This is a genomic window from Escherichia sp. AM3 (genome assembly GCF_032029835.1).
Lineage (GTDB): Bacteria > Pseudomonadota > Gammaproteobacteria > Enterobacterales > Enterobacteriaceae > Escherichia > Escherichia coli.
On sequence record NZ_JAVUPQ010000017.1, the window covers coordinates 1 to 57,020 of the forward strand.

56 protein-coding genes, 3 pseudogenes and 1 other annotated feature are annotated in these 57,020 nt (G+C 51.9%); of the genes and pseudogenes, 25 read left to right on the top strand and 34 right to left on the bottom strand.

From position 1 onward, the window contains the following. Positions 1–196: 196 nt before the first annotated feature. Positions 197–1,120: a carboxylate/amino acid/amine transporter gene (locus tag RTW80_RS09320; protein WP_000535963.1), complete on the top strand. Its 924-nt coding sequence runs from the start codon at positions 197–199 to the stop codon at positions 1,118–1,120. A gap of 3 nt (positions 1,121–1,123) precedes the next feature. Here the strand turns inward: RTW80_RS09320 and nlpA are convergent, their stop codons facing one another. After that, positions 1,124–1,942 (bottom strand): lipoprotein NlpA, encoded by an 819-nt coding sequence (gene nlpA, locus RTW80_RS09325; RefSeq protein WP_000779429.1) that lies wholly within the window; start codon positions 1,940–1,942, stop codon positions 1,124–1,126. Positions 1,943–2,163: 221 nt separating this feature from the next. Here nlpA and yicS point away from each other — a divergent pair, with 221 nt between their 5' ends. Beyond that, on the top strand, positions 2,164–2,457 hold the full coding sequence (gene yicS / locus RTW80_RS09330; RefSeq protein ID WP_000805509.1) for a protein YicS: 294 nt from the start codon (positions 2,164–2,166) through the stop codon (positions 2,455–2,457). A gap of 40 nt (positions 2,458–2,497) precedes the next feature. Here the strand turns inward: yicS and nepI are convergent, their stop codons facing one another. The 3 genes from nepI to adeQ all read right to left on the bottom strand — a co-directional run bounded on the left by nepI (position 2,498) and on the right by adeQ (position 5,738). Then, entirely contained in the window at positions 2,498–3,688 is a 1,191-nt protein-coding gene (nepI, locus tag RTW80_RS09335) for a purine ribonucleoside efflux pump NepI (protein ID WP_001288549.1), read from the bottom strand. A gap of 210 nt (positions 3,689–3,898) precedes the next feature. Further along, positions 3,899–4,351, bottom strand: coding sequence for a DUF1198 domain-containing protein (locus RTW80_RS09340; RefSeq protein WP_032248063.1), 453 nt, complete (start codon positions 4,349–4,351; stop codon positions 3,899–3,901). Between the two features lie 52 nt (positions 4,352–4,403). Further along, entirely contained in the window at positions 4,404–5,738 is a 1,335-nt protein-coding gene (gene adeQ / locus RTW80_RS09345) for an adenine permease AdeQ (RefSeq protein ID WP_001403836.1), read from the bottom strand. Between the two features lie 174 nt (positions 5,739–5,912). On the opposite strand from adeQ, the gene adeD reads away from it, so the two are divergent. Further along, positions 5,913–7,679 (top strand): adenine deaminase, encoded by a 1,767-nt coding sequence (gene adeD / locus RTW80_RS09350; RefSeq protein WP_001065695.1) that lies wholly within the window; start codon positions 5,913–5,915, stop codon positions 7,677–7,679. A 44-nt stretch (positions 7,680–7,723) separates the two neighbouring features. Here adeD and uhpT read toward each other — a convergent pair whose 3' ends face one another. The 7 genes from uhpT to ivbL form a co-directional block, all read right to left on the bottom strand. After that, a complete protein-coding gene (gene uhpT, locus RTW80_RS09355) occupies positions 7,724–9,115 on the bottom strand; it encodes a hexose-6-phosphate:phosphate antiporter (protein WP_000879194.1) in 1,392 nt (463 codons plus the stop codon). Positions 9,116–9,252: 137 nt separating this feature from the next. Further along, complete coding sequence (gene uhpC, locus RTW80_RS09360; RefSeq protein WP_000936566.1) at positions 9,253–10,572, bottom strand: MFS transporter family glucose-6-phosphate receptor UhpC; 1,320 nt, start codon at positions 10,570–10,572, stop codon at positions 9,253–9,255. A 9-nt stretch (positions 10,573–10,581) separates the two neighbouring features. Next, positions 10,582–12,084, bottom strand: a complete 1,503-nt coding sequence (uhpB, locus tag RTW80_RS09365) for a signal transduction histidine-protein kinase/phosphatase UhpB (protein ID WP_001295243.1) — start codon at positions 12,082–12,084, stop codon at positions 10,582–10,584. Next, the gene (uhpA, locus tag RTW80_RS09370) at positions 12,084–12,674 is read right to left on the bottom strand and encodes a transcriptional regulator UhpA (protein WP_063119272.1); all 591 of its coding nucleotides are present in this window, start codon (positions 12,672–12,674) and stop codon (positions 12,084–12,086) included. The genes uhpB and uhpA overlap by 1 nt, the downstream gene beginning before the upstream one ends. 74 nt (positions 12,675–12,748) lie before the next feature. After that, on the bottom strand, positions 12,749–13,039 hold the full coding sequence (gene ilvN / locus RTW80_RS09375) for an acetolactate synthase small subunit (protein ID WP_001181706.1): 291 nt from the start codon (positions 13,037–13,039) through the stop codon (positions 12,749–12,751). Positions 13,040–13,042: 3 nt separating this feature from the next. After that, on the bottom strand, positions 13,043–14,731 hold the full coding sequence (gene ilvB, locus RTW80_RS09380) for an acetolactate synthase large subunit (RefSeq protein ID WP_000168464.1): 1,689 nt from the start codon (positions 14,729–14,731) through the stop codon (positions 13,043–13,045). A gap of 105 nt (positions 14,732–14,836) precedes the next feature. Continuing rightward, the gene (ivbL, locus tag RTW80_RS09385) at positions 14,837–14,935 is read right to left on the bottom strand and encodes an ilvB operon leader peptide IvbL (RefSeq protein WP_001312198.1); all 99 of its coding nucleotides are present in this window, start codon (positions 14,933–14,935) and stop codon (positions 14,837–14,839) included. Between the two features lie 564 nt (positions 14,936–15,499). On the opposite strand from ivbL, the gene tisB reads away from it, so the two are divergent. Then, complete coding sequence (gene tisB, locus RTW80_RS09390; RefSeq protein ID WP_000060506.1) at positions 15,500–15,589, top strand: type I toxin-antitoxin system toxin TisB; 90 nt, start codon at positions 15,500–15,502, stop codon at positions 15,587–15,589. A 123-nt stretch (positions 15,590–15,712) separates the two neighbouring features. Here the strand turns inward: tisB and ysdE are convergent, their stop codons facing one another. Further along, positions 15,713–15,787, bottom strand: a complete 75-nt coding sequence (gene ysdE / locus RTW80_RS09395; protein WP_211180519.1) for a protein YsdE — start codon at positions 15,785–15,787, stop codon at positions 15,713–15,715. A gap of 81 nt (positions 15,788–15,868) precedes the next feature. Here ysdE and emrD point away from each other — a divergent pair, with 81 nt between their 5' ends. Further along, entirely contained in the window at positions 15,869–17,053 is a 1,185-nt protein-coding gene (emrD, locus tag RTW80_RS09400; RefSeq protein WP_000828746.1) for a multidrug efflux MFS transporter EmrD, read from the top strand. Positions 17,054–17,060: 7 nt separating this feature from the next. On the opposite strand, the gene RTW80_RS09405 is transcribed toward emrD, so the two are convergent. From RTW80_RS09405 to RTW80_RS09420, 4 genes are all read right to left on the bottom strand, one after another. Beyond that, positions 17,061–17,558, bottom strand: coding sequence for a radical SAM protein (locus RTW80_RS09405; protein WP_000148063.1), 498 nt, complete (start codon positions 17,556–17,558; stop codon positions 17,061–17,063). Beyond that, positions 17,555–17,917, bottom strand: a complete 363-nt coding sequence (locus RTW80_RS09410) for a DUF202 domain-containing protein (protein ID WP_001113432.1) — start codon at positions 17,915–17,917, stop codon at positions 17,555–17,557. Before RTW80_RS09410 ends, RTW80_RS09405 begins: the two co-directional genes overlap by 4 nt. Then, entirely contained in the window at positions 17,907–18,254 is a 348-nt protein-coding gene (locus RTW80_RS09415) for a YidH family protein (RefSeq protein ID WP_000703959.1), read from the bottom strand. The genes RTW80_RS09410 and RTW80_RS09415 overlap by 11 nt, the downstream gene beginning before the upstream one ends. 169 nt (positions 18,255–18,423) lie before the next feature. Further along, positions 18,424–19,632, bottom strand: a complete 1,209-nt coding sequence (locus RTW80_RS09420; RefSeq protein WP_000826403.1) for an RNA-guided endonuclease InsQ/TnpB family protein — start codon at positions 19,630–19,632, stop codon at positions 18,424–18,426. A 7-nt stretch (positions 19,633–19,639) separates the two neighbouring features. On the opposite strand from RTW80_RS09420, the pseudogene tnpA reads away from it, so the two are divergent. Next, positions 19,640–20,065 (top strand): annotated as a pseudogene (tnpA, locus tag RTW80_RS09425) (IS200/IS605 family transposase); the annotation flags it as partial. A gap of 65 nt (positions 20,066–20,130) precedes the next feature. Beyond that, a pseudogene (locus RTW80_RS09430) lies at positions 20,131–20,205 on the top strand (hypothetical protein); the annotation flags it as partial. Here RTW80_RS09430 and RTW80_RS09435 read toward each other — a convergent pair. Continuing rightward, a pseudogene (locus tag RTW80_RS09435) lies at positions 20,202–21,524 on the bottom strand (6-phospho-alpha-glucosidase). The pseudogenes RTW80_RS09430 and RTW80_RS09435 overlap by 4 nt on opposite strands. Further along, a complete protein-coding gene (locus tag RTW80_RS09440) occupies positions 21,524–23,140 on the bottom strand; it encodes a PTS sugar transporter subunit IIB (protein WP_032247400.1) in 1,617 nt (538 codons plus the stop codon). The pseudogene RTW80_RS09435 and the gene RTW80_RS09440 overlap by 1 nt, the downstream one beginning before the upstream one ends. Before the next feature lie 295 nt (positions 23,141–23,435). Between RTW80_RS09440 and RTW80_RS09445 the strand changes: the two genes are divergently transcribed. Then, positions 23,436–24,152 carry a GntR family transcriptional regulator gene (locus RTW80_RS09445; protein ID WP_001309076.1) on the top strand — a complete coding sequence of 239 codons (717 nt, stop codon included), beginning with the start codon at positions 23,436–23,438 and terminating at the stop codon, positions 24,150–24,152. On the opposite strand, the gene RTW80_RS09450 is transcribed toward RTW80_RS09445, so the two are convergent. The 3 genes from RTW80_RS09450 to ibpA all read right to left on the bottom strand — a co-directional run bounded on the left by RTW80_RS09450 (position 24,149) and on the right by ibpA (position 26,959). Further along, on the bottom strand, positions 24,149–25,810 hold the full coding sequence (locus tag RTW80_RS09450; protein ID WP_001279763.1) for a putative transporter: 1,662 nt from the start codon (positions 25,808–25,810) through the stop codon (positions 24,149–24,151). The genes RTW80_RS09445 and RTW80_RS09450 overlap by 4 nt on opposite strands. Positions 25,811–26,005: 195 nt before the next feature. After that, positions 26,006–26,434 (bottom strand): small heat shock chaperone IbpB, encoded by a 429-nt coding sequence (ibpB, locus tag RTW80_RS09455; RefSeq protein WP_001243431.1) that lies wholly within the window; start codon positions 26,432–26,434, stop codon positions 26,006–26,008. Between the two features lie 111 nt (positions 26,435–26,545). Further along, complete coding sequence (ibpA, locus tag RTW80_RS09460; protein WP_001243437.1) at positions 26,546–26,959, bottom strand: small heat shock chaperone IbpA; 414 nt, start codon at positions 26,957–26,959, stop codon at positions 26,546–26,548. Then, positions 26,953–27,025 (bottom strand) — a sequence feature (ROSE (Repression Of Heat Shock gene Expression) occurs in the 5'-region of heat shock genes and acts as an RNA thermometer to modulate expression.). (Overlaps the previous gene by 7 nt.) A 239-nt stretch (positions 27,026–27,264) precedes the next feature. Between ibpA and RTW80_RS09465 the strand changes: the two genes are divergently transcribed. Next, entirely contained in the window at positions 27,265–27,597 is a 333-nt protein-coding gene (locus RTW80_RS09465) for a YceK/YidQ family lipoprotein (protein ID WP_000620888.1), read from the top strand. Position 27,598: 1 nt separating this feature from the next. Here RTW80_RS09465 and RTW80_RS09470 read toward each other — a convergent pair whose 3' ends face one another. After that, positions 27,599–28,813 carry a DUF3748 domain-containing protein gene (locus RTW80_RS09470; RefSeq protein WP_001742429.1) on the bottom strand — a complete coding sequence of 405 codons (1,215 nt, stop codon included), beginning with the start codon at positions 28,811–28,813 and terminating at the stop codon, positions 27,599–27,601. A 100-nt stretch (positions 28,814–28,913) separates the two neighbouring features. Here RTW80_RS09470 and cbrA point away from each other — a divergent pair, with 100 nt between their 5' ends. Further along, a complete protein-coding gene (gene cbrA, locus RTW80_RS09475) occupies positions 28,914–30,014 on the top strand; it encodes a colicin M resistance lipid reductase CbrA (protein WP_001338669.1) in 1,101 nt (366 codons plus the stop codon). Here the strand turns inward: cbrA and RTW80_RS09480 are convergent. The 5 genes from RTW80_RS09480 to dgoR all read right to left on the bottom strand — a co-directional run bounded on the left by RTW80_RS09480 (position 29,975) and on the right by dgoR (position 34,697). Continuing rightward, complete coding sequence (locus tag RTW80_RS09480; protein WP_000253455.1) at positions 29,975–31,312, bottom strand: MFS transporter; 1,338 nt, start codon at positions 31,310–31,312, stop codon at positions 29,975–29,977. The two genes, cbrA and RTW80_RS09480, sit on opposite strands and share 40 nt — an antisense overlap. Positions 31,313–31,386: 74 nt before the next feature. Next, complete coding sequence (gene dgoD, locus RTW80_RS09485) at positions 31,387–32,535, bottom strand: galactonate dehydratase (RefSeq protein ID WP_032247401.1); 1,149 nt, start codon at positions 32,533–32,535, stop codon at positions 31,387–31,389. Further along, positions 32,532–33,149, bottom strand: coding sequence for a 2-dehydro-3-deoxy-6-phosphogalactonate aldolase (gene dgoA / locus RTW80_RS09490; protein WP_063119283.1), 618 nt, complete (start codon positions 33,147–33,149; stop codon positions 32,532–32,534). Before dgoA ends, dgoD begins: the two co-directional genes overlap by 4 nt. Next, a complete protein-coding gene (dgoK, locus tag RTW80_RS09495; protein ID WP_000127092.1) occupies positions 33,133–34,011 on the bottom strand; it encodes a 2-dehydro-3-deoxygalactonokinase in 879 nt (292 codons plus the stop codon). The genes dgoA and dgoK overlap by 17 nt, the downstream gene beginning before the upstream one ends. Beyond that, on the bottom strand, positions 34,008–34,697 hold the full coding sequence (dgoR, locus tag RTW80_RS09500; RefSeq protein ID WP_312718980.1) for a D-galactonate utilization transcriptional regulator DgoR: 690 nt from the start codon (positions 34,695–34,697) through the stop codon (positions 34,008–34,010). The genes dgoK and dgoR overlap by 4 nt, the downstream gene beginning before the upstream one ends. Positions 34,698–34,974: 277 nt before the next feature. Between dgoR and yidX the strand changes: the two genes are divergently transcribed. After that, positions 34,975–35,631 (top strand): protein YidX, encoded by a 657-nt coding sequence (yidX, locus tag RTW80_RS09505; protein WP_000772934.1) that lies wholly within the window; start codon positions 34,975–34,977, stop codon positions 35,629–35,631. Positions 35,632–35,676: 45 nt separating this feature from the next. Here the strand turns inward: yidX and yidA are convergent, their stop codons facing one another. The 6 genes from yidA to dnaA form a co-directional block, all read right to left on the bottom strand. Next, entirely contained in the window at positions 35,677–36,489 is an 813-nt protein-coding gene (gene yidA / locus RTW80_RS09510) for a sugar-phosphatase (protein ID WP_000985541.1), read from the bottom strand. Positions 36,490–36,603: 114 nt separating this feature from the next. Beyond that, on the bottom strand, positions 36,604–37,002 hold the full coding sequence (locus RTW80_RS09515) for a YidB family protein (RefSeq protein WP_000522208.1): 399 nt from the start codon (positions 37,000–37,002) through the stop codon (positions 36,604–36,606). Between the two features lie 239 nt (positions 37,003–37,241). Then, positions 37,242–39,656, bottom strand: a complete 2,415-nt coding sequence (gene gyrB / locus RTW80_RS09520) for a DNA topoisomerase (ATP-hydrolyzing) subunit B (RefSeq protein WP_000072067.1) — start codon at positions 39,654–39,656, stop codon at positions 37,242–37,244. Between the two features lie 28 nt (positions 39,657–39,684). After that, a complete protein-coding gene (gene recF / locus RTW80_RS09525; RefSeq protein ID WP_000060112.1) occupies positions 39,685–40,758 on the bottom strand; it encodes a DNA replication/repair protein RecF in 1,074 nt (357 codons plus the stop codon). Further along, positions 40,758–41,858: a DNA polymerase III subunit beta gene (dnaN, locus tag RTW80_RS09530; protein WP_000673464.1), complete on the bottom strand. Its 1,101-nt coding sequence runs from the start codon at positions 41,856–41,858 to the stop codon at positions 40,758–40,760. The genes recF and dnaN overlap by 1 nt, the downstream gene beginning before the upstream one ends. Positions 41,859–41,862: 4 nt before the next feature. After that, positions 41,863–43,266, bottom strand: a complete 1,404-nt coding sequence (gene dnaA / locus RTW80_RS09535; protein ID WP_000059111.1) for a chromosomal replication initiator protein DnaA — start codon at positions 43,264–43,266, stop codon at positions 41,863–41,865. A 296-nt stretch (positions 43,267–43,562) separates the two neighbouring features. Between dnaA and RTW80_RS09540 the strand changes: the two genes are divergently transcribed. The 13 genes from RTW80_RS09540 (at position 43,563) to yieF (ending at position 54,756) form a co-directional block, all read left to right on the top strand. Further along, positions 43,563–43,643, top strand: a complete 81-nt coding sequence (locus RTW80_RS09540; RefSeq protein ID WP_120795392.1) for a protein YsdD — start codon at positions 43,563–43,565, stop codon at positions 43,641–43,643. 229 nt (positions 43,644–43,872) lie between these two features. After that, positions 43,873–44,013: a 50S ribosomal protein L34 gene (gene rpmH, locus RTW80_RS09545; RefSeq protein WP_000831330.1), complete on the top strand. Its 141-nt coding sequence runs from the start codon at positions 43,873–43,875 to the stop codon at positions 44,011–44,013. A gap of 16 nt (positions 44,014–44,029) precedes the next feature. Beyond that, positions 44,030–44,389: a ribonuclease P protein component gene (gene rnpA, locus RTW80_RS09550; protein WP_000239730.1), complete on the top strand. Its 360-nt coding sequence runs from the start codon at positions 44,030–44,032 to the stop codon at positions 44,387–44,389. Further along, positions 44,353–44,610 carry a membrane protein insertion efficiency factor YidD gene (gene yidD, locus RTW80_RS09555; protein ID WP_001307474.1) on the top strand — a complete coding sequence of 86 codons (258 nt, stop codon included), beginning with the start codon at positions 44,353–44,355 and terminating at the stop codon, positions 44,608–44,610. The genes rnpA and yidD overlap by 37 nt, the downstream gene beginning before the upstream one ends. Positions 44,611–44,612: 2 nt before the next feature. Then, positions 44,613–46,259 (top strand): membrane protein insertase YidC, encoded by a 1,647-nt coding sequence (yidC, locus tag RTW80_RS09560; RefSeq protein WP_000378258.1) that lies wholly within the window; start codon positions 44,613–44,615, stop codon positions 46,257–46,259. A gap of 105 nt (positions 46,260–46,364) precedes the next feature. After that, positions 46,365–47,729 (top strand): tRNA uridine-5-carboxymethylaminomethyl(34) synthesis GTPase MnmE, encoded by a 1,365-nt coding sequence (gene mnmE / locus RTW80_RS09565; protein ID WP_001282347.1) that lies wholly within the window; start codon positions 46,365–46,367, stop codon positions 47,727–47,729. Between the two features lie 242 nt (positions 47,730–47,971). Next, entirely contained in the window at positions 47,972–48,046 is a 75-nt protein-coding gene (tnaC, locus tag RTW80_RS09570) for a tryptophanase leader peptide (protein ID WP_001364348.1), read from the top strand. Positions 48,047–48,266: 220 nt separating this feature from the next. Continuing rightward, positions 48,267–49,682, top strand: coding sequence for a tryptophanase (gene tnaA, locus RTW80_RS09575; RefSeq protein WP_001295247.1), 1,416 nt, complete (start codon positions 48,267–48,269; stop codon positions 49,680–49,682). Positions 49,683–49,772: 90 nt separating this feature from the next. Continuing rightward, entirely contained in the window at positions 49,773–51,020 is a 1,248-nt protein-coding gene (gene tnaB / locus RTW80_RS09580; RefSeq protein WP_000131911.1) for a low affinity tryptophan permease TnaB, read from the top strand. Positions 51,021–51,152: 132 nt separating this feature from the next. Continuing rightward, on the top strand, positions 51,153–52,328 hold the full coding sequence (gene mdtL / locus RTW80_RS09585) for a multidrug efflux MFS transporter MdtL (protein WP_000085987.1): 1,176 nt from the start codon (positions 51,153–51,155) through the stop codon (positions 52,326–52,328). Then, the gene (yidZ, locus tag RTW80_RS09590; RefSeq protein ID WP_000748502.1) at positions 52,303–53,262 is read left to right on the top strand and encodes an HTH-type transcriptional regulator YidZ; all 960 of its coding nucleotides are present in this window, start codon (positions 52,303–52,305) and stop codon (positions 53,260–53,262) included. The genes mdtL and yidZ overlap by 26 nt, the downstream gene beginning before the upstream one ends. 156 nt (positions 53,263–53,418) lie before the next feature. Beyond that, positions 53,419–54,168, top strand: a complete 750-nt coding sequence (locus RTW80_RS09595) for a 4'-phosphopantetheinyl transferase family protein (protein ID WP_000190670.1) — start codon at positions 53,419–53,421, stop codon at positions 54,166–54,168. A gap of 21 nt (positions 54,169–54,189) precedes the next feature. After that, complete coding sequence (yieF, locus tag RTW80_RS09600) at positions 54,190–54,756, top strand: class I chromate reductase YieF (RefSeq protein ID WP_001291268.1); 567 nt, start codon at positions 54,190–54,192, stop codon at positions 54,754–54,756. A gap of 53 nt (positions 54,757–54,809) precedes the next feature. On the opposite strand, the gene adeP is transcribed toward yieF, so the two are convergent. Next, positions 54,810–56,147 carry an adenine permease AdeP gene (gene adeP, locus RTW80_RS09605; protein WP_000082693.1) on the bottom strand — a complete coding sequence of 446 codons (1,338 nt, stop codon included), beginning with the start codon at positions 56,145–56,147 and terminating at the stop codon, positions 54,810–54,812. Between the two features lie 165 nt (positions 56,148–56,312). Here adeP and yieH point away from each other — a divergent pair, with 165 nt between their 5' ends. After that, positions 56,313–56,978: a 6-phosphogluconate phosphatase gene (gene yieH, locus RTW80_RS09610; protein WP_000078043.1), complete on the top strand. Its 666-nt coding sequence runs from the start codon at positions 56,313–56,315 to the stop codon at positions 56,976–56,978. Positions 56,979–57,020: the final 42 nt, after the last annotated feature.

Below are 57,020 nucleotides of genomic sequence, written 5' to 3' on the forward strand. Positions count from 1 at the left end.
TGATAGAAACAGAAGCCACTGGAGCACCTCAAAAACACCATCATACACTAAATCAGTAAGTTGGCAGCATCACCAAAGATATTTAGCTCACCAGTCTGGGCTAAGAAAAATCGGCGTGGCGCAAACAGAGCCATCCTCGCCATTTTTGCTATCATGCCTGCATACATAAACGACAAAACAGTATGCAGAGGGAAAAATGGGTTCCACCAGAAAGGGGATGCTGAACGTTCTGATTGCCGCCGTGTTGTGGGGAAGTTCAGGGGTCTGCGCGCAATACATCATGGAGCAAAGCCAGATGTCGTCGCAGTTTTTGACTATGACGCGTTTGATATTCGCCGGTTTGATTCTACTGACGCTGTCATTTGTTCATGGCGATAAAATCTTTTCTATTATTAACAATCATAAAGATGCCATTAGCCTGCTGATTTTTTCCGTGGTTGGCGCGCTAACTGTACAGCTCACTTTTTTGCTAACCATCGAAAAATCGAACGCAGCCACGGCAACGGTGCTGCAATTCCTCTCACCGACGATTATCGTCGCCTGGTTCTCACTGGTGCGTAAATCGCGCCCGGGCATTCTGGTTTTCTGCGCTATTTTGACATCGCTGGTCGGGACTTTTTTATTGGTGACACACGGTAATCCGACGTCATTATCGATCTCTCCTGCCGCGTTGTTCTGGGGCATTGCCTCGGCATTTGCTGCTGCATTCTATACCACCTATCCCTCAACGCTAATTGCCCGCTATGGCACGTTGTCTGTCGTCGGCTGGAGTATGCTGATCGGCGGTCTGATTCTGTTGCCTTTTTATGCCAGACAAGGGACAAACTTTGTCGTTAACGGCAGTTTGATTTTGGCGTTTTTTTATTTGATCGTCATTGGTACGTCCCTGACATTTAGTCTGTACCTGAAAGGAGCACAATTAATTGGCGGTCCAAAAGCCAGCATTTTGAGCTGTGCAGAACCATTAAGTAGCGCGCTACTCTCTTTGCTGTTGCTGGGGATCACGTTCACATTACCGGACTGGCTGGGAACGCTGCTGATTCTGTCATCGGTAATTTTGATTTCAATGGATTCCCGTCGCCGCGCCAGAAAAATAAATCGTCCGGCGCGGGATGAGTGAGAATTACCAGCCAGGCACCGCGCCACCGTTAAAGATGGTTTCTGCCGCTTTAGCGACTTCGGATGATTGATAAGATTGCAGAAATTCCTTCACGTTTTCTGCATTCTTATTATCTTCCCGTGCCACCAAAATATTCACATACGGCGAATTTTTATCTTCAATAAATACGCTGTCGTGCACCGGAGAAAGCCCGGTCTGCTGAATGTAAGTGGTGCTGATAATCGCCACATCAACTTTGGGATCATCCAGTACGCGCGGGAGCTGCGCCCCCTCGAGTTCCATAATCTGCAAATGACGAGGATTATCGGTTATATCCAGCGCGGTAGGTAATAACCCTTTTCCCTCTTTCAGAGTAATTAGCTTCTCTTTTTGCAACAGTAAAAGTGCGCGACCAAGGTTGGTCGGGTCGTTGGGGATCGCCACTGTCGCGCCTTCTTTTATTTGCGCCACGGTTTTGATTTTTTTGGAATAACCCGCCATAGGGAAGACAAACGTATTTCCCACCGCTACCAGTTTATAACCATGCGCCTGATTATCTTGTTCAAGAAAGGGTCGATGCTGGAAGACATTCGCATCAAGTTCGCCATGATTTGTCGCATCGTTCGGTAGCAACGAACCGCTAAATCCTACCAGTTCAACATCGAGGCCATATTTCTCTTTTGCCACCTTTTTAGCGACTTCCGCGACATCTTGTTCTGCGCCATTTATAACGCCAACTTTAATGTGTTTTGCATCGCTGCTACTCTGGTCGCAACCTGCCAGCAGAATTCCGGCCAGCAATAATGCGGCCCCTGTCCGTAGATGATGTGTTGTCAGTTTCATTTTTTTATCCTTTTATTAATGATTACCTGACTATAGCGGTAAGGTCGCTGCGGTTTAAAAAACGAAACGCTATCGATAAGAATAAAAAGGAATAAAAGTGGAATATAAAGTCTGGCACTTCTTACTGACCACGCAAGCGCGTTTCGTACAGCATGATGAGAGCGATGAAAGCAAACTACACTTATGCTTCATTCGATACACATTTGTAAAAGGTTGAATCCATGAAACCAACGACACTACTGCTTATTTTCACTTTTTTCGCTATGCCAGGCATCGTATACGCCGAGTCGCCTTTTAGCTCACTGCAGTCCGCAAAAGAGAAAACCACGGTATTACAAGATTTACGTAAAATTTGCACGCCACAGGCGTCATTATCAGATGAAGCGTGGGAAAAGTTAATGTTGTCAGATGAAAACAATAAACAACATATACGCGAGGCCATCGTGGCGATGGAACGTAATAATCAGAGCAATTATTGGGAAGCGTTGGGTAAGGTAGAATGCCCGGATATGTAAGAACAGCAACAACTACTGACCAACGCTTCTTTACCTGATATCAGGATTTCTTCATTTTCACCTTTGCAGTAACCAACAATGCAGTCAGCAACATCAATGTGCCGGACAACATCAACGGCGAAGTCAGACCAATATTATCCAGCGCATAACCGCCGATTGCCGCGCCACAGGTATTAGCAAGCTGAATAACCGCCACCTGAATAGACCCGGCTTTTTCTGCCTGATCGGCCAGCGAGCGGGTGATCCACGTTGACCAGCCGACGGGAACCAATGCAAAAGTTAGCCCCCAGATAATCGCCACGCCGGTAGCAACGATTTTATCGCTTCCCCACAACGTCAGTACCAACGCACTCACAGCCAGTATTAACGGCGCGCCTGCTAAGGCCAGTTTTACCGAACGTTTAAGAATGAACGACGAAAGCGACGTACCAATAAAGCTGGCGATACCAAAACTCAACAGCACCAGCGTTAAGCCATCCACGCCGAATCCCGCCAGGTTCATATACACCGGGCGAATATACGTGAAGAAAGCAAACTGCCCGGCGAAAGACATGAAGATGGCGATCATCCCTGCCATCACACCCGGACGTTGTAATAAGCGGAAAGTATTTTGTTTCTGATGCGAGGGTTCGCCTGGCAGTGAAGGCAATGATTTGATAATCCAGAAAATACACAGCACGCCCATCACCGCCGCCGCATTAAAGACATTGCGCCAACCGATAAGCTCGCCTAAAAAACTGCCCAACGGCGCGGCAATCACCAGCGCAATAGAAACCGCGCCGAAGATCACCGACAGCGCCTTCGGCACCGTACGCGGCGGCACCAGACGCATGGTCAGCGACGCCGACATCGCCCAGAACCCGCCCAGCGCCAGCCCCAGACAGGCACGACCGATTAAAAGCAAACTGAATGAGTTAGCAAAGGAAACCAGCAAGCAGGAGAGCGTCAGCAAAACGGCAAACAAAATAACAACGTAGCGGCGGTCAGTAGCCTGAATTGTCTGGGTAATAAACAAACTGGCAAACATTGCCACAAAGGCGGTCACGGTCACCGATTGCCCGGCAACCCCTTCCGAAATGCCTAAATCCTGGGCCATTGGCGTCAACAAACTGACGGGCAAAAACTCAACGATAATCAGACAGGCGACACAAAACGCCACCGAGAAAACGGCTGACCAGTTCGGTCGGGTGATGGCATCCGCGCCGCGGTTTTCGGCAATAAATTCACTCATGGTGTTACCCGTGGCATGTTTCAGGGGAAAAGCCGACCACTTTAACATTGAAATGTGTGACGCATTTAACGTTTTTGCAACTTTTACGGTGTTGCTTGAGCTGGAGTTAAGATCGAAACGGAACAGGGCAAAGATTACCGGATGCGGCGTGAACGTCTTATCCACCCGACAGGTCAGGCGCGGTCTGTAGGCTGATAAGACGAAACGGTTTCAATGCAACCAGTGAACGCCCTCGGCAGGCTGAAAGAACGCGTTATAGCGCATCTGAAAAGCATTAATATCCTGCATTTCAGGTTCGGTTTCGCGCAGAAAACCTAGCGCCAGCCTGACCTGAGCGTCGGTAATCGGCGCGGCGAGGCGAGCTTTTTGTAAAATCCGATGCCATTGCAGCAGGTTCTGTTCGCTACCATCGACAATGACAATTTGCCAGATGAGCAACACCTGCGCGGCGTTTTTCAGGTGCGACTCATCCGGACGATGCAAATAACGTAAAAATTCGTCACCAGCTGACTTTCCCATTTGATCGACCATCGACTCCACGGGTACGACATCGATGTTCAGCCGATCGCTGAGACGGCGAATCGCTTTTCTGGCCCCGGATGTCAGCACCCGAAAACCAACCACAAACACTACCGCCAGCGTGGCGAGCATTATCCAGATCATGAGTTCTCCTGCGTAATCAGAACTCATGATATCTGGAAACCCTCGCCAGTTACTAATCCACCAGAATAATCTTCAGTGCAAACAGAGCTGCGACCACCACCACACACAGGTTCAGATCGCGCCAGCGCCCGGTGCATACTTTCATGATGCAGTACGACATAAAGCCGAGTGCAATCCCTTCGGTGATCGAGAAAGTAAAGGGCATCATCACCGTGGTAATAAACGCAGGCACCGATTCGGTAAAATCATCCCAGTTAACGCGCGCCAGGCTCGAAGTCATCAGCACGCCAACAAAGATTAACGCTCCGGCGGTTGCGTAAGGAGGAACTATCGCCACCAGCGGTGAGAAGAACATAACCAACAGGAACATAACGCCAACCACAACCGCAGTCAGCCCCGTGCGGCCACCGACTGCCACACCAGAAGTACTTTCAATATAGGCAGTAACAGACGAGGTGCCGATAAACGCACCCGCCACCGAACTGACGCTATCAACATACAGCGCCTTATTCATATTGGGGAATTTACCGTTACCATCTATTAAGCCCGCTTTATCAGTTACACCAATTAATGTTCCTGATGAATCAAATAGGTTGATCAGCATAAAGGAGAAAATGATACCGGCGAGTTCAAGTGTTAACGCGCCGCTCAAATCTACTTCACCAATGACGCCGCTAATATCAGGCGGAATGGAATAGACGCCGCTAAAATGAACATCACCGAAAAATAATCCACAGCAAGACGTCACCACAATAGAAACCAGCACCGCGGCATGAAAATGACGTGATGACAACACGGTTATAATAAAAAACCCTAAAATACCTAACAACACGCCGTGAGAACTTAAATCGCCAATCATCACCAGCGTGTCTTTATTGGCGACAATAACGCCAGTATTTTTTAATCCCATTAAGGCGATAAATAATCCAATTCCGCTGGTGATACCAATACGTAAACTTAAGGGAATGTTGGAGATCATCCAGTACCGGATACGAAACAGCGTGAGCAAAAATAGTCCAACTGCGCCCCAGAATATTGCGCCCATCCCGGTCTGCCAGGAGATGCCCATCGCCCCCACGACCACGAAGGCAAAGAAGGCGTTCAGCCCCATTGCCGGAGCCAGCGCCACGGGTAAGTTAGCAAATATCCCCATCGCAATACTGCCGATACCGGCAATCAAACAGGTGGTAACAAACACCACTTTCGGGTCCATTTGTGCCGCGCCGAGGATTTGCGGGTTCACAAAAACGATGTACACCATGGTTAAAAAAGTGGTCATCCCCGCAATCAATTCTGTGCGGACGGTGGTCCCATGCTGAGGTAGTTTAAATAATCGCGAAAGCGTCCCTGATTCATTACTCACGTAATCGGTATTGTCATTATTCATTTTTTTGTCCATTGGAGGAGATTTAATCCCTTGCTTTTGTAAAACAAATGACAACAACGGTTCAGTGATAATTATCACATTTCAATTGCACATTAATGGATATTCTTTAATAATCTCGCGACGTTTCTTTATGATAAATAATAATCAAATTGATAAAATCAAAATGAGAAAAATATGAATAATTCTATTAACCATAAATTTCATCACATTAGCCGGGCTGAATACCAGGAATTGTTAGCCGTTTCCCGTGGCGACGCTGTTGCCGATTATATTATTGATAATGTCTCTATTCTCGACCTGATCAATGGCGGAGAAATTTCCGGCCCAATTGTGATTAAAGGACGTTACATTGCCGGTGTTGGCGCAGAATACGCTGATGCTCCGGCTTTGCAGCGGATTGATGCTCGCGGCGCAACGGCGGTGCCAGGGTTTATTGATGCTCACCTGCATATTGAATCCAGCATGATGACGCCGGTCACTTTTGAAACCGCTACCCTGCCGCGCGGCCTGACGACCGTTATTTGCGACCCTCATGAAATCGTCAACGTGATGGGAGAAGCCGGATTCGCCTGGTTTGCCCGCTGTGCCGAACAGGCAAGGCAAAACCAGTACTTACAGGTCAGCTCTTGCGTACCCGCCCTGGAAGGCTGCGATGTTAACGGTGCCAGTTTTACCCTTGAACAGATGCTCGCCTGGCGGGACCATCCGCAGGTTACCGGCCTTGCAGAAATGATGGACTACCCTGGCGTAATTAGCGGGCAGAATGCGCTGCTCGATAAACTGGATGCATTTCGCCACCTGACGCTGGACGGTCACTGCCCGGGTTTGGGTGGTAAAGAACTTAACGCCTATATTACTGCGGGTATTGAAAACTGCCACGAAAGTTATCAGCTGGAAGAAGGACGCCGGAAATTACAACTCGGCATGTCGTTGATGATCCGCGAAGGGTCCGCTGCCCGCAATCTCAACGCGCTGGCACCGTTGATCAACGAATTTAACAGCCCGCAATGCATGCTCTGTACCGATGACCGTAACCCGTGGGAGATCGCCCATGAAGGACACATCGATGCCTTAATTCGCCGCCTGATCGAACAACACAATGTGCCGCTGCATGTGGCATATCGCGTCGCCAGCTGGTCGACGGCGCGCCACTTTGGTCTGAATCACCTCGGCTTACTGGCACCCGGCAAGCAGGCCGATATCGTCCTGTTGAGCGATGCGCGTAAGGTCACGGTGCAGCAGGTACTGGTGAAAGGCGAGCCGATTGATGCGCAAACCTTACAGGCGGAAGAGTCGGCGAGACTGGCACAATCCGCTCCGCCATATGGCAACACCATTGCCCGCCAGCCAGTTTCCGCCAGCGACTTTGCCCTGCAATTTACGCCCGGAAAACGCTATCGGGTCATTGACGTCATCCATAACGAATTGATTACGCACTCCCACTCCAGCGTCTACAGCGAAAATGGTTTTGATCGCGATGATGTGAGCTTTATTGCCGTACTTGAGCGTTACGGGCAACGGCTGGCTCCGGCTTGTGGTTTGCTTGGCGGCTTTGGACTGAATGAAGGTGCGCTGGCTGCGACGGTCAGCCATGACAGCCATAATATTGTGGTGATCGGTCGCAGTGCCGAAGAGATGGCGCTGGCGGTCAATCAGGTGATTCAGGATGGCGGCGGGCTGTGCGTGGTACGTAACGGCCAGGTCCAAAGTCATCTGCCGTTGCCCATTGCCGGCCTGATGAGCACCGACACGGCGCAGTCGCTGGCGGAACAGATTGACGCCTTGAAAGCCGCCGCCCGTGAATGCGGTCCGTTACCCGATGAGCCGTTTATTCAGATGGCGTTTCTTTCTCTGCCAGTGATCCCCGCGCTAAAACTAACCAGTCAGGGGCTATTTGATGGCGAGAAGTTTGCCTTCACTACGCTGGAAGTCACGGAATAATAAAAAAGCCCGGCGTCATGCCGGGCAAAAGTCACCAGTTACGTTTATGCCACTGTCAACTGCTGAATTTTTTTCTCGCGGCGGATTTTGCGTTCTTCCATCACCGCCACTATCGCCATCAGGCAGATACAACCAATCGCGGCGATATCAAGTGCGGCGAAGGTGCCTGCCCAGCCGGTAAGGCCGAATACCGGCGTCCCATCGGCAATCATTCCCAGACCTAACTTGGCAAAGCTGTCACCAATCAGGTAAGCAAAGGTGCCTTTAATACCATCGGCAGCGCCAATCGCTTTTTTAGGTACAAAGCCAACAGCAGCCACACCAATCAACAATTGCGGGCCAAAGACCAGGAAACCCAACGCAAAGAGAGAAGCCAGATAGATATATTCGTTGCTGGCATGTTGATACACACCGAGCGTGGCGATAATCAGCGCCAGCGCGATGCAGGCCACCAGGCCACGGCGACCGTTCGCCAGGTCAGAGAGCCAGCCCCACAGCAGCGTACCGACCAGCGCACCAGCTTCAAACAGCGTAAAGCCCTGAATCGCCACCGCTTTAGAGAGTTTCAGTTCCTGGAACGCGTATACGGTTGACCACTGGTCGATACCAATACGTACCACATAGAGGAAAATGTTGGCGAAGCACAGCAGCCAGATCACTTTGTTTTTCAGCACATACTCAACAAAGATCTGCCACTTGGTCATATCGGTAGATTCTGTCTCTTTGTCCTCTTCGCTGATCTCCTCGCCGAACAGTTCTTCAGCTTTGCCGAGGCCATAAGATTCCGGGGAGTCGCTGCCGTAACGCAGGCCGATAAAACCGACAATCAGCGCGATAATCGACGGGAAGATAAACATGCCGATGACATGGCCATCGAACAGGTAATTTGCCCCGAACAGCGCCACACCTGCTGCGCCTGCACCGCCAAGGTTGTGAGAAATATTCCAGAAACCGAGGAATGTCCCGCGTTTACGACGCGGCGTCCATTTGGTGATGGTGGAGTAACTGCACGAACCGCCGGTACTCTGGAAAAAGCCGCTTAAGGCGTAGAAGGCAATCATCAGGAACAGGCTAACCGAGCCGCTGCCCATACTGGCACTGAAGCCCAGCATACAAATAGCAGAGAGGATCAGCATGAACGGCAGGAATTGTTTGGTGTTTTTGCCGTCGGCGTAGTAGGAAACCAGCGTTTTACCCACGCCATAAGTGATGGAGAAACCCAGGCCGATCATCCCCAGCTGCGTCATGCTCAACCCGTAGGTCGAAATCATATCGTTCTGCGCGATGTTAAAGTTCTTGCGAATCAGGTACATCGTCAGGTAGCCGATAAAGACCACCAGGTAGGATTGCATGAACGGTTTGAACCACATTTTGCGCCGCACTTCGAGCGGAAGGTCCAGGGTCGGCTTGCGAACCTGGTTTAAGAAAGCCAGCATGGGTTACTCCTGAAATGAATACCTGCGTGAGGCATGCATTGTAAAAATCAGCAGCAAATCAGGCCTGAGATAGCGTCCAGGCAAAACCTGGAAAATTTCTTAGTTTTGCCGGATATGAAGTGAAAAGGTGAGATGCATCACGCTTCGCGCGGTGTCTGGGCGTTCAAAAAGGGCAGTAACAGCAGTGCGGAAATCCCGGCGGCGATAGAGATAACCACAAAAAATCCACTCCAGTGCCAGGTATCGAGTACTTTCGCCAGCGGCCAACCAGCAAGCGACGCCCCCAGATAAGCAAACAAGCCGACAAACCCCGTCGCCGCCCCTGCCGCCTCTTTGTGGGAACACTCTGCCGCCGCCATACCGATTAACATCTGTGGGCCAAAGACAAAAAAACCAATGGTGAAGAAGCAGGTTGCCTGCATCACGTAGCTGGCAAATGGCATCAGCCACAGGGAGCCGACTGAAAGCAAAATTCCGGCGGCGAAAATCAAATTCATCGGCCCTCGGTTGCCGTTAAACAATTTGTCCGAGCCCCAACCCGCTACCAGCGCACCGATAAATCCACCCAGTTCAAACATCGTCACTGCCGTATTCGCCGTGACCAGATCGACGCCCAGCGTCTCGGACATATACAAATTGCCCCAGTCGTTGATCGCCGCCCGGACCACATAGACCAGCACATAGCAAAACGAAAGCAGCCAGATATACGGATTCAGCAACACATATTTGGTGAGGATCTCTTTACGCGTCAGCCCTGCCCCTTCTTGTTGTTGAGCTATCTCCAGCGCGTCGTGTCGCCATTCACCGACCGCCGGTAAACCTAACGCCTGCGGGCGATCGCGCAGCCGCCAGCAGAGAAAAATTCCCACGACGATCGCCATACAACCAGCAATCATCATCCCGGCACGCCAGCCGTAATGTAGTGCAGCCGCTGCCATCACAATGGGAATGAGTGCGCCGCCGACGTTATGCGCCGTGTTCCATAATGCCCACCAACCGCCGCGCTCGGTACGAGAATACCAGGCGGTTAACAGACGCGCACACACCGGTGAACCCCAGCCCTGGAAAAAGGCGTTCAGCACCCAGAGTACGGCAAACGCCCATAGCGACGTCGAGAAGCCAAACAGAATGTTGATAATGCCCGTGGCGATAAGCCCTATCCCCATAAAATAACGGGCATTTGAGCGATCGCTGACAATGCCGGAGACAAACTTCGACACGCCATAGGTAATGTAAAACAGGGTCGCTAACAGGCCGATATCGCTACGGCTGAGCACGCCGTTAGCAAGGATTTCTGGTACGGCGGCGTTAAAACTTTTCCGCGTGAAGTAAAACAGCGCGTAACCCAGCCAGATGGTCAGCAGAATATGCCGACGCCAGTAGCGATAGCGGGCATCAATTTCATATTTATCAGTCATTAATGGCGCATCGGCAGGCGCTTTCAGAAACGGCAACATCATCAAACCTTAGACATAGCGTTGAGGTAGAGAAACGCTGACACGCGTGCCGTGCAGACAGGAAATGTGTAATGTGCCACCCAGCGCCGTTACGCGCTCGCGCATTCCGGTGAGGCCAAAACCTTGTTGCCCGGAACCCGGCGGCAAACCGCTGCCATCGTCTTCAATAACCAGCATCAACCGTTCATCCTGCTGCCAGCCTTGCAGGGTGACCGCGCTGGCATCAGCATGTTTCACAATGTTGTTCAGCCCTTCCTGGCAGACACGAAACAGCGTCACGCGCTGGTTTTCGCTTAACGCTGATTCATCGATTCGCCATTCGAGATGGCTGACAATACCGCGCCCTTCCAGCTCCATTTCCCGCATCAGTGAGCGGATGGCCTGCTCCAGGGTGAGATCATCCAACTGGCGCGGACGTAACCGACCCAACAAACGGCGCACCGCGTCGTAAACGCCCAGCGATAGTTGTTCGATGAGCTGCCCGCTCTGCTTCACGCTGGCGTTATCTGCCGCCAGCCGCTGAACAATGCCCGCCTGAGTACGAATAGCAGTGATGGTCTGACCGATATCATCATGCAGCTCACGCGCCACATCACGGCGCACGCTCTCTTCGGTTTCCAGCAACCGTTCAGCCAGATGCTGATTGCGCGCCAGTTCCTTTTGCAGCGACTGGTTAAGTTCACGCAACCGCTGGATGCCAGCGCCAAGCAACAACCCTGTCAGACTTTGCACCAGCAGCGAGAGCAATAAATCCACCGGATGATCGCGCCAGGTTTGACTGGCGATCAGCGCGATGGCGTTCATCAACGTCGCAATCAGCGCCCCTTGCCAACCATAGTGCCAGGCCAGCGCGATAATCGGCAGCGCCAGACAGAATGGCGTAAAGCGCGACAGTTCGTCCGGCAATCCCAACTGGAGCCAGAGACTGATAACAAACAGCAGCAAGTACCAGACCAGATGTCGCCCGCGCCAGTTGATTGGCTGAGAAACCAGTGACGGGCCGAGCGGCAGCCAGGTGTTATTGGCGAGATAGTGCCAGAACACCAGACATATCGGGGCCAGCGTCAGGCCGCCAGTTAAAGTCAGCAACAGCGCATTCCACGACTCTTTGCCGTGCCAAAGCCAGGGCAGCGACTGCAACAACGCCGCCGCCGTTAACGCCGCCCCCTGTAACAGCAAGGTGCGCCAGTCACGCTGATGGCGATAGCGCGAGATCAGCGCTACGGGCAGTAACGTCAGTAAACTACCGATCATCAATAACGGAAAATGGGTTAAACCGACCGCCTGCGTTAGCCAGTAAATCAGCAGCCACTCCGCGCCCAGCAGCACCGGCCAGTATCCGCGCGGGCATTGCAGCATTAGCCCCAGACGCAGACCAAACGGAAATAACAGCACCGCCATATCAGGGCGCTCAACCAGATGCAGGCTGATACTCCACAGGCAAAACCATGCGGCAGAGAAGATAAAAAAGCAGGCAATAACGGTAATTAAGCGGGAGAACAACGTCTTCATCACCAGCCATCAAACATGCGGCGCGCCAGCTCTACGTCGTTACTGACGCCCAGTTTTTCCATCAGATTGGCGCGATGGACGTGTACCGTTTTCGGTGACAAGCCCAGTTCGGCGGCAATCTCTTTCACCGCCATTCCTTGCGCCAGTTTTTCCGCCACCTGGCGTTCACGTTTGGTTAGCGGGTCCTGACGACCGGATGCCAGTTTAATGGCAATATCCGGCGTCAGATAACAGCCGCCCGTGGCAACCGTATGCACCGCAGCAATGAGTTCATCCGGGCTACAGCGTTTGGAAAGAAAGCCGCGTGCCCCCGCGTTAAGCGCCTGCTCAACCAGCGCAGGACTGTCGTGAACGGAGAGCATAATCGTCTCCATACCTTTCGGCATCTGGCTTAGCAGCTCCAGACCGGAGATATCGGGCATGGAGATATCGCAAATACACACCTGCACACCGCGCCCCGGCAGCCCCGCCAGCGCCTCGCGCCCCGAACCAAACTCGGCAACTACCTGCAAATCAGGTTCCAGCCCCAGCAGCTGCGCAAAGCCGGAGCGGACGATGAGGTGATCGTCTATAAGGGCAACGGTGATCATGGTCTTGTCCTGGCGGGTAAAAAAAAACGCGCTTACCTTAACGATAAGCGCGATGTTGTTCAAGCCTTGAGCGGTTACTGAAAAAACACCGCGATCTTGTTAAACATCGTCGGATCGGACTGATTACGCTGCACTTTCACGACATCTTCCAGCTTATCGATTTGGCTTATCATCTGCTCCAGACGCTGGTCGTCATTGACCAGTAGCCAGATATGGCTTTTGTCGCTGTCCTGAATCGGCAGACAAAGAATGCCTTCAACGTTAAAAGCGCGGCGGGCAAAAAGGCCACAAACGTGGGTCATTACGCCCGGATGGTTGCGAACGGTGAGCTCCAGAATTACGTTGTCATGAGTTGTGTTTTGCATGGCTTATTCCCCCACCATTTCAGTATTCGCCGCACCTGGCGGCACCATCGGGTAAACTTTTTCTTCGGCATCAATGCGCACATGGATCAGCGCCGGGCCAGGGCGATTGATGATTTCCTGCAATGCAGCCTGCGGATCGGCTTCGTTATTCAAATCACAGGTTTCGAGGCCGAATCCGGCGGCAATCTGCATAAAGTTGATTTTGCCCGGATAGGTGGCGGCAAAAACGCCTTGCTCGTAGAACAGACTCTGTTGCTGATGCACCAGCCCCAGCGCTTCGTTGTTCATCAGAATGATTTTGACATCCAGCTGATTTTCACTGGCGGTCGCCATCTCCTGAATATTCATCATCAGGCTGCCGTCGCCGGAGAAACACAACACTTTGCGATCCGGGTTCGCCAGCGCCGCGCCAATCGCCGCAGGCAGGCCAAAACCCATCGTGCCCAGCCCACCGGAGGTCAGCCACTGGCGTGGGCGATTGAGCGGATAAGCTTGCGCGGTCCACATCTGATGCTGCCCCACATCGGTGGTGATAATCGCATTGTCATCGACACAGGCGGCAACGGCGTTGATCAGGCCGTAATGGCTTAATGGATCGCACGCTTTCGGGATTGGACACGGAAACTCACGCTGCAAATCCGCTACCAACTGGTGCCACTCTGCACGCGGTTGCGCTTCCACCAGCGGGATCAACTGCGCCAGCACGTCATCAACATCCGCCTGAATCGCCACATGCGGCTGCTTGATTTTACCCAGCTCTGCACGGTCGATATCGACATGAATGATTTTGGCATTCGGACAGAACTGCTCGGTTTTGCCAATCGCCCGGTCATCAAAACGCGCACCGAGCACAATCAGTAAATCCGCCTCCTGCAAGATATAGTTAGTGCTGCGCACGCCGTGCATCCCCAGCATACCCAGCGACAACGGATGCGCTTTTGGCAGCATGCCCAGCGCCATTAAAGTCATGGTGGTAGGCAGTTGCGCTTTCTCCGCCAGTTCACGCACCCGCGCAGGCGCATTGATCACACCACCACCCAGATAAAGCACCGGGCGTTTGGCAGCGTTAATCATTGTAGCTGCGTCACGAATGCTTTCTTCGCTAAAGGCGGGTGCAGCGGCTTTTTCTGCCACCGCGGGCTGAGCTTCAATCTCAAAAACCGCCGTTTGCACATCTTTAGGAATGTCTATCCACACCGGGCCTGGGCGGCCTGATTGCGCAATGCGGAAGGCATCGCTCATGACCTGCGGGAGTTCTTCGATATGTCTGACCAGATAGTTGTGTTTGGTGATGGGGATAGAGATGCCGTAGGTGTCGACTTCCTGGAAGGCGTCGGTGCCGATCATCGAGGCGGGAACCTGACCAGTGATGCAAATCAGCGGGATGGAGTCCAGCCGCGCATCGGCAATGGCGGTCACCAGGTTAGTCGCACCCGGTCCGCTACAGGCCATACAGACCGCCGGTTTACCGTCGGTGCGCGCCATTCCCTGAGCGATAAATCCCGCGCCCTGTTCATGGCGAGCCAGAATATGGCGGATTTGCGTACTTTGGCTTAAGGCATCGTAAACAGGCAGGATAGAACCGCCCGGAATGCCCGTCACAATCTTAATGCCCTGCTGTTCCAGGAAATGAACGATAAATTCTGCGCCGGTAAAGCGCTTACGCGTCGATGTTGTGCCCGAACTTGCCATGCTCCAGTCCTTTTCTTCTGGGCCGACTTTCCGGGAGGTGCTTAAACGAAAAACCCCGCCCGGTTTGCGCCGGCGGGGTTTTGGAATCGTGTGTTGTTCCAGTCCCTACGGCGCATTGCCGACGACCACCACCACACGCACGACGACCACTGCGGCGGATGGCGCAGTTGGTAGTAGTTTTGCGTTGAACATGGAAGTAGTCATTGGGGACCTTGTTGGTTTTGTGTTTAACAATATTTATACAAGCACAGCTTTACAGGGGAGACAATGGAAAATTTTTCAGCAAGGGAAAATTGAGGGGTTGATCACGTTTTGTACTGAATTGCAGATAACAAAAAACCCCGCCGGAGCGAGGTTTCGTCAGTCGCCTGCGGCTGGTAACCGCAAAGCACACTGTATTATGTCAACACTGAAAGTATACGTGTTCCGCGCAGAACGCGCAATTTCGGCACGAATTTTGACGTATTTAGTGCATAGTTGAGTATCGATCACAGTTTGCGTTTTGTCCAAATATTACTGTTTATTTATACAGTAAACTTCTATAATATCACTGTACGCAATGTGTTATGCGGGGGCCGCATCGTTACCCGGCGCACTAAGTCCTGGCTGAAACGGGTGGTGCCGTCAGCGCCTTAACCCCGCGTGAGCACACTGTGTTATGTCAACAAGCACAACGTTTCTCCTTGAGATACCGCGTGCACAACAGCTGGCAACAGGCAGCGGAAAGGTACGTCAGCTGGCAGTGCTCCTGAACCACAGGAGACGCGTATGAGCCTGGTGGATATCGCCATTCTTATCCTCAAACTCATTGTTGCAGCACTGCAACTGCTTGATGCTGTTCTGAAATACCTGAAGTAATTCAGATTCAAGTCGCACCAAAGGGGAGCGGGAAACCGCTCCCCTTTTATATTTAGCGTGCGGGTTGGTGTCGGATGCGATGCTGACGCATCTTATCCGCCCTACCATCTCTCCCGGCAACATTTATTGCCGCTTTTGTTTACATATTCTGCCGCTAAACAATTCCCCATTCCTGGCGTATATCTGGCTAACATTCATCAATGTGATAGATTCCTCTCCCGCATTTATGGGAATGCGTAGTGACTTATTCTAATTATTTTTATAAAAGCATCCGTGATAATGAAAAGGCAAAGAAACGTCAATTTGTTATTGATGTTGGTATTACTCGTGGCCGTCGGTCAGATGGCGCAAACCATTTATATTCCAGCTATTGCCGATATGGCGCGCGATCTCAACGTCCGTGAAGGGGCGGTGCAGAGCGTAATGGGCGCTTATCTGCTGACTTACGGTGTCTCACAGCTGTTTTATGGCCCGATTTCCGACCGCGTGGGCCGCCGACCGGTGATCCTCGTCGGAATGTCCATTTTTATGCTGGCAACGCTGGTCGCGGTCACGACCTCCAGTTTGACGGTGTTGATTGCCGCCAGCGCGATGCAGGGGATGGGCACCGGCGTTGGCGGCGTAATGGCGCGTACTTTGCCGCGAGATTTATATGAACGGACACAGTTGCGCCATGCTAACAGCCTGTTAAACATGGGGATTCTCGTCAGTCCGTTGCTCGCACCGCTAATCGGCGGTCTGCTGGATACGATGTGGAACTGGCGCGCCTGTTATCTCTTTTTGTTGGTTCTTTGTGCTGGTGTGACCTTCAGTATGGCCCGCTGGATGCCGGAAACGCGTCCGGTCGATGCACCGCGCACGCGCCTGCTTACCAGTTATAAAACGCTTTTCGGTAACAGCGGTTTTAACTGTTATTTGCTGATGCTGATTGGCGGTCTGGCCGGGATTGCCGCCTTTGAAGCCTGCTCCGGCGTGCTGATGGGCGCGGTGTTAGGGCTGAGCAGTATGACGGTCAGTATTTTGTTTATTCTGCCGATTCCGGCAGCGTTTTTTGGCGCATGGTTTGCCGGACGTCCCAATAAACGCTTCTCCACGTTAATGTGGCAGTCGGTTATCTGCTGCCTGCTGGCTGGCTTGCTGATGTGGATCCCCGACTGGTTTGGCGTGATGAATGTCTGGACGCTGCTCGTTCCCGCCGCGCTGTTCTTTTTCGGTGCCGGGATGCTGTTTCCGCTGGCGACCAGCGGCGCGATGGAGCCGTTCCCCTTCCTGGCGGGCACGGCTGGCGCGCTGGTCGGCGGTCTGCAAAACATTGGTTCCGGCGTGCTGGCGTCGCTCTCTGCGATGTTGCCGCAAACCGGTCAGGGTAGCCTGGGGTTATTGATGACCTTAATGGGATTGTTGATCGTGCTGTGCTGGCTGCCGCTGGCGACGCGGATGTCGCATCAGGGGCAGCCCGTTTAAGCGCACGTCACCGCAGCATCGTCATCAGCTCCATGGGAGAACGATGCTGCTTTATCAGATCACGCATCACCCGCATATGCGGTGCGGAGTAAGAATAAAACGCCTGATAGCCCGCACAAAGCACGCTGTCTGGCGTCTCCTGCCGAGCGTGCGGGCACAGGCGATGCCAGTCGCACGCCTGGCAGTCACGGCGCGGTTGCGGGTTTTCGCTGCCACACCATTTTTGTAAGGTGGCGTCAAAAAGCTCAATCGAGATACGACTGATATCTGCCCGCACCCAACACTCGAACAGGGCAATTAAAAATTTCCCCCACAGCTCTGCTGTCACCGAAGCGGCCGTCAGATCGCCCCGGTCATCAAATTCAAGATAGGGAATGAGCTGTACGGAGCGGATGCCCCGCTGTTTGAAATTGTGATAAAAATCGGCAGGTTGCAGAGCATCCTTGTACTCTACAACCAGTTTATGCCTGTCCTCTTCAGCATCAATGACCTGACTTCCTGTCATGCGACTCTCTCAATAAATACGATAAGTTGATGTATATGCGTTACAGCAAACAGTATTGCGAGAGATAACACCGCGAGGGAGATCAAAAATTTGTCACGGACTACGTGAAATTGGGAAAAATCGCTATTCGTGACATCCATTAAATTGCGATTACGGGTGTAGTGCCAGAGGATCAGCGCCACGATGGCGAGAATGCCAATCGAAATCCAGAATAACATGCCCGCCTGGTGCCAGTTGTGTTTGATAGCCAACGCCATCAACGCGCCGTAGCCCAGCATGGTACGAAACCACGCCAGTGATGTGCGCTCCGGCTGCAGTCCTGGGTCGGCAATGCGTCTGGCTTTGCGGCTATCCGGCATACAACACCAGTCCCATAACGATCACCGCCACGACCATCAATATTAAGCTAATGATTAATAAGCTGTTGGTGTAGGGCAGGTCCTCTTTCAGACGCATCGCTTTTTCATTGCGTAACCAGCGCAAGTAGCCATACATCGCTAACCCGCCGGAAAACAGACACAACAACAACGCCAGCAGTTCGCGAATGACGGGCGTGGCGAAATCTGGCGCAAGTTGATCAAGCCCAACCCCCGCCGCCAGAAATCCTAGTGCAGTACGGATCCACGCCAGAAAAGTACGCTCATTAGCCAGCGAGAAGCGGTAATCAGGCGCTTCTCCGAGGCGGGAAATTTTCATTGTTGCTCCTTTGCAATTTCACTAACGCTCTACCTTTAGCGGTTTTTTTAAGAATTTCGTCCGCCCGTTTCCTGATATGCTTTTGCCATCCGCTACAAGGAGGTCAGATGGGTATCATAGCGCAAATTGACATCCTCCACGCCCTGAAGGACGTGGATCCCTGCTACGTTCAGGCTGTCGCCTGAATCATTTCGGTGGGTTCCTGCTTCAACGGGCGGCCTGACTGCACCATCTCTCCACAGGCAAGAACGGCGTGCCCCGCCGCTAAAATGTTACGAGCGCCATTTACATCGGCGTTCGCTGTATATCCACATACCTGGCATCTGAATTTACTTTGTGACAGGCGGTTCTCTTTCGCTGTATGACCACAGTACGCGCAACGCTGGCTTGTATACGCTGGCGGAACAGCAAGCACCTGACCGCCACGCCAGAGCTGCTTGTACTCAAGCTGGCGGTGCATTTCATACCAGCCCTGATCCAGTATCGAACGGTTTAAACCTGATTTTGCCCGGACATTGCGCCCCGGCTGGCTGACCGTACCCGCTGCTGACTTTGACATGTTGCTGACCTTCAAATCCTCAATGACTATCATTGCGTGGTTTTTGCTGACGGCCGTTGTGACTTTGTGAAGGTAGTCCCTGCGGATATTTGCGATACAGGAATGCAGTCGCTGTATTTTGCGTTTCTGCTTCTGCCAGTTGTTGCTGAATTTGACCTTGCGGCTTAACTGTCGCTGAAGTCTCGCCAGCGTCTTCTGGTTTTTCTGAAAACTGTTTACAGGCTCAAAGACTGTGCCATCTGACAGCGTGGCGAGTTTAGCCACGCCAGCATCCAGCCCGACCATTGATGCTGAAGGGTGAGCCGGAGTGGATACTTCACTTTCTGTCTGAATACTGATGTACCACTTACCGCAGGACTGGCTGACAGTGACATTTTTCACAACACCCGTGACCTGACGGCTATTCCGGTAGCGCATCCAGCCCAGTTTCGGCAGAAAAATACGGCTGTTTTCCTGATCGAGCTTAACGCCCTGCGGGTAGCGGAATGCATCATTCTGTCCCCGCTTTTTGAATCGGGGAAAAGCAGCCCGCTTCCGGAAGAAGTTTTTGTAAGCCCGCTCAAGGTCTTTCAGTGACTGTTGCAATGGCTGTGAGGGAGAATCTTTAAGCCATTGCGTTTCAGTGGCATTTTTCCACTCAACCAGCCAGGAAGCCATTTTCCCGTAAGGGATGTATTTATTACCGGCCTCATGATTCTCATTCTGACGTGCCAGAGCACGATTGAAAACGAAACGACATGCGCCTGCGAAGCGCCTCATTTCACACTCCTGTTGACCACCTGGTCTTAACTGGAATTTAAATGCCTGTAATCGTTTCACAGGCCAAATGATACTTTGGTCTATGAATAAAGAAACCGATATCCGACGGGGAAGGCATTGTGTTTTCCTGATGCATGTTCACCTGGTCTTTGTCACCAGATACCGACGTCAGATTTTTGACCATGACGCGACAGAAAAACTACGCGCTTACTTTTCAAATGTATGTGCTGATTTTGAAGCTGAACTGGTTGAAATGGATGGCGAACCAGATCACGTCCATTTGTTAATTAACTATCCTCCCAAACTGGCGATATCCAGTCTGGTAAACAGCCTCAAAGGCGTATCGGGTAGGTGACTGCGACGAGATCGACCAGATATTGCAGTCAGGTATTACTACAAAGGCGTTTTGTGGAGTCCTGGTTATTTTGCCAGTAGCTGCGGAGGTGCGCCAATATCCGTCATCCGCCAATACGTTGAACAACAGCAAACACCTGGTCAGGTGGAAAACCGCGCCTTATATCCCCGCCCTGAAGGACGGGGTTTTACGGCGCACCGGATAAATTTGGTTATGCGCCGTCAGCCGTGCTAAAGAATACGGACCAGCACCCAACGGATGCCAGTTCACACAATTAACGTAACTCTGGCCAGTACGCTTTGTTGGCCTCCAGCAACTCATCCAGAATAGCTTTGGCGACCGAGGCGCTCGGTACCGTTTTCGATAACGTAATCGCCTGCCACAGGTGCTGATATGAACGCTGTTCCCAGGCGTCCACGACCAGTTTTTCCACCGCCACTTGCTGACTCATTAACCCTTTCTGAAACTGCGGGATATCGCCGACCACCAGTGGTTCTGGTCCGTTGTGCCCGACCAGACACGGGATTTTGACCATCGCTTCATCATCAAAGTTATGAATTGCCCCGTTGTTAGGCACAATCAGCAACATCCGCTCCTGAGTGTTGAAGGCAATTGCCGCCGCCAGATCGACGATGTATGACGCATGTTCGTCAATTTCCAGCTTGCCCGCCGCTGAATTTCCTGCCGCCGTAATGGCGCGGCAAGCATCGAAAACCTGTTACTCGCGATGTTCCATCACCTCATTCGCGCGGGTATGTTCAGGGTTGGAATGCTGAACGACATAATCCGGGAAGAGATAATATTTCAGATAGGTGTTTGGTAATGTATCCGGGTCCAGTGCCTGGACATCCCGCGCTTTTGCATAGGTGTCGTTCCAGCTCGCTTCAGTATGTGTATCTTGCAGCGGTGGAACATAACCGTGCTTAGAGACATATTGCCGCAGCTGGGGCATCAGGTCGTTGCCCTGCAAATCTTCAATTGATGTCCACCAGCCAAAGTGGTTCAGGCCGTAGTAGCGCACGCGCATCTGTTTGCGATCTTGCAGCCCAACAATTTGCGCCATCCGGCTTTCAATACCGATTGGCATGTCACAGATGTTGAGGATTTTCGCATTCGGGCGCAGACGACGCGTGGCTTCTGCGACAATTGCTGCCGGGTTGGAGTAGTTGAGCATCCAGGCGTTTGGTGAATATTTTTCCATATAATCCACCAGTTCCAGGACGCCGCCAATGGAACGCATGCCGTACGCTATTCCGCCGGGTCCGCAAGTTTCCTGACCAACAACACCGTGGCGCAGTGGGATTTTTTCATCCAGTTCGCGCATCGGGTACTTGCCGACGCGGATGTGCGCCATGACAAAATCAACGTCGCTGAATGCCACTTCAGGATCGGTGGTGTAACTAAACGCAATGTCCGGCGCTTTCTCTTTAAGGATGACTTTACAGGCTTCGGCAATCACTTCCTGCCGCGCACCATCGTTATCATAAAATTTCAGTGCACGAAGCGGGAAACGGTCCTGATTCGCCAGGAGCATCAACACGATGCCTGGCGTAAAGGTGCTTCCACCGCCTGCGACAACCACTGAGAATTTGGTCATTATACTGCCTCCGTAATGGCAACATTTTCTGCTGATTGATGAGAATTAATTAAGCTATCGAGCTGTTCACGCAGCTGGGATACATGCAGACCAATGAGCACCTGAATGGCATCGCCACTACGGAAGACGCCGTGCGCTCCCAGCTTTTTAAAGACTTCGTCATCCAGCGTTTGTGACATGTCATGCAGTGCAATACGTAAACGCGTCGCGCAATTGTTAATGCTGGAGATATTGCCGACCCCGCCCAGGGCTTGCAGGATACCGGCAGCCTGATCCAGCTCTTTTTTTGGCTCTGCCGCGGTGGTTTGGCCTCGCGAGGCTTTGTATTCGGCTTTTGAGTAGAGTTTCACTTCCGCATCTTCACGTCCCGGCGTGCACATGTTGAACTGCAGAATCAGTGTGCGGAAAACCACGAAGTACAGCAGGGTAAAGCACAACCCAATGGCGATTTGGGTCAGCATCATATCCGCGTGGTTGCTGAACATCGGGATCCAGTTTTGCGGTAAAACCTGGTCAATCAGACCTCCGCCCATGTTGCCCACCACACCAAAGAGATACATTACGGTCGACATTGAGGCCGCCAGCACGGCGTGTACCGCAAACAGCAACGGTGAAATGAACAGGAAGGTAAATTCCAGCGGTTCGGTAATTCCCACCAGCATGGCGGTTAAGGTTGCGGGAATCAGCAAGCCCGCCACTTTTACCCGATTTTCCGGTGCGGCAGTGAAGTACATCGCTAAAGAAATGCCCACGGCACCAAAGATTTTTGAGTTACCGTGCAGGGCAAAACCGCCTTCCGGGAACAACGATTTCAGCGGCTCGGCGCTCAAACTGAACTCTTGCAGATGCTGCGCCCAGTACATCTGAATGCCGCCTTCAACAGCTGCCGGACCAAAGATAAACTGTCCGTAGATGAAGTGGTGTAAACCGGTTGGGATCAGAATACGTTCGAGGAAGGTGTAAACCCAGACCCCAAGTGCACCCGCCGAACGCAGGAACGCTTGCAGAGATTCAATCCCCATTTGTACTTTTGGCCAGCCGAGCAACGTCAGCCAGGCACAGGGGATCATCACCAGGAAGGCGATAATCACCACATAAGACGTCCCCTGGAAAATGCCGAGAAAAACCGGCAGTTTTTTATCGAACAGACGGTTATGCAGCGCCGTCACAATGCCGGAAATGATAATTGCGCCGATAATGCTGGTATCGAGGGTTTTAATCCCGGCCATCATTGTCAGACCGCTACCTGCCACCGCGTCCTGAGTGAAATCGACGCCGAAGTAGCTTCCCCAGGTCATTCCCATCGCGTTGATGAAATAGTTCCAGGTCAGGAAACTCACCATCACCGCCAGACAAGCACGCCCCTGCGCTTGCTTAGCAAGGCCAATGGGTAAACCGACAGCAAAAATCAGCGGCATATTACGGAATACCGTCCAACCGCCCTCTTCAATAATGTGTACGATTTGCGCGAATAAACTGTTCGGATCGGTCAGTGATTCCCCGACAAACATCGGGTTTTGCAGCAAGATGGCAAGACCCACCACAATCCCGGCGAAGGGAAACAGCAGCACTGGCGTGAACATCGCGCCGCCAAAGCGTTGAATTTGACTGAGCATTTCCACATCCTCTTTTCTCAATTCTGTAAGTAGGAAGCCTGATTGGTTATGCGGCAGGCCTGGAGCGAGGATAGGAAGATGCGATCGGCAGAACATGACGACCCAATGGGATTCGTGATCGCTTTCATGCTTTTCGTTGGGCGGTAGAGATCTACGTTTTCGCGAAAAAGTAGACATCTGTGAGCACTGGTACACAGCATCGAACACATCTTTAAAAAAAAGATGTTTTTTCAATCGATTAAGCAGAACTTGTGGGCGCATTACCCGGGCTTGCAGGCAAAAAAGAGATCTAGAGATGATCTACAAAAGCATTGCGGAGCGGTTAAGAATTCGACTTAATTCCGCAGATTTCACGCTAAACAGCCTTCTTCCCGGTGAAAAAAAGTTGGCGGAAGAATTTGCGGTATCGCGGATGACCATCCGTAAAGCGATTGACCTGCTGGTAGCGTGGGGGTTGGTGGTCCGCCGCCACGGCAGCGGCACTTACCTGGTGCGCAAAGATGTACTGCATCAAACCGCCAGCCTGACCGGGCTGGTGGAGGTGTTAAAACGGCAGGGAAAAACGGTCACCAGCCAGGTGCTGATTTTTGAAATCATGCCTGCGCCTCCGGCCATTGCCAGCCAGTTACGGATTCAAATCAACGAGCAGATCTACTTCTCCCGTCGCGTTCGTTTTGTGGAAGGGAAACCGCTGATGCTGGAAGACAGCTATATGCCGGTAAAACTGTTCCGTAATCTTTCGCTGCAACATCTGGAAGGGTCGAAGTTTGAATATATTGAACAAGAGTGCGGGATTTTGATTGGCGGTAATTATGAAAGCCTGACGCCGGTGCTCGCCGATAGACTGCTGGCGCGGCAAATGAAGGTAGCGGAACACACGCCACTGCTGCGGATCACCTCGTTGTCATATAGCGAGAGCGGGGAGTTTTTGAATTATTCAGTAATGTTCAGAAATGCCAACGAATACCAGGTGGAGTACCATTTACGGCGACTCCACCCGGAAAAGAGTTAACCGATACTCCAGAAGAGCACCGCCAGTAATTGGGGGGTGATAATGCGCAGGAACATCACTAACGGATAGACAGTGGCGTAAGAGAGCGCCGCTGCACCGCTGGTTGGATGAAGATTATTAGCAAATGCCAGCGCCGGTGGATCGGTCATGGAGCCAGCCAGCATCCCGCACATGGTCAGGTAATTCATTTTGGCTAACATCCGCGCCAGAATACCAACAGTAATCAGCGGAACGGCGGTGATCAGGGCACCATAACCAATCCAGCTTAGCCCTTCGCCATTGACCAGGGTATTCACAAAATCCCCACCAGATTTCAGACCAACGACCGAGAGGAACAGCACGATCCCCAGCTCCCGCAGCGCGAGGTTGGCACTTGGCGGCATAAACCAGTACAGCTTGCCAATACTGCCGATACGCCCGAGGATCAACGCCATAATCAGCGGACCGCCCGCCAGCCCCAGTTTCAACGCGGCCGGGAATCCCGGCACAAAGACGGGAATAGAGCCTAACAATACGCCAAGCCCGATACCAATAAACACCGGCAACATCTGAACCTGTTGCAGTTTTTGCTGCGCATTCCCCAGCACATTGGCAACGGCATCAATTGCGGACGGACGCCCCACCAGGTTGAGAATATCGCCGAACTGCAGGCTGATATCGCCACTGGCGACCAGTTCGACCCCGGCACGGTTCAGGCGCGAGATAACAACGTCATAGCGTTCTTTAAAGTGCAGGTCGCGAATACGTTTTCCGAGCACGTTTTCATTGGTGACCACCACACGCTCGACGCGCAAATCAGTGCCTTTCGTAGACAGCGAGGTATCGACCTCCTGACCAATCACCAGTTGCGCATTATGTAAATCCGCTGGCTGCCCCACCAGATGCAGCAAATCGCCCAGTTGGATAATGGTATCTGGCGAAGGAACTTTTAGGGTTTCTTCACGTTTCAGACGCGAGCAGATAATTTTGTCGCCGTTGAGAATAGGTACATCTTTAATGGCTAAATCATGCAGGTTAGGGTTCTCAACGCGAATATTGATAGTCCTGATCAGCGCGCCGCCATTGGTGCGTGAAGACTCGTGCTGCTGGGCTTCTGTCTCGACATTGACGCGGAAAATAACCCGCAACATCCACATGGTGAACAATATCCCGCAAATGCCGAATGGATACGCCATCGCATAACTCATCCCCATCTGATCGACCATTTCCATTGGTGTACCCAGGTCGCGCAAGATCTGCTGCCCTGCCCCCAGCGCTGGCGTATTGGTTACCGCACCGGAGAAAATCCCCAGCACTACCGGCAGTGGAATATCAAACAGTTTATGCAGGATGGCGGTAACCAGACCACCGATGATGACGATCAGAACAGCAAACAGGTTGAGGCGTAATCCGGAGACGCGCAATGAGGCAAAGAAGCCCGGACCCACCTGAATCCCGATGGTATAAACGAACAGGATCAGGCCAAATTCCTGAATAACATGCAGCATATCGCTACTTAATGTCATTCCCGCCTGAGAAACAAAATGGCCGACGATGATCCCACCAAACAGCACGCCGCCAATACCTAATCCTATGCCGCGAAATTTGACGTTGCCGATAAACAAACCGACGACTGCCACCAAAGCCAGAATACTGACCGTTAATGCTATATCACTCATCGTCCATTTCTCTTGAGATAACATTTTAATTGCTACGGATTATGGCTGAATCGGTGAAGCAGATTTGCCTTATAGCGCACATTATCACGGGAAAGAACGTGCCGAAATATCTTAAACAGTCGAAATTTAACGCATTGTTGAAGAAGAAAGACAAAAAAAGCCCCACCAGAATGGCGGGGCAAAGAGAATAGCTAGTTAGCTATTTAACGCGGGACGTTCGCTGATAGCGATACGCTGCGCTGCGATGGGTTCAGGCTCGTTACGAATTAAATCAATATGCAGTAAACCGTTTACGAAGGTTGCGCCAGAGACTTCCATATTTTCAGCCAGCGTAAAACTCAGGCTAAATGGCTGATTCATAAGCCCTTGATGCAGCCATTTTTTCTCTTCTTTTGGCTGCTCCGGCGTGCCTTTTACGCTCAGGCGCGTACCTTCCAGTTGAATCTCTAAATCTTCCTGACGGAAACCTGCCAACGCAAGGGTAATGCGGTAGTGGTTATCGTCGCTTTTCTCAATGTTGTACGGCGGGAAGCTCTGGCTTTCACCGGCGTTTTGCAGTGCGTTGGCCAGTTTGTCAAAACCGATCCATTGACGCATCAGTGGGGATAAATCGAAGTTACGCATAGTCATTTCTCCTTCTAAGAAGCGAGTAAGTACCTGCAAATCCGAAGATTCGCATATGCTCCCTGACGGCGAGCATGGAGATGTCAGGCCGCGCCAGGCGGCCTTAGGGAATTAGTTGATTTCGATACGGCGCGGTTTTTTCGCTTCCGGAATCACGCGTTCGAGATCGATATACAGCAAACCATTTACCAGGTTAGCGCCACGAACATGAATGTTCTCAGCTAACTGGAATTTGCGTTCAAAGTTGCGTTCAGCGATGCCCTGGTACAGATAGGTGCGCTCTTTTTGTTCGTCGGCGTGAGCACCTTTCACCACCAGCAGATTATCCTGGGCGGTAATTTCCAGTTCGCTCTCAGCAAAACCAGCCACAGCGATAGCAATGCGGTAATGGTTTTCGTCTACCAGTTCAACGTTATACGGAGGGTAGCCGCCATTACTCTGGCTCTGGTTGTTTTCTAAGTGGTTAAACAAACGGTCAAATCCAATAGCAGAACGGTAAAGCGGGGATAAATCAAAGTTACGCATAATCAATAGCTCCTGAAATCAGCGAGAATGTAAGACCTTCCACAATGGACAGGTCAGGTAGCCAGAACACCCATCAGGCGCGTCCTCATCGGCTACGATGTAAAAATGGGTCTGGAAATGAACTTTTCAAGCCTTATCAGCGGACTTTTTTTTGCAGTTTATGGTCTATTGCATAGACTGAGGGGGCAGCACGAAACGTTAAAGTGCGATTGCCGCCACAGAGCGACGTAATGATGATGTTATTTTCAGCAAGGGATCGCTATAACTCATCAGGCCAACACCCACGATCAACAGATGAATTTATTATGATAAGAAATGTGTTGTTAGCGTTCATGATATGCAGCGGAATGACATTACTCGGAGGATGCTCCAGCGTGATGTCCCATACCGGGGGGAAAGAAGGAACGTATCCCGGCACCCGCGCCAGCGCCACCATGATTGGCGACGATGAAACCAACTGGGGCACTAAGTCGCTGGCGATCCTCGATATGCCGTTTACCGCTGTGATGGACACGCTTTTACTGCCGTGGGATGTGTTCCGCAAAGACAGCTCGGTGCGCTCGCGCGTTGAAAAAAGCGAAGCCAACGCGCAAGCCACCAATGCGGTTATTCCACCGGCCAGAATGCCTGATAACTGATTTAGCGATCAGTTTCGGTGATCCACAGCTGGCCACCTTCCATCCACGCCAGCCATTGACCATCCGGTGAGAAGACCACGGCATCCGCAGAAGGCGGATTGGCGTGGTTTTCGGTTAAATACTCAACCTCGCCACTTTGCGCATGGGCACAAGCAATTCGATTATCCAGCACAAAGCCCAACCATTCTCCTGACGGATGCCAGTTAAATGCAGACTGAATATCCGTTTTGTTATGGGTTAACTGGCGCGGCTCGCCGCCCTGTGGCGAGATAAGCCACAGTTGCACAATGCCGTTATCATCACGCATTAAAAACGCGATTTGCGTACCCTGCGGATTACAGCGCACCCAGTGGCGCGGGACGTTGACTAACCCCGGATAAGCCCGATGGTGGGTAAAGGTTAAACGTCGCTGCACGACGCCACGCGGTGGCGCGGGCAGGGTTGTTTCCGTTCCGCTTAACGGCGCATCACCTGCCGCTTTCCAGCCAGCTTCATCTTGCGGTAACTCAACGATAAACAGCTCCGGCACTTTCTCGCCCTTTGGCGAAAGTGTGTCGCCAATAAATGCCAGCGCGTGATTTCCTACCCATCCTTCTTCATAAGCACGATTGATTTCATCACTGCCAGGCTGTGGCGTGGGCGTGGTTTTGCTCACCAGCACGCACCAGTGGCTACCGCTGTATTCACGCGGATGCTGCTTTTGTACGTTGACCGGGCCAAACGGCGCAGCAACACCGACGTTTCGCAAATCCAGCGCCGGATCGAGTTCTTGCATTACATGGTCGTTATAGGTAAAGCTCACCCTTTCACCGTTCGGGCTAAAGACATGCACATGGCTGCCGCCGCGCAGCGCTCCTGGGGTGTACGGTGCAGTAATATCCATTGCATCGAGATTGCTCACCTTGCCGCTTTCAGCAATCACGCCGCGACGGTGATGGAAATCGTAATACCATGTTTCATCAGGATTTTCCGGGCCGTGAATAAAGACATATTTCTCTGACTTTGGATGAACGGTCACCACGCCGACGTGTGCGCCCTGTGACGCGCGATAGATAACCTCGACCTCGCCGGTATGGATATTCACACGCTCAATGGTCTCGCCGGTAAACGACGCGCCAGAAGGACGCACGTCAAATACCAGCCACTGGCTGTCGGGCGTCCAGGTATTGGTATTGGTGAGCAGGTGATTACGGGGAGCAAAGGTTATCTGTTTCATGGCGCGGTCCTGATACAAAACGGGTCCCGCCATCATACTTCACAAGGACTTCACTTTCAGACAATAGTCTTTTGCCATCGTGATGAATGTGAGTGAAAAGATGGAACATTTCGACGTGGCGATTATTGGCCTCGGCCCGGCAGGGTCGGCGTTGGCACGAAAGTTAGCCGGCAAAATGCAGGTGATCGCGCTGGATAAAAAGCACCAGTGTGGTACTGAAGGTTTCAGCAAACCTTGTGGCGGTCTGCTGGCACCGGACGCGCAGCGTTCTTTTATTCGCGATGGACTGACGCTCCCTGTCGATGTGATCGCCAATCCGCAGATTTTCAGCGTCAAAACCGTCGACGTCGCCGCATCGCTCACACGTAACTACCAGCGAAGCTATATCAATATTAATCGCCACGCTTTCGACTTGTGGATGAAATCACTGATCCCCGCCAGCGTTGAGGTTTACCACGATAGCCTGTGCCGGAAAATCTGGCGTGAGGATGATAAATGGCATGTCATTTTTCGTGCAGACGGTTGGGAGCAGCATATTTCCGCCCGCTATCTGGTCGGTGCCGATGGTGCCAACTCGATGGTGCGGCGACATCTCTACCCGGATCATCAAATCCGTAAATATGTCGCTATCCAGCAGTGGTTTGCAGAGAAACATCCGGTACCGTTCTACTCCTGCATCTTTGATAATGAAATAACTGACTGTTATTCATGGAGTATCAGCAAAGACGGTTATTTTATCTTTGGCGGTGCTTATCCAATGAAAGACGGTCAGACGCGTTTCACGACGCTGAAAGAGAAAATGAGCGCCTTTCAGTTCCAGTTTGGTAAGGCGGTGAAAAGCGAAAAATGCACGGTGCTGTTTCCCTCGCGCTGGCAGGATTTTGTCTGCGGTAAGGACAACGCCTTTCTGATTGGCGAAGCGGCAGGATTTATCAGCGCCAGCTCGCTGGAGGGGATTAGCTATGCGCTGGATAGCGCAGAGATTCTGCGTGCGGTGTTACTGAAGCAGCCGGAGAAGAGCAACGCCGCCTACTGGCGCGCCACCCGCAAACTGCGTTTAAAACTCTTCGGCAAGATAGTAAAAAGCCGATGCCTGACCGCACCGGCTTTAAGAAAGTGGATTATGCGCAGTGGTGTGGCGCATATTCCACAGTTGAAAGATTATCCAACGCGCTTCACATCGCCCACCAGCAGGATGTAAGAGAGCGCGCCAATCAACGCGACGGCGGAGATATAAACCAGTGCAGGTGCGAAACCGTAACCCTGCGCCAGGTACCCCACCACCAGCGGAACGGTGATGCCGCCCAGACCACCGGCGAAGTTAAACACGCCGCCGGTTAAACCAATCAGGCGCATCGGTGCCAGAGAAGAGACCAGCGACCAGGTAATCGAAGCAAAACCGTTGCCGAAGAATGCCAGCGCCATCAGGCACATAATCATCATCGGATCGTTAGTGTAGTTAGCGCCCATAATGCAGGTGGAGATCAGCAAGCCGCAGATAATCGGCGTTTTACGCGCAAAGCCCAGTGAAAAGCCCTTACGTACCAGCAGATCCGCGACCCAGCCAGAGAGCAGGACGCCGACAAACGCCGCGAGGAATGGCACCGTGGTCATAAAGCCTGCTTTCAGCGCCGTGATTCCTTTTTCCTGGGTTAAATAGTTCGGGAACCAGGTTAAGAAAAACCACAGTGTAGAAGCCACCGCAAATTGCCCAAGATAGACGCCGATCAGTTTACGATGAAACACCAGTTTCCAGTCTTTGGCTGTTAACGGCTGACGTGCCTCTTTTTTCACCGGCGCATCGCCATCCACCAGACCGCCGCCATCACGAATGTAATCCAGTTCAGCTTTGCTGATACCTTTGGTCAGGCGCGGCGGCTGATAAACCTTAAACCAAATCAGCGACCAGATAATGCCGATACCACCGGTGACAATGAACACCCAGTGCCAGCTCAACATCTCCTGAATCCAGATCAGCAGCGGAGTCAGAAACGCCAGACCGACAAACTGACCAGACGTATAAAAACCAACGGCAGAAGCGCGTTCATGTTCCGGGAACCAGCTGGTCACCATCCGGTTATTGGTCGGGAAAGCGGGCGCTTCGAAAATACCGGTTATCGCGCGCAGACCAATTAATGACATTAATCCCGTGGCAAAGCCCTGGAATAAAGTCGCCACTGACCAGCCAAATATCGCAATAAAATAAGTCACGCGAGAACCTACGCGATCTAAAAACCAACCGCCGGGGATCTGACATAGCGTATAAAGCCAGGCGAAGGCCGAAAATACATAGCCCATTTCCGCTTTGGTAATACCGAACTCTTCCTGAATATGGGCGGAAGCCACGGCCAGGTTAGCGCGGTCAACATAACAAATGACCACCGTAATAAAGATCATCACCAGCGTCAGATAACGCCGACGCCCCGGCTTTGCTGCATTAACGGGAATATCCATAGCGAGCTTTCTCCAGATTTTGGGCATAGCGAAGCCGCTCACCATGCCCTGTAATTTACAGAGGGTTATATTTTTGTATTGCTGTTTTAGTGCCCGATGAGGGGCTTACGTGGCAGGAATTACCACTCTGCTACGCTGTTATCTTCATGACGCCAGAGCGGATTACGCCAGTCCGGGGCATTTTTACTGAACTCAATAACTTTAGCTTCGTCGATTTCCACGCCTAAGCCCGGTTTCGTTAGCGGTTTAAAGAAGCCGCCAACCATGCTGAAGTCCTCTTTGTTTTTCACAAAGTCGAGTAACTCCGCGCCTTTGTTGTAATGAATGCCCATACTTTGTTCCTGAAGTACGGCGTTATAGGAAACAAAGTCGATATGCAGGCAAGCCGCCAGTGCAATCGGTCCGAGCGGACAGTGCGGCGCAAGGGTCACATCATAGGCTTCTGCCATTCCGGCAATTTTGTAGCATTCAGTAATACCGCCTGCATGGGAGAGATCCGGTTGCAGAATCGAAATACCGCCTGCCTCCAGCACGCGTTTAAAATCGAAGCGTGAGAACATGCGCTCACCCGCCGCCAGTGGAATATACGTTTGTGCCGCCAGTTTCGGGTAGTATTCGGCTTGTTCTGCCAGCACCGGCTCTTCAATAAACAGCGGGCGATACGGCTCCAGTTCTTTAATCAGCACTTTCGCCATCGGCGCGCTGACGCGACCGTGGAAATCAAGACCAAACTCAATCTGATTGCCAAAAGCTTCACGAATTTGTGCCACGGTGTTGACTGCCGCATCTACCGCGCGGGAGTTATCAATTAGCCCCAGTTCTTCACAACCGTTCAGTTTGAAGGTATCGAAGCCGATTTCGCGCAGGGTTTTAATGCCGCCGATAACATCCGCCGGACGATCGCCGCCGACCCAACTGTAGGCTTTAATTTTGTCGCGAACCAGGCCGCCCATCAGTTGCCAGACCGGCGCATTCAGCACTTTACCTTTGATATCCCATAACGCCTGGTCAATCCCGGCGATGGCGCTCATCAGGATCGGACCGCCGCGATAGAATCCGGCGCGATACATCACTTGCCATAAGTCATTGATGCGCGATGGATCCTGACCAATCAAATAGTCACCCAGCTCGTGAACTGCCGCTTCCACCGTACGGGCGCGGCCTTCGATCACGGGCTCGCCCCAACCGACCACGCCTTCATCGGTTTCAATTTTCAGGAACATCCAGCGGGGAGGTAAACGATACGTGGTAATTTTGGTGATTTTCATTGCACTGCCTCTCGATACGCCTTAACAAATGCTGCTGCCTGCTGCGCGGTGCGCTCTACGGATTGCCCGGCGCGATAGAGATCGCTGCCTAAGCCCGCCCCTGCACAACCTACGTCTATCCACTGCGCCAGGTTTTCTGGCGTCACGCCGCCAACGGCAAAGACTGCGATGTCCGATGGCAATACCGCTTTTAACGCTTTGATGTATTGCGGACCAAAAGCCGATGACGGAAATATTTTCAGCGCCTGCGCGCCCGCTTCGAGCGCGGTAAAGGCTTCGGTCGCCGTCGCGCAGCCGGGGCAGACGGTCATGCCGTAGCCCACCGCACGGCGGATCACTTCACTATGGATATTGGGCGTAACGATGAGCTGACAGCCCATCCTGGCGAGCGCATCGACCTGTTCAGGTTTCAGTACCGTACCTGCGCCAATCAACGCCTTGTCGCCGTACGCATCAACGATGGCGGGAATGCTTTGCTCCCATTGTGGGGAATTCAGCGGGATTTCAACCGCGTCGAACCCGGCGTCAATCACCGCGCCAACATGCGCCAGCGCCTCGTCGGGCGTAATACCGCGCAAAATGGCGATCAGCGGGAGTTTAGTTTGCCACTGCATGAGCGATGCTCCTTATACCAGCCTGAAATGCCGTGTCGCCCGCCACCGCCGTCACGTCGCAACCCATCGCCTGAAAGGCTTGCTGGTAGCGCGCGGTCAGCGATGTTCCGGCGACAAGGGTGATGGCGTGTTGATGGGCCACATAGTCGCGCATACTGGCGACCTCTGCGCCAATCAACAAACCAGAGAGAAATTCGCTGACCTGTTCGCGGGGAAGTGTTCCCAGCACATGCGAGGCGCGAACTCCAAAAAGCTGCGGCAATATGGCGGGCGTATTAAGACCACGCTCAAGGCCAGCTGTGAAGGCATCGGCAGAGTTTTCCTGCGGCGGCAAACCTGCGCCAATCAATGAGTGATTTAACAGTAAATGATGTAATTCACCGGTCATCACGGTGCGAAAATCGTTGATTTGCTGGCTATCGGCCTGCACCCATTTGCAATGAGTTCCGGGCATGACATAAAGAGAGGAAGGAGCCAGAGCTCGCGCGCCGATCAATTGTGTTTCTTCGCCGCGCATCACATTGTGGTTATCGTCATGAGAGACACATAATCCGGGAATAATCCAGATATTGTCGCCAACTGACGTTAATTGTTCGCCAATAGACGAAAAACAGGCAGGAACAGATAAATACGGTGCAACTTTCCAGCCGACGTTGCTGCCAACCATTCCTGCCATTACCACTGGCGTTTTCTCTTCACGCCAGTCGGTCGTGACTTCTGCTAACACCGCAGCCGGAGATTTTCCGTTCAGGCGCGTGACGCCTGCTTCTGATTGCCTGCTCTCCAGGCAGTGGTCGCCCTGATAAAGCCAGGCGCGCAGATTGGTCGATCCCCAGTCAATTGCGATGTAGCGAGCTGTCATGTGATTTCCTTTAACCTTCGTGTCGAGCTGGCGATCATGGTAAGCGCCGCCTGCTCTGCCGCATCGCCGTCCTGATGTCGTATCGCATCGAACAGCGCCTTATGTTCCTGGAGCGTTTGCGGCATGTTGGCCTCATTGCCCATCCAGGTTCGTTCAAAAACCGCCCGCTGCAGCGAACTGATCGCAATGCTAAGTTGCTGTAACACCGGGTTATGCACCGACTGCAGCACCGCCTCGTGGTAGCGAATATCCGCTTCGTTAAACGCTTCGCGGTCCTGATTGTTGGCAATCATCTCGTTCAGCGCCGATTCAATCTGCGCCAGATCGCTGGAAGTCGCGCGCTCTGCTGCCCAACGGGCAATCGCCGGTTCCACCAGATTTCGCACTTCGCTCATGGCACTGATAAGCCGTGGGTCGTAGTCATTTTCCAGCACCCATTGCAGTACGTCAGTGTCGAGGTAATTCCACTGGTTACGCGGTGCCACAAACGCCCCGCGATAACGTTTCATTTCAATCAGCCGCTTCGCCATCAGCGAACGGAACACCTCACGGATGATGTTGCGCGAGGTTGCAAACTCCTCACAGAGTTCCGCCTCAGCCGGAAGCGGCGAGCCTGGCACGTATTTGCCGTGAACGATCTGTTTACCCAGCGTAATGACAATGCGATCGGTTTTATTGAGAGTCATGGAGAGTCCTTGTGCTCTGTATGTTCTTCTCTACTTTACCCCGATCGATGCATAACGCGGCAACTTTGTAGTACCAGCGTGATGACGTTCGCGTTTGCCGTGCGTGTAATGTAGTACAAACTTATATTGTTGTACTACAATTTAGATCACAAAAAGAACAATGCATAAAAAAATGACATGCGTCGGGCAGAAATCTGAAAAGGGATATCAGGCGCTAAACAGGAGGGAAAGAAGAGTATGCTTTCAACGGCTTAGCTACTCGTTTAAAGGATTAATCATGAAGTTGAATTTTAAGGGATTTTTTAAGGCTGCCGGTTTATTCCCACTGGCGCTGATGCTTTCAGGCTGTATCTCGTATGCTCTGGTTTCCCATACCGCAAAGGGTAGTTCAGGAAAGTATCAATCGCAGTCAGACACCATCACTGGGCTATCGCAGGCAAAAGATAGTAATGGAACAAAAGGCTATGTTTTTGTAGGGGAATCGCTGGATTACCTTATCACTGATGGTGCCGATGACATCGTTAAGATGCTCAATGATCCAGCACTTAACCGGCACAATATTCAGGTTGCCGATGACGCAAGATTTGTTTTAAATGCGGGGAAAAAGAAATTTACCGGCACAATATCGCTTTACTACTACTGGAATAACGAAGAAGAAAAGGCACTGGCAACGCATTATGGTTTTGCCTGTGGTGTTCAACACTGTACCAGGTCACTGGAAAACCTAAAAGGCACAATCCATGAGAAAAATAAAAACATGGATTACTCAAAGGTGATGGCGTTCTACCATCCATTTAAAGTGCGATTTTATGAATACTATTCACCCAGAGGCATTCCGGATGGTGTTTCCGCAGCATTACTGCCAGTGACTGTTACGCTGGACATCATTACTGCACCGCTGCAATTTCTGGTTGTATATGCAGTAAACCAATAATCAGTAAGCGGGCAAACGCGTTTATGCTGTTTGCCCGCCCACAGATTAATTCAGCACATACTTCTCAATAGCAAACGCCACGCCATCTTCAAGGTTAGATTTGGTGACAAAGTTCGCCACTTCTTTCACTGAAGGAATAGCGTTATCCATCGCCACACCGACGCCTGCATATTCAATCATTGCGATATCGTTTTCCTGATCGCCAATCGCCATGATTTCTTCCGGTTTAATACCTAACACGTCGGCCAGTGATTTCACCCCCGTACCTTTGTTAACGCGTTTATCGAGGATTTCGAGGAAGTACGGCGCACTTTTCAGCACGGTATATTTCTCTTTCACTTCCTGCGGAATACGCGCGATAGCCTGGTCGAGGATGGCGGGTTCATCAATCATCATCACTTTCAGGAACTGGGTATTGGGGTCCATTTTCTCCGCTTCGCAGAACACCAGCGGAATTGTGGCAACGAAGGATTCATGCACCGTGTAGTAGCTGATATCACGGTTGGCGGTGTACAGCGTGGTGCGGTCCAGGGCGTGGAAATGAGAACCGACTTCGCGAGAGAGTTTTTCCAGGAAACGGTAGTCGTCATAGCTGAGAGCGGTTTGCGCCACGGTGCTACCATCAGCGGCCTTCTGTACCAGCGCGCCGTTATAAGTAATGCAGTAGTCGCCCGGCAGTTCCATATGCAGCTCTTTCAGGTAATTGTGAACACCTGCATAAGGGCGACCCGTCGTTAGCACGACATTCACGCCACGGGCGCGAGCTGCGGCAATCGCATTTTTAACGGCGGGTGAAATGGTGTGATCGGGTAGCAGAAGGGTGCCATCCATATCGATAGCAATGAGTTTGATAGCCATGAGTTCCCCAGGTAGATTAGTTCCTGACCCATGCTAACGCGATTCCGCTCAAAAATCAGTACAACACCCGAGGGAAAAGGGGGATGCAACGCGGGTTGCATGCTCCCCATTTGCTTAGCGGAAGAGTTTCCCTTTCAGCAGTTCCATGCCTGCGGAAAGCAGATCGTTATTGGCTTGTGGAGACACTTCACCTTGCGGTGAGAGCGCATCAATAATCTTCGGCAATTGTTCTGCCAGTAAACTGGAAGCTGTACTGGTATCCACGCCAAGTTTTTGTCCAAGATCGGACACCGCATTTGTGCCGAGCGCCGATTCCAGTTGCTCGCCACTAACCGATTGATTGCCCTGTTGATTACTCAGCCAGGTTGAGAGAATGGCCCCTAAGCCGCCACTTTGCAGTTTTTCCAGCAGCACCTGAATGCCGCCCTGCTCCTCAACCCAACTTAAAATAGCCTGATATTTCCCCGCATCGCCTTTCAGAAAGGCACCGACAACTTCATCAAAAAGCCCCATGATAATCACCTGTAAAGCGTTACGTGTTGACCCAAAAAGTATAGATTTGCGGGATGATAATTGCGGATTGCAGAAATAAAAAGGGCGGAGATGATCTCCGCCCTTTTCTTATAGCTTCTTGCCGGATGCGGCGTGAACGCCTTATCCGGCCTACAAAATCATGAAAATTCAATACATTGCAAGATTTTCGTAGGCCTGATAAGCGTAGCGCATCAGGCACGCTCGCATGGTTAGCGCCATTAAATATCGATATTCGCCGCTTTCAGGGCGTTCTCTTCAATAAACGCACGGCGCGGTTCAACGGCGTCGCCCATCAGCGTGGTGAACAACTGGTCAGCGGCAATCGCATCCTTAACGGTAACGCGCAGCATACGACGGCTTTCCGGGTCCATGGTGGTTTCCCACAGCTGTTCCGGGTTCATCTCGCCCAGACCTTTATAACGCTGGATGGAGAGGCCGCGACGGGACTCTTTCACCAGCCAGTCCAGCGCCTGCTCGAAGCTGGCTACCGGCTGACGACGCTCGCCACGTTCGATAAACGCATCTTCTTCCAGCAAGCCACGCAGTTTCTCACCCAGCGTGCAGATACGACGATATTCGCCACCGGTGATAAACTCGTGATCCAGCGGATAGTCAGTATCCACACCGTGGGTACGCACGCGAACAATCGGCTCGAACAGGTTTTGTTCGGCATTGGTGTGGACATCAAACTTCCACTGGCTGCCGTGCTGTTCTTTGTCGTTCAGTTCGCTGACCAGCGCGTTCACCCAGCGGGTAACGGTCTGCTCATCAGAGAGGTCGGCTTCCGTCAGCGTCGGCTGATAGATAAGCTCTTTCAGCATTGCTTTCGGATAACGACGCTCCATGCGGTTGATCATTTTCTGCGTCGCGTTGTACTCAGATACCAGTTTCTCTAACGCTTCGCCAGCCAATGCCGGTGCACTGGCGTTGGTGTGCAGCGTTGCGCCGTCCAGCGCGATAGAGATCTGGTACTGATCCATCGCTTCGTCGTCTTTAATGTACTGTTCCTGCTTGCCTTTCTTCACTTTGTACAGCGGCGGCTGAGCGATGTAGACGTGACCGCGTTCAACGATTTCCGGCATCTGACGATAGAAGAAGGTCAACAGCAGCGTACGAATGTGCGAGCCGTCGACGTCCGCATCGGTCATGATGATGATGCTGTGATAACGCAGTTTGTCCGGGTTGTACTCGTCACGACCGATACCACAGCCAAGCGCGGTGATAAGCGTCGCCACTTCCTGAGAAGAGAGCATCTTATCGAAGCGCGCTTTCTCGACGTTGAGGATTTTACCCTTCAGCGGCAGAATCGCCTGGTTCTTGCGGTTACGCCCCTGCTTCGCAGAGCCGCCCGCGGAGTCCCCTTCCACCAGGTACAGTTCGGAAAGCGCCGGATCGCGTTCTTGGCAGTCTGCCAGTTTACCCGGCAGGCCCGCTAAGTCGAGCGCACCTTTACGGCGGGTCATTTCACGCGCGCGACGCGCAGCTTCACGGGCACGGGCAGCATCGATAATTTTGCCAACTACGATTTTCGCGTCGGTTGGGTTTTCCAGCAGGTATTCTGCCAGCAGTTCGTTCATCTGCTGTTCAACCGCCGATTTCACCTCAGAAGAAACCAGTTTGTCTTTGGTCTGGGAGGAGAATTTCGGGTCCGGCACTTTCACGGAAACGACCGCAATCAGGCCTTCACGCGCATCGTCACCGGTGGCGCTGACTTTGGCTTTTTTGCTGTAGCCTTCTTTGTCCATGTAGGCGTTCAGGGTACGGGTCATCGCCGCACGGAAGCCTGCCAGGTGAGTACCGCCGTCACGCTGCGGAATGTTGTTGGTAAAGCAGTAGATGTTTTCCTGGAAGCCATCGTTCCACTGCAACGCCACTTCGACGCCAATACCGTCTTTTTCGGTGGAGAAGTAGAAGATATTCGGATGGATCGGCGTTTTGTTCTTGTTCAGATATTCAACGAACGCCTTGATGCCGCCTTCATAGTGGAAGTGGTCTTCTTTGCCGTCACGCTTGTCGCGCAGACGAATGGAAACGCCGGAGTTGAGGAACGACAACTCACGCAGACGTTTCGCCAGAATTTCATATTCGAACTCGGTCACATTGGTGAAGGTTTCGAGGCTGGGCCAGAAACGCACCATGGTGCCGGTTTTTTCAGTCTCGCCGGTAACCGCCAGCGGAGCCTGCGGTACACCGTGTTCGTAGATCTGACGGTGAATTTTACCCTCGCGCTGGATAACCAGCTCCAGTTTTTGCGACAGGGCGTTTACTACCGAAACACCAACGCCGTGCAGACCGCCGGACACTTTATAGGAGTTATCGTCAAATTTACCGCCTGCGTGCAGAACGGTCATGATCACTTCCGCCGCCGATACGCCCTCTTCCGGGTGAATACCGGTCGGAATGCCGCGCCCGTCATCCTGTACAGAGACAGAGTTATCGGCGTGAATGGTGACGATAATTTCTTTACAGTGACCCGCGAGCGCTTCGTCGATAGCGTTATCTACCACCTCGAATACCATGTGGTGCAGACCGGTGCCGTCATCCGTGTCGCCGATATACATACCCGGGCGCTTACGCACCGCATCCAGCCCTTTCAGGACTTTGATACTGGAGGAGTCATAAGAATTCGACATCAACGTTTCTCGCTCATTTATACTTGGGTTAATCCGTTATTTTACCCTTTTCCACGGTAAACATCTTCGAATTTTCGTCCGACATGTCTATAACGTGTTCAGCACTGATCGCGCTGACAAAGACCTGTGATTGCGTCGCTTTTAAGCGGCTGGCAAGCAGCCCGCGACGCTCATCATCAAGCTCAGAGGCAAAATCATCTATCAGGTAGAGACACCGCCGCCCGCTTTCACGGGTGAGGAACTCTCCTTGCGCCAGACGTAAGGCGCACATCAACAGCTTAAGCTGCCCACGCGATAAGGTATCTTCCACCGGCGCACCGTCGGCGCGAATGCGTAAGTCCGCTTTATGCGGGCCATGCGCGGTGTAGGTTAGCTGGCGATCGCGTTCAAAATTACGTTCCAGCACCTCAGCATATTCTGTCTCTTTCTCCCAGCCGCGCTGGAAAGAGAAAGTCAGAGAAAACTCAGGGAGAAATTGCTTACAAGTATCGGCCATATCAGCCGCGATACCGGCGCTATACTCCGCGCGCCAGGTGCTGATTTGCTCCGCCAGCGGGATCAGCTCTTTATCCCACGGGCGTAGCTGTTCGTAACGTGTCACCTGGCGCAGCGCCGCATTGCGCTGCTTGAGCAATCGCTTGAGATTGCTCCAGGCGGTGAAAAATCCGGGTTCGTTGTGAAAGCATCCCCAGTCGAGGAATGCTCTTCTGTATTTGGGGCCGCCGTTGAGTAAAGTAAACCCTTCTGGCGTTATCAACTGCATTGGCATCAGGTGCGCCAGTTCCGCGACCTTATGCCCGTCTGTACCGTCGATGCGGACTTTGCTGTCGCCCTGTTTGTCTTTGGTTAAGCCAATCGCTGTCTCGCGCTCTTCGCCCTGTAATCGCCCGTGGAGAACAAACGCCTCCTGCTCATGGCGAATGACGCGACCAATCTGCAAACTGCGAAACGCCCGACCATGGCCGAGCGTATAGATGGCTTCCAGCACGCTGGTTTTGCCACTGCCGTTGGCACCTACCAGAAAGTTAAAGCCGGGAGATAAGGCGAGATCCGCGGTTTCAATGTTGCGGAAATCGCGGATCAACAAGCGGGTGAGGGACATTACAGTCTCATTGGCATGACAACATAAGCCGCGCTCTGGCTGGCCGCATCTTCAATCTGCACGCTGGAAACCGAATCGGTCAGCATCATGCGGACGTTTTCGCATTTCAGCGCGTTCAGAACATCCAGCACATAACTGACGTTGAAGCCGATTTCCATCTCCGCACCGCTATAGGTAACGTCGAGGATCTCTTCCGCTTCTTCCTGTTCCGGGTTGTTGGCGGTGATTTTCAGCTGGTTTTCGCTGACATAAAGACGTACGCCGCGGAATTTCTCGTTAGAGAGAATCGCCGCGCGAGCAAACGCCTGCTTGAGCAGATCGCAGCCAGCTTCCAGATGTTTGTCCGGGTTCTTCGGCAGAACGCGGCGATAATCCGGGAAGCGACCATCCACCAGTTTGGAGGTGAAGATAAAGTCGCCAACGTGGGCGCGAATGTTGTTGCTGCCAATCTGTACGCGCAGCGGATTGTCGCCGCCGTCGAGCATACGCATCAGTTCAATCACGCCTTTACGCGGTACGATCACCGAATGGCTTGGCAAAGATTGACCAATTGGCATTGAACAGACCGCCAGACGGTGGCCGTCGGTTGCCACGGTGCGCAGTTCTTCACCTTCGGTTTCAAACAGCATACCATTTAAGTAATAGCGAACGTCCTGATGCGCCATAGAAAACTGGGTCGCTTCAATCAGACGCTTCATCGTTGCCTGCGGCAGGGTAAATTCGACTTCACTCTGCCAGTCATCGAGGTTCGGGAAATCCGCCGCTGGCAGGGTAGACAGCGAAAAACGGCTACGCCCGGAGCGTACCAGCATCCGTTCACCTTCCAGCTGCACGGCAATTTCCGCGCCTTCAGGCAGACCACGGCAGATATCAAAGAATTTGCGCGCCGGAACGGTCGTCGCTCCTGGCTCGTGTGGCTGAACCAGCGCAACACGTGCCACCATTTCCATCTCGAGATCAGTACCGGTCAGCGACAACGTACCGTCAGCAACCTGTAACAGCAGATTACCGAGAATCGGTAGCGTAGGACGACCACCTAACGGACCGCTCACCTGTTGTAGCGGTTTTAATAAATGCTCACGTTCTACGGTAAATTTCATAGGTTTACGATGACAATGTTCTGATTAAATTTGAAAAATCTTCTTTGATATCGTGGCTCTCTTCACGCAACTGCTCGATCTTACGGCAGGCATGAAGCACCGTCGTGTGGTCACGACCACCAAACGCATCGCCAATCTCCGGCAGACTGTGGTTAGTCAGCTCTTTCGCCAGCGCCATCGCCATCTGGCGCGGACGCGCCACCGAGCGGGATCGACGCTTGGAAAGGAGATCCGCGACTTTGATCTTGTAGTACTCCGCCACCGTCTTCTGAATATTGTCGATGGTGACCAGTTTTTCCTGCAATGCCAGCAAGTCGCGCAGCGCCTCACGCACGAAGTCGATGGTGATCGCCCGTCCGGTAAAGTTGGCATTGGCAATGACGCGGTTCAGCGCCCCTTCCAGCTCACGTACGTTAGATCGTAGACGCTTGGCGATAAAGAACGCCACTTCGCCCGGCAAACGAATGTCGTTTTCGTCGGCCTTTTTCATCAGGATCGCCACACGGGTTTCCAGCTCTGGCGGTTCGATCGCCACAGTCAGTCCCCAACCGAAGCGGGATTTCAAACGATCCTCAACGCCGTTGATCTCTTTCGGATAGCGATCCGAGGTGAGAATGATCTGTTGATTACCTTCCAGCAGGGCGTTGAAGGTGTGGAAAAACTCTTCCTGAGATCGTTCTTTATTAGCAAAAAACTGAATATCGTCGATCAGCAGTGCATCTACGGAACGGTAGTAGCGTTTAAACTCTTCGATCGCGTTGTTTTGCAGGGCTTTAACCATGTCCTGAACAAAGCGCTCGGAGTGCATATAAACCACTTTGGCATTCGGCTTGCGCGCCATAATGCCGTTACCCACCGCATGCAGCAGGTGAGTTTTACCCAGACCCGTGCCGCCATAAAGGAACAACGGGTTATAGGCACCGCCAGGGTTATCCGCCACCTGGCGAGCCGCCGCGCGCGCCAGTTGGTTAGATTTACCTTCAACGAAGTTATCAAACGTGTGTTTGACGTTTACGTTAGAACGATAGGTCGGTTCTGCCGGGGCCGGGACGTTATCCCAACCTGAGCGCGTAGAAGGCGCAGCACGTTGCGGCTGCGTTTGCGCCACCTGTGCAGGGGCCGCGACGTTGCTCGTCACTGCCGCTTGTGGCGTTTGCGTCACCGGTTTGGTGCCGACTTCAAAACGCAGCTGTGGGGCATCCGCTCCGCAGAAACTGGTTAGCAGTCCATTGATATTATTAAGGTACTTGTCCCGTACCCAATCGAGGACAAAACGGTTTGGCGCGTACAGGGCCAGCGTGTTATCGCTCAGTTCCGCCTGCAATGGGCGTATCCACATACTGAATTCTGTGGCTGGTAACTCATCCTGCAATCGGGCAAGACACTGCTGCCAAAGCGAAAGTGACACGGCGGACTCCACTCGAACAAAAGTCGATAATGACTAAGGCTGAAACATTCATGATTGTTGACGTACGTCGAAAAGACCCTGCTTGAGGGTGACGCACGAACCGCTGTCTGCGGTTATATGCCCGATCAAGATCCTGCAAAACGATCGGGACCGCGGATCATAGCCTAAACTGCGCAAGAGATCTTCTGTTTCTCACAGATTTTCCCGATTTATCCACAGGACTTTCCAGAACTCGCTAAGTGTAAACGATCCTGCCGCGAGGCGGGCACGATTTACGCCGCATATTGGAAAATTTAATGACCATAGACAAAAATTGGCTTAATCGATCTAATAAAGATCCAGGACGATCCTTGCGCTTTACCCATCAGCCCGTATAATCCTCCACCCGGCGCGCTATGCTGGTTTCCACTGGTGTGAGGTCGTACATTTTCCCTGCGAAAAGGTGCGGAAAAGCGCGGTAAATAAGGAAAGAGAATTGACTCCGGAGTGTACAATTATTACAATCCGGCCTCTTTAATCACCCATGGCTTCGGTGTCCATCGTTTCATTTTTCGGCGGATATCCAATAAAGCCATTGAATTTATTCAAGTTTAGGTAGAAATCGCCATGAAACGCACTTTTCAACCGTCTGTACTGAAGCGCAACCGTTCTCACGGCTTCCGTGCTCGTATGGCTACTAAAAATGGTCGTCAGGTTCTGGCACGTCGTCGTGCTAAAGGCCGCGCTCGTCTGACCGTTTCTAAGTAATAAAGCTAACCCCTGAGTGGTTAAGCTCGCATTTCCCAGGGAGTTACGCTTGTTAACTCCCAGTCAATTCACATTCGTCTTCCAGCAGCCACAACGGGCTGGCACGCCGCAAATTACCATTCTCGGCCGCCTGAATTCGCTGGGGCATCCCCGTATCGGTCTTACAGTCGCCAAGAAAAACGTTCGACGCGCCCATGAACGCAATCGGATTAAACGTCTGACGCGTGAAAGCTTCCGTCTGCGCCAACATGAACTCCCGGCTATGGATTTCGTGGTGGTGGCGAAAAAAGGGGTTGCCGACCTCGATAACCGTGCTCTCTCGGAAGCGTTGGAAAAATTATGGCGCCGCCACTGTCGCCTGGCTCGCGGGTCCTGATAGCCCTCATTCGGGTCTATCAACGCCTGATTAGTCCGCTACTCGGGCCGCATTGTCGTTTCACTCCAACCTGTTCAAGCTACGGAATTGAGGCATTGCGCAGGTTTGGAGTGATAAAAGGCAGTTGGTTGACGGTGAAACGCGTATTAAAATGCCACCCTTTACACCCTGGTGGTGACGATCCCGTCCCGCCCGGACCATTTGATACCAGAGAACACTAACGATGGATTCGCAACGCAATCTTTTAGTCATCGCTTTGCTGTTCGTGTCTTTCATGATCTGGCAAGCCTGGGAGCAGGATAAAAACCCGCAACCTCAGGCCCAACAGACCACGCAGACAACGACCACCGCAGCGGGTAGCGCCGCCGACCAGGGCGTACCGGCCAGTGGCCAGGGGAAACTGATCTCGGTTAAGACCGACGTGCTTGATCTGACCATCAACACCCGTGGTGGTGATGTTGAGCAAGCTCTGCTGCCTGCTTACCCGAAAGAGCTGAACTCTACCCAGCCGTTCCAGCTGCTGGAAACTTCACCGCAGTTTATTTATCAGGCACAGAGCGGTCTGACCGGTCGTGATGGCCCGGATAACCCGGCTAACGGCCCGCGTCCGCTGTATAACGTTGAAAAAGACGCTTATGTGCTGGCTGAAGGTCAAAACGAACTGCAGGTGCCGATGACGTATACCGACGCGGCAGGCAACACGTTTACCAAAACGTTTGTCCTGAAACGTGGTGATTACGCTGTCAACGTCAACTACAACGTGCAGAACGCTGGCGAGAAACCGCTGGAAATCTCCACCTTTGGTCAGTTGAAGCAATCCATCACTCTGCCACCGCATCTCGATACCGGAAGCAGCAACTTCGCACTGCACACCTTCCGCGGCGCGGCGTACTCCACGCCTGACGAGAAGTACGAGAAATACAAGTTCGATACCATTGCCGATAACGAAAACCTGAACATCTCTTCGAAAGGTGGTTGGGTGGCAATGCTGCAACAGTATTTCGCGACGGCGTGGATCCCGCATAACGACGGTACCAACAACTTCTATACCGCTAATCTGGGTAACGGCATCGCCGCTATCGGCTATAAATCTCAGCCGGTACTGGTTCAGCCTGGTCAGACTGGCGCGATGAACAGCACCCTGTGGGTTGGCCCGGAAATCCAGGACAAAATGGCAGCTGTTGCTCCGCACCTGGATCTGACCGTTGATTACGGTTGGTTGTGGTTCATCTCTCAGCCGCTGTTCAAACTGCTGAAATGGATCCATAGCTTTGTGGGTAACTGGGGCTTCTCCATTATCATCATCACCTTTATCGTTCGTGGCATCATGTACCCGCTGACCAAAGCGCAGTACACCTCCATGGCGAAGATGCGTATGCTGCAGCCGAAGATTCAGGCAATGCGTGAGCGTCTGGGCGATGACAAACAGCGTATCAGCCAGGAAATGATGGCGCTGTACAAAGCTGAGAAGGTTAACCCGCTGGGCGGCTGCTTCCCGCTGCTGATCCAGATGCCAATCTTCCTGGCGTTGTACTACATGCTGATGGGTTCCGTTGAACTGCGTCAGGCACCGTTTGCACTGTGGATCCACGACCTGTCGGCACAGGACCCGTACTACATCCTGCCGATCCTGATGGGCGTAACGATGTTCTTCATTCAGAAGATGTCGCCGACCACTGTGACCGACCCGATGCAGCAGAAGATCATGACCTTTATGCCGGTCATCTTCACCGTGTTCTTCCTGTGGTTCCCGTCAGGTCTGGTGCTGTACTATATCGTCAGCAACCTGGTAACCATTATTCAGCAGCAGCTGATTTACCGTGGTCTGGAAAAACGTGGCCTGCATAGCCGCGAGAAGAAAAAATCCTGATTCGGTGAGTTTTCGCTAAAATAAGGGCGGTCAGTTGACCGCCTTTTTTCTTTTCGTAGGGCGGATAAGCACCGCGCATCCGCCACACAAAGCAACAGGAACATCATGAGCGATAATGACACTATCGTAGCCCAGGCCACGCCTCCGGGACGTGGCGGCGTTGGCATCCTGCGCATCTCCGGCTTCAAAGCCCGTGAAGTTGCCGAAACCGTGCTGGGTAAACTGCCTAAGCCGCGCTACGCCGATTATCTTCCGTTTAAAGACGCCGACGGCAGCGTGCTCGATCAGGGGATTGCGCTATGGTTCCCTGGCCCGAACTCGTTCACCGGCGAAGATGTGCTGGAACTGCAAGGTCATGGCGGTCCGGTGATCCTCGACCTGCTGTTAAAACGCATTCTGACCATTCCCGGCCTGCGGATTGCTCGCCCTGGTGAGTTTTCCGAACGCGCGTTTCTTAACGATAAACTTGACTTAGCCCAGGCCGAGGCGATTGCCGATCTTATCGACGCCAGTTCGGAACAGGCGGCCCGTTCGGCACTTAACTCGCTGCAAGGCGCATTCTCCGCACGGGTTAATCATCTGGTAGAAGCCCTCACCCACTTGCGCATTTACGTCGAAGCGGCAATTGATTTCCCCGATGAAGAGATCGATTTCCTCTCCGACGGAAAAATTGAAGCCCAGCTTAATGACGTGATTGCCGATCTCGATGCAGTGCGTGCTGAAGCACGTCAGGGTAGTTTGTTGCGCGAAGGGATGAAGGTGGTGATTGCCGGACGTCCTAACGCCGGTAAATCGAGCCTGTTAAACGCGCTGGCGGGCCGTGAAGCAGCAATCGTAACTGATATCGCCGGAACCACACGTGACGTGCTGCGTGAGCATATCCACATTGACGGAATGCCGCTGCATATCATCGATACCGCTGGGCTACGTGAAGCCAGTGACGAAGTGGAACGTATTGGTATCGAGCGCGCGTGGCAGGAAATTGAACAGGCCGACCGCGTGCTGTTTATGGTCGATGGCACCACAACAGACGCCGTGGATCCGGCAGAGATCTGGCCGGAATTTATCGCCCGTCTGCCAGCGAAACTGCCGATCACCGTGGTGCGCAATAAAGCCGATATCACCGGCGAAACGCTGGGAATGAGTGAAGTGAACGGTCACGCGTTAATTCGTCTCTCGGCAAGGACAGGTGAAGGCGTGGAGGTGCTGCGTAACCATCTCAAACAGAGCATGGGCTTTGACACCAACATGGAAGGCGGCTTCCTGGCGCGTCGTCGCCACCTACAGGCGCTGGAACAGGCAGCGGAACATCTACAACAGGGCAAAGCGCAACTGTTGGGAGCCTGGGCAGGTGAACTGCTGGCGGAAGAGTTGCGTCTGGCACAGCAGAACTTAAGCGAAATCACCGGGGAATTTACTTCAGACGACCTGCTGGGGCGGATTTTCTCCAGCTTCTGTATTGGTAAGTAACCGCGCTTACGAAGCCGCATTCTGACTGTCAGATGCGGCTTCGCTTCATTGTTACCACTCCTGTTATTCCTCAACCCTTTTTTTAAACATTAAAATTCTTACGTAATTTATAATCTTTAAAAAAAGCATTTAATATTGCTCCCCGAACGATTGTGATTCGATTCACATTTAAACAATTTCAGAATAGACAAAAACTCTGAGTGTAATAATGTAGCCTCGTGTCTTTCGAGGATAAGTGCATTATGAACATCTTACATATATGTGTGACCTCAAAATGGTTCAATATTGACAACAAGATTGTCGATCACCGCCCTTGATTTGCCCTTCTGTAGCCATCACCAGAGCCAAACCGATTAGATTCAATGTGATCTATTTGTTTGCTATATCTTAATTTTGCCTTTTGCAAAGGCCATCTCTCGTTTATTTACTTGTTTTAGTAAATGATGGTGCTTGCATATATATCTGGCGAATTAATCGGTATAGCAGATGTAATATTCACAGGGATCACTGTAATTAAAATAAATGAAGGATTATGTAATGGAAAACTTTAAACATCTCCCTGAACCGTTCCGCATTCGTGTTATTGAGCCAGTAAAACGTACCACTCGCGCTTATCGTGAAGAGGCAATTATTAAATCCGGTATGAACCCGTTCCTGCTGGATAGCGAAGATGTGTTTATCGATTTACTGACCGACAGCGGCACCGGGGCGGTGACGCAGAGTATGCAGGCCGCGATGATGCGCGGCGACGAAGCTTACAGCGGCAGCCGCAGCTACTATGCGTTAGCCGAGTCAGTAAAAAATATCTTTGGTTATCAATACACTATTCCAACTCACCAGGGCCGTGGTGCAGAACAAATCTATATTCCGGTACTGATTAAAAAACGCGAGCAGGAAAAAGGCCTGGATCGCAGCAAAATGGTGGCGTTCTCTAACTATTTCTTTGATACCACGCAGGGCCATAGCCAGATTAACGGCTGTACCGTGCGTAACGTCTATATCAAAGAAGCCTTCGATACTGGCGTGCGTTACGACTTTAAAGGTAACTTTGACCTCGAAGGATTAGAACGCGGTATTGAAGAAGTTGGCCCGAATAACGTGCCGTATATCGTTGCAACCATCACCAGTAACTCTGCAGGTGGTCAGCCGGTTTCACTGGCAAACTTAAAAGCGATGTACAGCATCGCGAAGAAATACGATATTCCGGTGGTAATGGACTCCGCACGCTTTGCTGAAAACGCCTATTTCATCAAGCAGCGTGAAGCAGAATACAAAGACTGGACCATCGAGCAGATCACCCGCGAAACCTACAAATATGCCGATATGCTGGCGATGTCCGCCAAGAAAGATGCGATGGTGCCGATGGGCGGCTTGCTGTGCATGAAAGACGACAGCTTCTTTGATGTGTACACCGAGTGCAGAACCCTTTGCGTGGTGCAGGAAGGCTTCCCGACATATGGCGGCCTGGAAGGCGGCGCGATGGAGCGTCTGGCGGTAGGTCTGTATGACGGCATGAATCTCGACTGGCTGGCTTATCGTATCGCGCAGGTACAGTATCTGGTCGATGGTCTGGAAGAGATTGGCGTTGTCTGCCAGCAGGCGGGCGGTCACGCGGCATTCGTTGATGCCGGTAAACTGCTGCCGCATATCCCGGCAGACCAGTTCCCGGCACAGGCGCTGGCGTGCGAGCTGTATAAAGTCGCCGGTATCCGTGCGGTAGAAATTGGCTCTTTCCTGTTAGGCCGCGATCCGAAAACCGGTAAACAACTGCCATGCCCGGCTGAACTGCTGCGTTTAACCATTCCGCGCGCAACATATACTCAAACACATATGGACTTCATTATTGAAGCCTTTAAACATGTGAAAGAGAACGCGGCGAATATTAAAGGATTAACCTTTACCTACGAACCAAAAGTATTGCGTCACTTCACCGCAAAACTGAAAGAAGTTTAATTAATACTACAGAGTGGCTATAAGGATGTTAGCCACTCTCTTACCCTACATCCTCAATAACAAAAATAGCCTTCCTCTAAAGGTGGCATCATGACTGATCAAGCTGAAAAAAAGCACTCTGCATTTTGGGGTGTTATGGTTATAGCAGGTACAGTAATTGGTGGAGGTATGTTTGCTTTACCTGTTGATCTTGCCGGTGCCTGGTTTTTCTGGGGTGCCTTTATCCTTATCATTGCCTGGTTTTCAATGCTTCATTCCGGGTTATTGTTATTAGAAGCAAATTTAAATTATCCTGTCGGCTCCAGTTTTAACACCATCACCAAAGATTTAATCGGTAACACCTGGAACATTATCAGCGGTATTACCGTTGCCTTCGTTCTCTATATCCTCACTTATGCCTATATCTCTGCTAATGGTGCGATCATTAGTGAAACGATATCAATGAATTTGGGCTATCACGCTAATCCACGTATTGTCGGGATCTGCACAGCCATTTTCGTTGCCAGCGTATTGTGGATAAGTTCGTTAGCCGCCAGTCGCATTACCTCATTGTTCCTCGGGCTGAAGATTATCTCCTTTGTGATCGTGTTTGGTTCTTTCTTCTTCCAGGTCGATTACTCCATCCTGCGCGATGCCACCAGCACCACTGCGGGAACGTCTTACTTCCCGTATATCTTTATGGCTTTGCCGGTGTGTCTGGCGTCATTTGGTTTCCACGGCAATATTCCCAGCCTGATTATTTGCTATGGAAAACGCAAAGATAAGTTAATCAAAAGCGTGGTATTTGGTTCGCTGCTGGCGCTGGTGATTTATCTCTTCTGGCTCTATTGCACGATGGGGAATATTCCGCGCGAAAGCTTTAAGGCGATAATCTCCTCAGGCGGCAACGTTGATTCGCTGGTGAAATCGTTCCTCGGCACCAAACAGCACGGCATTATCGAGTTTTGCCTGCTGGTGTTCTCTAACTTAGCTGTTGCCAGTTCGTTCTTTGGTGTCACGCTGGGGTTGTTCGATTATCTGGCGGACCTGTTTAAGATTGATAACTCCCACGGCGGGCGTTTCAAAACCGTGCTGTTAACCTTCCTGCCACCTGCGTTGTTGTATCTGATCTTCCCGAACGGCTTTATTTACGGGATCGGCGGTGCCGGGCTGTGCGCCACCATCTGGGCGGTCATTATTCCCGCAGTGCTTGCAATCAAAGCTCGCAAGAAGTTTCCCAATCAGATGTTCACGGTCTGGGGCGGCAATCTTATTCCGGCGATTGTCATTCTCTTTGGTATAACCGTAATTTTATGCTGGTTCGGTAACGTCTTTAACGTGTTACCTAAATTTGGCTGATCCCTTCAAGAAGCCAGCCATTTCGCTGGCTTCTTGCCTGTCAGGAAATCTCTTTTGTCCAAATGGCAACTCGCCTGATTCTCCTTCACCACGTATGCTTTGCGTCACCTTACTATCAGGACGCTTTAGCCCATGTCCCGCTTTTTAATTTGTAGTTTTGCCCTGGTTTTACTTTATCCCGCCGGGATTGATATGTACCTCGTTGGTTTACCGCGCATCGCCGCCGATCTCAATGCCAGCGAAGCGCAGTTGCATATTGCGTTCTCCGTATATCTGGCGGGGATGGCAGCTGCGATGTTATTTGCCGGTAAAGTGGCCGATCGTTCAGGGAGAAAGCCGGTCGCCATACCCGGCGCGGCGCTATTTATTATTGCCTCGGTGTTCTGTTCACTGGCTGAAACCAGCACGTTATTTCTTGCAGGCCGATTTCTACAGGGGTTGGGCGCAGGCTGTTGTTACGTAGTGGCGTTCGCCATTTTGCGCGACACGCTGGATGATCGACGTCGGGCTAAAGTGCTGTCATTACTCAACGGTATTACCTGCATCATTCCGGTGTTAGCGCCAGTGCTCGGACATCTGATTATGCTTAAATTCCCGTGGCAGAGTCTGTTCTGGGCGATGGCAATGATGGGCATCGCGGTACTGATGTTGTCTTTGTTTATTTTAAAAGAAACGCGCCCAGCGTCCCCCGCTGCTTCGGACAAACCACGAGAAAATAGCGAGTCGCTGCTTAATCGGTTTTTCCTCAGCCGTGTTGTTATCACCACCCTCAGCGTTTCGGTGATCCTCACTTTCGTCAATACATCGCCGGTATTGCTGATGGAAATCATGGGTTTTGAGCGCGGAGAATACGCCACCATTATGGCGTTGACCGCTGGCGTCAGCATGACCGTTTCATTCTCCACGCCATTTGCGCTGGGAATTTTTAAGCCACGTACGTTGATGATCACCTCGCAGGTGTTATTCCTTGCAGCGGGGATCACCCTTGCCGTTTCACCTTCCCATGCGGTTTCTCTGTTTGGTATCACGCTGATTTGCGCCGGTTTCTCGGTAGGTTTTGGCGTAGCGATGAGTCAGGCGTTAGGACCATTTTCATTACGCGCGGGCGTAGCCAGCTCGACCTTAGGTATTGCGCAGGTTTGCGGTTCGTCACTGTGGATTTGGCTGGCAGCGGTGGTTGGTATCGGCGCATGGAATATGCTGATCGGGATTCTGATTGCCTGTAGCATAGTGAGCCTGTTGCTGATTATGTTCGTCGCGCCTGGACGCCCCGTTGCCGCTCATGAAGAAATCCATCACCACGCTTGATCTCAATCTGCTGCTCTGTCTGCAACTGCTGATGCAGGAGCGCAGCGTGACCAAAGCGGCGAAGCGGATGAACGTGACCCCTTCAGCGGTGAGTAAGTCGCTGGCAAAGTTAAGAGCGTGGTTTGACGACCCGCTCTTTGTGAACTCACCGCTGGGCCTGTCGCCCACACCGCTAATGGTCAGCATGGAGCAAAATCTGGCGGAATGGATGCAAATGAGCAATCTGCTGCTGGATAAACCGCACCACCAGACACCGCGCGGCCTGAAGTTTGAGTTGGCGGCGGAATCGCCGCTGATGATGATCATGCTTAATGCGCTGTCGAAACGGATCTACCAACGTTACCCGCAGGCGACCATCAAACTACGTAACTGGGATTACGATTCCTTAGATGCCATTACTCGTGGTGAAGTGGATATTGGTTTTTCCGGTCGCGAAAGCCATCCTCGCTCGCGGGAGCTGTTAAGCTCGCTACCGTTAGCCATTGATTATGAAGTGCTGTTTAGTGATGTACCCTGCGTCTGGTTACGCAAAGATCATCCGGCACTGCATGAAACGTGGAATCTGGACACCTTTTTACGTTATCCGCATATCAGCATTTGCTGGGAACAGAGCGACACCTGGGCGCTGGACAATGTGTTACAGGAGCTGGGGCGCGAACGCACGATTGCTATGAGCCTGCCGGAATTTGAGCAGTCACTGTTTATGGCAGCGCAACCCGACAATCTGCTACTGGCGACCGCGCCGCGCTACTGTCAGTACTACAATCAACTCCATCAACTGCCGTTGGTTGCTCTTCCTCTCCCGTTTGACGAAAGCCAGCAAAAAAAGCTGGAAGTTCCTTTTACCCTGCTGTGGCATAAACGGAACAGCCATAATCCGAAGATCGTCTGGTTACGGGAAACCATTAAAAACCTTTACGCGTCGATGGCATAACCGAATCGTATGAAACGCGACCCAATTTCACAATAAAATGTAAAAAAGTTGTAATAAGCTTGTCTGAATCGAACTTTTAGCCGCTTTAGTCTGTCCATCATTCCAGTAAATGATTACTCTTATATTCATAATGGACCATTAAGCATGGAGCGAAAAATGGCGACTCACTTTGCCCGAGGGATTTTAACGGAAGGACATCTGATTTCTGTTCGTCTCCCCTCCCAGTGTCATCAAGAAGCCCGAAACATTCCCCCTCATCGTCAAAGCCGTTTTCTGGCGTCCAGAGGTTTACTCGCAGAACTGATGTTCATGCTGTATGGCATTGGCGAATTGCCGGAAATCGTCACCCTGCCGAAAGGTAAACCGGTTTTCAGTGATAAAAATTTGCCTTCGTTTTCTATTTCCTATGCCGGGAATATGGTTGGCGTGGCGTTAACAACCGAAGGTGAATGTGGCCTCGATATGGAACTACAGCGTGCGACGCGCGGGTTTCATAGCCCACACGCGCCCGATAACCACACCTTTTCCAGCAATGAATCGCTATGGATCAGTAAACAAAACGATCCTAACGAAGCGCGGGCGCAGCTCATCACGCTGCGCCGAAGCGTGCTAAAACTAACCGGTGATGTTTTGAATGACGATCCGCGCGATCTGCAGCTGCTGCCCATTGCCGGACGCCTGAAATGTGCTCATGTAAATCATGTAGAAGCGTTATGCGACGCGGAGGACGTGCTAGTGTGGTCCGTGGCGGTCACGCCCGCGATTGAAAAGCTCAGTGTCTGGGAGTTAGATGGCAAACACAGCTGGAAAAGCCTGCCGGATATTCACAGCCGCGCCAACAATCCTACCAGCCGGATGATGCGTTTTGCCCAGCTCTCTACCGTGAAGTCTTTTTCGCCAAATTGATAGACAACCACAGGAGTCATTATGTCTGAAAAATTGCAGGTGGTTACGTTACTGGGGAGCCTGCGCAAAGGCTCATTTAATGGCATGGTTGCACGTACCCTGCCGAAAATTGCTCCGGCGAGCATGGAAGTCAATGCGTTACCTTCCATTGCCGACATTCCCCTGTATGACGCTGACGTACAGCAGGAAGAAGGTTTTCCAGCAACGGTTGAAGCTCTGGCGGAACAGATCCGTCAGGCTGACGGTGTGGTGATCGTCACGCCGGAATATAACTACTCGGTACCGGGTGGGCTGAAAAATGCCATCGACTGGCTTTCCCGCCTGCCGGATCAACCGCTGGCGGGTAAACCGGTGTTGATTCAGACCAGCTCAATGGGCGTGATTGGCGGCGCGCGCTGTCAGTATCACCTGCGCCAGATTCTGGTTTTCCTCGATGCAATGGTGATGAACAAGCCGGAATTTATGGGCGGCGTGATTCAGAACAAAGTTGATCCGCAAACCGGAGAAGTGATTGATCAGGGTACGCTGGACCACCTGACCGGGCAATTGACCGCATTTGGTGAGTTTATTCAGCGAGTTAAGATCTAAATAAAAAACCCGCCAGTAATCATGCATGGCGGGTTTTTAATGCGCTATCGATTTTAATGAGCGTCGATAAATACAATCTTCAGGATAAACAGCAGCGCAACGATGATTACGCACGGGCTAAGGTCACGCAGACGCCCGGTACCAATCTTCATCACGCAGTAGGAGATAAAGCCCAGCGCAATACCTTCGGTAATCGAAAAGCTGAACGGCATCATCACGGCGGTAATAAACGCCGGAACAGATTCAGTAAGATCCTGCCAGTTCACGCGAGCAAGACTTGAGGTCATCAACACGCCAACGTAGATCAACGCGCCAGCTGCAGCGTAGCCTGGCACCATTCCCGCCAGCGGCGACAGAAAGATAACCAGCAGGAACAGCAGACCAACAACCACTGCCGTCAGACCGGTACGACCGCCAACCGATACGCCGGAAGAGGACTCAATATAAGCCGTAACGGAAGAAGTACCGATAAACGAACCGGTCACGGAAGAGATACTGTCGACATACAGCGCCTGCTTCATGCGCGGGAATTTCCCCTTCTCATCCGCCAGACCTGCTTTATCGGTCACGCCAATCAGCGTACCGGAGGAGTCAAACAAGTTGACCAACATGAAAGAGAAAATCACCCCTGCCAGCCCGAGGTTAAACGACCCGGCTAAATCTACATGACCCACAACTGTCATTACGCTCGGCGGCGCAGAAACGATGCCATTGTAGTGCACATCACCCAGCATCCAGCCCAGCAGCGTCGTCACCACGATAGAAACCAGCACCGCTGCGTGAATGTTGCGCGAGGCCAGAATAGCAATGATGAAGAAGCCGAGGATACCCAGAAGTACGCTGTGAGAAGTCAGATTACCGATGCTCACCAGCGTTTCCGGGTTAGCGACAATCACACCTGCGTTTTTCAGCCCCATCATGCCAATGAACAGACCGATACCGCTGGTAATACCCACACGCAGACTCACCGGAATGTTGGCTATCATCCAGTAGCGAACGCGGAAAATCGTCAGTAACAGCAGACCTATCGCGCCCCAGAAGATTGCGCCCATCCCGACCTGCCACGGCAAGCCCATCGCCTGTACAACGACAAAAGCGAAGAACGCATTCAGGCCCATAGCGGGTGCCAGTGCAACTGGCAGGTTAGCAAACAGTCCCATCATAATACTGCCGAATGCAGCGATCAGACAGGTAGTGACGAAGACGGCGCTGGTATCCATGCCAGCAACGCCAAGAATTTGCGGGTTAACAAAAACGATGTAAACCATCGTCAGGAAGGTGGTAAAACCGGCGATCACTTCGGTCCGTGCCGTCGTGCCATGTTCGCGCAGTTTAAACACGCGTTCCAGCATCCCCTGGCCAGAAGCCTGGGTTGTGTGTTGTTGACTCATTATCTATTTCCGAACAAGGAGGGAAAATCCGTCGCTATCGTATACCAAAATGAGACAATATGGACGGCTGAAGATAACTTTTTTCATTGTATTTGCTTATACGGCAACGATTGCGTCATGCGAATTGGCATGACGAAAACGTTAAACTAACGATAAAGGAAAGACATGTCCCAGATAGAAGCGGTATTTTTCGACTGCGACGGTACGCTGGTCGATAGCGAGGTCATTTGCTCTCGCGCATATGTAACGATGTTTCAGGAATTTGGTATTACGCTCGATCCTGAAGAGGTATTCAAACGTTTCAAGGGTGTAAAACTGTACGAAATTATCGATATTGTTTCCCTTGAACATGGTGTTACGTTAGCGAAAACAGAAGCTGAACACGTTTACCGTGCAGAAGTCGCTCGGCTGTTCGATTCAGAACTGGAAGCCATCGAAGGGGCTGGAGCGCTCCTGTCAGCGATCACTGCGCCAATGTGTGTGGTATCTAACGGCCCAAATAACAAAATGCAGCATTCTATGGGCAAGCTGAATATGTTGCACTACTTCCCGGATAAACTGTTCAGCGGCTACGATATTCAGCGCTGGAAGCCAGACCCGGCGTTAATGTTCCATGCGGCAAAAGCGATGAATGTAAATGTAGAAAACTGCATTCTGGTTGATGACTCAGTTGCCGGTGCGCAATCTGGTATCGACGCAGGTATGGAAGTGTTCTACTTCTGCGCCGACCCGCACAATAAGCCGATCGTTCACCCGAAAGTCACCACCTTTACCCATCTTTCGCAGTTACCGGAACTGTGGAAAGCGCGTGGTTGGGATATTACGGCATAGTTCTTCACACTCCCTTCACTTACCCCGCTTAAATTGGCGCTC

Coding starts and splice junctions, on each gene's coding strand:
- RTW80_RS09540 (WP_120795392.1), top strand. CDS start 43,563: ATGACCATAGACAAAAATTGGCTTAATCGATCTAATAAAGATCCAGGA.
- RTW80_RS09470 (WP_001742429.1), bottom strand. CDS start 28,813: ATGAAACAGATAACCTTTGCTCCCCGTAATCACCTGCTCACCAATACC.
- recF (WP_000060112.1), bottom strand. CDS start 40,758: ATGTCCCTCACCCGCTTGTTGATCCGCGATTTCCGCAACATTGAAACC.
- adeD (WP_001065695.1), top strand. CDS start 5,913: ATGAATAATTCTATTAACCATAAATTTCATCACATTAGCCGGGCTGAA.
- dgoR (WP_312718980.1), bottom strand. CDS start 34,697: ATGACTCTCAATAAAACCGATCGCATTGTCATTACGCTGGGTAAACAG.
- RTW80_RS09450 (WP_001279763.1), bottom strand. CDS start 25,810: ATGAGTGATATAGCATTAACGGTCAGTATTCTGGCTTTGGTGGCAGTC.
- RTW80_RS09515 (WP_000522208.1), bottom strand. CDS start 37,002: ATGGGGCTTTTTGATGAAGTTGTCGGTGCCTTTCTGAAAGGCGATGCG.
- dgoA (WP_063119283.1), bottom strand. CDS start 33,149: ATGCAGTGGCAAACTAAACTCCCGCTGATCGCCATTTTGCGCGGTATT.
- ibpA (WP_001243437.1), bottom strand. CDS start 26,959: ATGCGTAACTTTGATTTATCCCCGCTTTACCGTTCTGCTATTGGATTT.
- tnaA (WP_001295247.1), top strand. CDS start 48,267: ATGGAAAACTTTAAACATCTCCCTGAACCGTTCCGCATTCGTGTTATT.
- tnaB (WP_000131911.1), top strand. CDS start 49,773: ATGACTGATCAAGCTGAAAAAAAGCACTCTGCATTTTGGGGTGTTATG.
- adeP (WP_000082693.1), bottom strand. CDS start 56,147: ATGAGTCAACAACACACAACCCAGGCTTCTGGCCAGGGGATGCTGGAA.
- RTW80_RS09405 (WP_000148063.1), bottom strand. CDS start 17,558: ATGACAGGAAGTCAGGTCATTGATGCTGAAGAGGACAGGCATAAACTG.
- nepI (WP_001288549.1), bottom strand. CDS start 3,688: ATGAGTGAATTTATTGCCGAAAACCGCGGCGCGGATGCCATCACCCGA.
- emrD (WP_000828746.1), top strand. CDS start 15,869: ATGAAAAGGCAAAGAAACGTCAATTTGTTATTGATGTTGGTATTACTC.
- RTW80_RS09465 (WP_000620888.1), top strand. CDS start 27,265: ATGATAAGAAATGTGTTGTTAGCGTTCATGATATGCAGCGGAATGACA.
- RTW80_RS09415 (WP_000703959.1), bottom strand. CDS start 18,254: ATGAAAATTTCCCGCCTCGGAGAAGCGCCTGATTACCGCTTCTCGCTG.
- RTW80_RS09320 (WP_000535963.1), top strand. CDS start 197: ATGGGTTCCACCAGAAAGGGGATGCTGAACGTTCTGATTGCCGCCGTG.
- uhpT (WP_000879194.1), bottom strand. CDS start 9,115: ATGCTGGCTTTCTTAAACCAGGTTCGCAAGCCGACCCTGGACCTTCCG.
- RTW80_RS09340 (WP_032248063.1), bottom strand. CDS start 4,351: ATGATCTGGATAATGCTCGCCACGCTGGCGGTAGTGTTTGTGGTTGGT.
- uhpA (WP_063119272.1), bottom strand. CDS start 12,674: ATGATCACCGTTGCCCTTATAGACGATCACCTCATCGTCCGCTCCGGC.
- uhpC (WP_000936566.1), bottom strand. CDS start 10,572: ATGTTGCCGTTTCTGAAAGCGCCTGCCGATGCGCCATTAATGACTGAT.
- tisB (WP_000060506.1), top strand. CDS start 15,500: ATGAGCCTGGTGGATATCGCCATTCTTATCCTCAAACTCATTGTTGCA.
- mnmE (WP_001282347.1), top strand. CDS start 46,365: ATGAGCGATAATGACACTATCGTAGCCCAGGCCACGCCTCCGGGACGT.
- RTW80_RS09440 (WP_032247400.1), bottom strand. CDS start 23,140: ATGCTCAGTCAAATTCAACGCTTTGGCGGCGCGATGTTCACGCCAGTG.
- dgoK (WP_000127092.1), bottom strand. CDS start 34,011: ATGACAGCTCGCTACATCGCAATTGACTGGGGATCGACCAATCTGCGC.
- yidA (WP_000985541.1), bottom strand. CDS start 36,489: ATGGCTATCAAACTCATTGCTATCGATATGGATGGCACCCTTCTGCTA.
- yidX (WP_000772934.1), top strand. CDS start 34,975: ATGAAGTTGAATTTTAAGGGATTTTTTAAGGCTGCCGGTTTATTCCCA.
- rpmH (WP_000831330.1), top strand. CDS start 43,873: ATGAAACGCACTTTTCAACCGTCTGTACTGAAGCGCAACCGTTCTCAC.
- dgoD (WP_032247401.1), bottom strand. CDS start 32,535: ATGAAAATCACCAAAATTACCACGTATCGTTTACCTCCCCGCTGGATG.
- RTW80_RS09480 (WP_000253455.1), bottom strand. CDS start 31,312: ATGGTGAGCGGCTTCGCTATGCCCAAAATCTGGAGAAAGCTCGCTATG.
- ilvB (WP_000168464.1), bottom strand. CDS start 14,731: ATGGCAAGTTCGGGCACAACATCGACGCGTAAGCGCTTTACCGGCGCA.
- cbrA (WP_001338669.1), top strand. CDS start 28,914: ATGGAACATTTCGACGTGGCGATTATTGGCCTCGGCCCGGCAGGGTCG.
- adeQ (WP_001403836.1), bottom strand. CDS start 5,738: ATGAATAATGACAATACCGATTACGTGAGTAATGAATCAGGGACGCTT.
- yieH (WP_000078043.1), top strand. CDS start 56,313: ATGTCCCAGATAGAAGCGGTATTTTTCGACTGCGACGGTACGCTGGTC.
- yidC (WP_000378258.1), top strand. CDS start 44,613: ATGGATTCGCAACGCAATCTTTTAGTCATCGCTTTGCTGTTCGTGTCT.
- ibpB (WP_001243431.1), bottom strand. CDS start 26,434: ATGCGTAACTTCGATTTATCCCCACTGATGCGTCAATGGATCGGTTTT.
- yidZ (WP_000748502.1), top strand. CDS start 52,303: ATGAAGAAATCCATCACCACGCTTGATCTCAATCTGCTGCTCTGTCTG.
- RTW80_RS09410 (WP_001113432.1), bottom strand. CDS start 17,917: ATGCCGGATAGCCGCAAAGCCAGACGCATTGCCGACCCAGGACTGCAG.
- RTW80_RS09445 (WP_001309076.1), top strand. CDS start 23,436: ATGATCTACAAAAGCATTGCGGAGCGGTTAAGAATTCGACTTAATTCC.
- RTW80_RS09595 (WP_000190670.1), top strand. CDS start 53,419: ATGGCGACTCACTTTGCCCGAGGGATTTTAACGGAAGGACATCTGATT.
- ivbL (WP_001312198.1), bottom strand. CDS start 14,935: ATGACTACTTCCATGTTCAACGCAAAACTACTACCAACTGCGCCATCC.
- yieF (WP_001291268.1), top strand. CDS start 54,190: ATGTCTGAAAAATTGCAGGTGGTTACGTTACTGGGGAGCCTGCGCAAA.
- nlpA (WP_000779429.1), bottom strand. CDS start 1,942: ATGAAACTGACAACACATCATCTACGGACAGGGGCCGCATTATTGCTG.
- gyrB (WP_000072067.1), bottom strand. CDS start 39,656: ATGTCGAATTCTTATGACTCCTCCAGTATCAAAGTCCTGAAAGGGCTG.
- uhpB (WP_001295243.1), bottom strand. CDS start 12,084: ATGAAGACGTTGTTCTCCCGCTTAATTACCGTTATTGCCTGCTTTTTT.
- yicS (WP_000805509.1), top strand. CDS start 2,164: ATGAAACCAACGACACTACTGCTTATTTTCACTTTTTTCGCTATGCCA.
- yidD (WP_001307474.1), top strand. CDS start 44,353: ATGGCGCCGCCACTGTCGCCTGGCTCGCGGGTCCTGATAGCCCTCATT.
- mdtL (WP_000085987.1), top strand. CDS start 51,153: ATGTCCCGCTTTTTAATTTGTAGTTTTGCCCTGGTTTTACTTTATCCC.
- dnaN (WP_000673464.1), bottom strand. CDS start 41,858: ATGAAATTTACCGTAGAACGTGAGCATTTATTAAAACCGCTACAACAG.
- ilvN (WP_001181706.1), bottom strand. CDS start 13,039: ATGCAAAACACAACTCATGACAACGTAATTCTGGAGCTCACCGTTCGC.